This window comes from Mycobacterium sp. NGS24, from assembly GCF_059813065.1.
On sequence record NZ_JCALDW010000002.1, the window covers coordinates 346,030 to 403,094 of the forward strand.

The following is a 57,065-nucleotide window of genomic DNA, read 5'->3' on the forward strand; positions in this document are numbered from 1 at the left end:
TGGACTACTGCCCGGCATTTGGGGAAAACGACGCTATGGCTCACACCGCGTACGACCTTGACCCGATCCGAATTGGGCAGGTCGGTGTAATCGGTTGCGCCAGAACAGATTAGAGCGCGCTGGTGGAGTTCCGCGCAGGCCGTGGTGATCATGCGCACCATGTCGGCCGGCGATTCCACTGGCATGCTGCCGAATCCGAAGTAGATCGGTGGGGTGCCCGAGGCAATCCACGCCAGCGTCTCGTCGTCCGAGTCCGTTGGCAACTCTGCGGTAAGTGCCCCGACAAACGGGCGCTGTGCAGTCCATTCCTCACTCAGGCCGGGAAAACACAGCGCGTCGTAAGCCTGTATCTCCAGCGATCCGCGCTGCGCCATCCGCCGTGATGCTGGCGCGGTGGTGTGCGGTAGGCCGAGGTCGCGCCGTTGCGCATCCTCTGGGCGTTTGATCAAGCGCCACTGCGCCCAATCGGTCACCCGCATCGCAGATCTGAGCAACGGCGCCGGCACCACAGAGATCAGGTGGCCATTGGGCCGCATCGGGACGTGATGCCATGCAGCAACCGGAATGTCGTAATACTCAGCGACGTTGGCGGCGGATTCCTGATAAGAGACACCGGTGAAGATCAGGTCGGCCCCGGCGGCCAGCGATTTCAATGTCTCACTCACATCGGCCCACCGCTGGTGGATGTGTTCCATCGCATCGCGAACGGGTTTGATGGGGTCTTTGACAGACCACGGGGTGACGAAAACATCCGGTATGTCCCCAGTGGGCGGACCCATGGGAACCGCCGCCAGCCCCATTTTCTGAACGAAGCCGACTTGATCAGGCGGAGTGGCCATCACGACGTCATGCCCTCGACGCAGCAGCTCAAGACCCACCGCTGCGCAGGGCTCGACGTCGCCCCGCGTCCCGCAGCTGGCAAGGACGAATCTCATCGTCCTTCAGTCATTCGCAAGTTTGTAGACCAGCATGACGTGCGGAACCCGGTACAGCACGTCGAACCAGTCCAGCGGCAGCGGCGTTTCGGAGACTTCGAGGGCGTTTTTTTCGATCCACTCGAGCGCTGTGCGGTAGTCGCCGGCAGCTTCTAGTCGGTAAGCCACTCTGAACAAGCCGATATGGCCTTTGGTCAGCAGTTTTTCCACCCTCGTCTCGGGCAGATCCTCAAACGCGATGATGCTGCGTCGTGCCACTCGCCGGCATTCCTTGATCAACGCCATCGGGTCGTTTGCGTGGTGCAGCACGAAACTGAGCACAACGTGGTCAAACGCATTGTCCTCGAAAGGTATTGATCTGCCGTCGAACACACTGAAGTCGATCGGGATCGTCGTCGCGTCGTGGACGTCGATGCCGGATGCGGTCGCCCCGTGCATCTCTGCGAGGTATTTGCACAGGTGCCCCGTCTCGCATCCGACGTCCAGGACCGTGTCGCCCCGGTTGATGTGGTCACCCAGCGTCCGGGCCTGGCTTTCCAGCCGCTTTCCCAGCACCCGAGGGGACCACGGCATGAGTGTGGCCTGCGCTCGCCGCCCGGCGCGTCGCAATCTGGCGCGGCGGTCCGGCCGCGGACCATCCTCGGTGAAAGAGCGTTGCAGCGCGGTCATGTCGTTCCATTCGCTGGGCAGTGAAGGTCGTAGAGTATCAGTCCAGCCGCTGGTGGCAGGGCGATTTCAGGCACTAGCGTGCAACTTTTCCCCGCCCCGCTGGCCAGCGATACCGCCGACCTGCGGGACGGCCGGAATTTTGACGATTGTGGCGATAATCCAGCGTGGGACTACCGGTCATGAAATACTCGGCCGGTGGGCCAACTTGCGGTCGAGGTCGATGGCCTCACAAAGACATTCGGAGGTAACGCCTACGCGCTGCGTGGGGTGGATTTCTCCGTTCCCGCGGGGTCGGTGTGCGCGATCCTGGGCCATAACGGCGCCGGCAAGACAACTACCCTGAACATCCTGTGCACGCTGCTCCGTCCCTCATCGGGCCGCGCAATGGTCGCCGGGTACGACGTCACCCGGCAGGCGGCCAAGGTGCGCTCGGAGATCGGTATCACCGGGCAGTTCACCGCGGTGGACCCGATGTTGACCGCCCGGGAGAACCTGGTTCTGTTCGGCAGGATGCGGGGACTCGGCCGTAAGCAAGCCAAAGCCCGCGCTGACGAGCTGATCGGTCAATTCGACCTCGTCGCGGCCGCCGACCGGCGGGTATCGACCTTCTCCGGCGGCATGTGGCGACGTGTCGACTTGGCCAGTGCGTTGGTGGTCACACCCAAAGTGCTGTTCCTCGACGAGCCCACCACGGGCCTTGACCCCCGTAGCAGGCGCGACGTGTGGAGCATCGTCAGTTCGCTGGCCGAGCAGGATGTCACGGTGCTGCTCACCACGCAGTACCTCGAAGAGGCCGACGTGTTGAGCGATTCCATCGTGGTTTTCGACCACGGACAGGTAATCGCCAATGGGACCGCCGCGGAACTCAAGCGCCAGGTGGGCATGAGCTACTGCGAGGTGACGCCCGCCAACCCCTCTGATCTGCCCCAGGTTGCTGAGGCGCTGGCCGGGCTCGACGGCATCGACCTCGATGCCGATAACAACTCGGTGTCAGTGCTTGCCCGCGATGGCGTGGCCACTCTGGGCGAGGTATTTCGCCGGCTCGACTCGATCGGAATCGAGATCGCCGACATCTCGCTACGCAAGCCTTCGCTCGATGAAGCATTCCTGCACCTGACCAATCAGACCGTCCCGCAATCATGACAGCGCTGGTTGCCCTCACCGAGCGATCTCTGCGCACTACGCTGCGCGATGCCGGAATCATCTTCGAGATATTCGTGCCCATCATCAGCCTGGTCGGGCTGACGATGGCCACCCACGGCCTCATCGATACCGGGCGTCTGACCTACCCGCAGTACGTGTTACCCGCAGTGGTGGTTCAGTCGATGATCATGGCCGCAGCGCTCACCGCAGACCGTGCGGGCCGCGATCGCTGGTTCGGGCTGGGCACACGGTTGCGGACTATGCCGATCACCGCCATGGCACCGGTTGGCGCGCGCATCACAGCCACGCTGGTGCGGGCGTCGATAGCCCTCACCGCGACCATGATCGCCGGATATGCATTCGGCTTCCGGATGGCCGGCGGACCGGTCTATGGACTGGCTTTCATCCTGCTCGCCCTGGTCCTTTGCCTGGCCGTGTCGTTGGGCGCTGACGCCTTGGGGTCCAGCGGGGGCAGCATCGAAACAACGAGTCAACTGCTGCTGATCCCCCAGTTGATGCTGATTCTGCTGTCTACTGGAGTGGCACCGGAGAAGACTTTCCCCGAGTGGGTGCGGCCGTTCGTGCGCAACCAGCCGGTGTCCCAGACCGCGGAAACGCTGCGCGGGTTGGCGAGCGGACAAGTACCTGTCGACCATGCGAAGGCGGCCTTGGGATGGTGTTTGGGCATGTTCTTGATTTTCGGCGCAATCACCCTGCGGATGCAGAGGCGTGGACGATGAGCTCGCAGGTCGGCTCGTTGAATGCTCTGTTGAGTCAGAGCTGGCTGCACGCCGGTCGGATCATGATCCGGTGGCGTCGCGAACCAGCGGCGGTGCTGGCGACGGTGATTCTGCCGATCTGCCTGCTAGTGGTCTACAAGGCCGTGCTCGGTGAGCAGATCCATAAAGTCACCGGCGTCGACAGCATCTACGGCCTGGTCCCGATGTGCGCGGTTCTGGCCGGGATGTTCGGTGCGTTGGGTGGCGCCGTCGGCATCCCGATGGAGCGGTCGTCGGGGTTGCTCAGCCGCATGTGGGTGCTGCCGGTGCACCGGGCCAGCGCGATCGGCGGACGGTTGATCGCCGAAGCGGCACGCGCACTGATGGGCACGATCCTGATCACTGCCGTCGGAACGGCGATGGGGCTGCGCTTTGCGCACGGTTGGCACACCGCGCTGGCGTACATCGTCATTCCGCCGCTCGTGGTGGTCGGCTTCACCGCTCTGGTGCTGACCCTGGCGGTGCGCAGCAACGGACGCGCCATCGTGACGTACCTGGCCGCTGCGATCACCTCGCTGGTGTTCATCAGCTCAGGGACCACCCCTGTCGCGCTGTTTCCACACTGGATCCAGCCGGTGGTTCGGGTGCAGCCCATGTCACCGCCGATCGAAGTCATGCGCGCTCTGGCCCACGAAGGCCCCGTCCTGCTGCCCTTGGCGCTGACGCTCGGCTGGGCGATCGCGTTGATCGGGCTCTTTATTCCGCTTGCGGTGCGCGGTTACCGGGTTGCCGCTGAGTGCAGCGCGTGAGTTAGGGCCTCGCCGCCAAGACCCTCGTTCAGTCTTTGAGTTCAGTCTTTGACGAAGCAGTAAATGCGGTAGGAGAACACCCCTGCCTGTGCCCAGTCGTAGAGGCTTCCCCCGGGGATGCCGGCCTGGTCGCGCGCGTAGCGCTGTAGGAACCCCGGCAGACGGCGACTGATCACCGCTTCGATGCGCGGAGAACGTTCCTTCATCCCCCGCTTGACTTCCTCGTCAATCACCCTCTTGGAGACGAGCCGCAGCGGGATGTCGGCCAGCACCGCCTCCCACTCATCCACCAGGTGAGACACGCGGAAATCCGTGTAGAGAAGGTGCCCTCCCGGACGCAGTACGCGGGTCACCTCGTTGAAAAAGCGCGGCAGGTGCGGATAGTGATGAGAGGCCTCGACATTGATTACGGCGTCGAAAGATTCGTCGTCGAAGGGCAGATTCTCGGCGTCACCGTGTACGAAGTCGAGTCCAGGCAGTTGATGACGCTTGCGGCAGAACGCGATACCAGCCGAGTTGAGGTCCAGGCCGGTGTACGCGGCCGGTGTGAAAGTCCTGGTGATGTACGAGGCGCCGCCACCGTGGCCGCAACTGACTTCCAACACCCGCTTTCCGGTGAGGTCCACTTGGATCGCGGTCTGGTGGTAGAGCTGGATGCAGTACCGGTCGGGTTCGTCGGTGTCCGACAAAGGAATTCCCAACGGAGGGTCTTCTTCGTAGGCGAAGTTGATGAACAGCATCTCGTCACGACCCATCAGGCGGGTCCCTATCGGATAGCCGTATTTCGCTACGGCTTTCATGACGAACGGGCTGGATCTCACTCGCGCGCGAAGACTCACTGGGTGAGTATGTCAAAGCTTCGAGGGCGCGGTTACCGCTTCCCTGAATTGCTTCTGCGACGGTCGACGAAGGCACCCGCCTCACCGGCCATTGCCGCTGTCAGCAAGGCCCTGGCGCGCCATCCGGACGGGCCCGGGCCGCCGCCCATCAGCGCACCGTCGAACTTGTCGCGCCACTTGCGACCATGCACGCGGCCCAATCCGCGCACCAGCGCGTAATTGGCGTTCCACTCGTATCGCCAGCTGCCGAAATTAGCCTTGGCTGTTTTGCCACCGAAGTGGTTGATGTAGGCCATTTCGGTGACGTACACGCCGTATCCGGCGTTACGGGCACGCAGAGCCAGATCCAGGTCGATCCCCCACCCGTAGCGACCAAAACTGTGTAAATCCATGCCGCCCAGCGCATCCCAGCACTCGCGGGACATCATCAACGCCGTACCCTCCACCGCGGGAACGGCGCGATATCGCGGTCGCGGGACGTAATCCGCGGCGGCCGGCTGTAGCTCCGGTATTGCGCAGGGAAAGCCTTGGTCGATCATCGGGCCGACAATCCCCGCATCCTTCGGCAGGCTTGGATCGAGCAGGCCGGCCGCGAACCCTTTCGACAAGCGCGTGTCATTGTTAAGCGTCATCGCATGGGTGTAGCCCTCGTCGAACGCGGTGCGGAAGCCCACGTCGCTGCCCTTGGCCCAACCAAGATTCTCACCGGGTGTGACGACCCGTTCGCTGCCGATCTTCGGATAGTCGCCGCGATTGTCGATGATGAGGTAGTCGGCACCCTCGCGCTCGAGATCGGCGATGAGAGCGTGCGTGTACTCGTGCTGGCCGTAGACCGGCACGGCGATCAGTAACGACACGACGTAACCGTACATCGGCTGAGGTCCGCCCGAGGGCGGTTCCGCCCATGGTCGGCTCCGACAGTTCTTCTGCATCGGGGCAAACATGCGGTTCGTCGCGTCTGCTCAGTCAAAATCCGAGCCGCAATCGCCGCCTCAGATCCGTGGGCCGCTGCTAGCATCGCGCCGTGGCCGAGCCCATGTTTTCCATCATCGTTCCTACCTTCAACGTGGCGTCGACTTTGCATGCCTGCCTTGAGAGCGTCGCCCGCCAAACCTGTAGCGACTACGAACTACTCGTGATGGACGGGGACTCGTCCGATGACACCGTCGGGGTTGCCGAAGGTTTCCGGCCCCAATTGTCGCAGCGTCTGGTGATTCAGAGCGACCCCGACGATGGCGTCTACGATGCGATGAACCGCGGCGTCGAAAAATCCACCGGATCATGGGTGTTCTTCTTGGGCGGCGACGACACCTTGCACGACGAGCAGACACTGGCCAAAGTCGCTGCGTACATTGGCCAGCACGAGACCAGCGACCTGGTGTACGGCGACGTGCTGATGCGATCCACCTCCTCCCGCTATGCCGGGCCCTTCGACCTCGACCGCCTACTCTTCGAGAAGAACATCTGCCATCAGTCGATGTTCTACCGACGCCGGCTCTTTGCCGGGATCGGCCCCTACAACCTGCGCTACAAGCTCTGGGCGGACTGGGATTTCAACATCCGTTGCTTCTCGAATCCTGCGTTAGACATCCAATACATGGATATCGTCGTCGCGGACTTCAACGACGTTTCCGGGCTCAGCAACGGCCGGGATCGAGAGATGGAAAAACGATTGCCGTTATACGTCAAGGCGTCGGCTTTGGAATTGCTCGACCGGAGGATCGCACGCCTCAGACGACCCAAACTGAGAAGTGTGCGGTGAAGAGCCGAACAGACCAGTGAGTTTGCCTCGGACTTGATCCGCAGGAAGATAACCCCTGCGCACAGCGCAAATTCGCCAGATCGTCCTGCTGCGCGGCCGAACGACGCACCAGTGGCACGAGGTGGCAATCGTGACCGGCAGCTCGGTGTCACCAACTAGGATGAGTCAGCGCCGGTAACGCGCCGGCTACAGCAACAATGGGTGCGGGACGCCGCCATCAAACGTTGAGGAATCCGATGAAACGAGCCCTGATCACCGGAATCACGGGACAGGATGGTTCATATCTCGCCGAACTGTTGCTCAGCAAAGGCTATGAGGTGCACGGGCTCATCCGCAGGGCTTCGACGTTCAACACATCGCGGATCGACCATCTGTATGTCGACCCCCATGAATCGGGTGCACGATTGTTCCTGCACTACGGTGACCTGATTGATGGGACCCGCCTGGTGACCCTGCTGAGCACGATCGAACCCGACGAGGTCTACAACCTTGCGGCGCAGTCCCATGTGCGGGTCAGCTTCGACGAGCCGGTGCACACTGGCGATACCACCGGCACCGGATCCATGCGTTTGCTGGAAGCGGTGCGACTCTCGAGGGTGCAGTGCCGGTTCTATCAAGCTTCTTCATCGGAGATGTTCGGCGCGTCGCCACCCCCGCAGAACGAGCTGACACCGTTTTATCCACGCTCCCCCTACGGCGCGGCAAAGGTCTACTCCTACTGGGTGACACGGAATTACCGCGAGGCCTACGGGTTGTTTGCGGTCAACGGCATCTTGTTCAATCACGAATCACCGCGTCGTGGCGAAACATTCGTCACTCGTAAAATCACGCGAGCGGTAGCACGCATCAAAGCCGGCATAGAGTCTGAGGTCTACATGGGCAACCTCGATGCCGTTCGTGACTGGGGCTACGCACCTGAGTATGTCGAAGGAATGTGGCGAATGCTCCAGGCGTCAGAGCCGGATGACTATGTATTGGCCACTGGTCGGGGGTACACGGTACAGGAATTTGCCCAGACAGCCTTCGCGCATGCCGGTCTGGACTGGCAGGACCATGTCAAGTTCGACGAGCGATATTTGAGGCCGACCGAAGTCGACTCGCTGATCGGTGATGCTTCCAAGGCAGCCGACGCTCTCGGGTGGCGGGCTTCGGTCCATACCGGCGAGCTGGCACGAATCATGGTGGACGCCGACATCGCTGCGCTCGAGTATGAAGGCAAACCGTGGATCGACAAACCAGTGCTCTCTGGTCGGACATGAGCGCAAACACCGCTGTCGGCGTGCTTGACCGTGCCGTCCCGGTTTATATCGCAGGTCACCGCGGGCTGGTCGGATCGGCCTTGGTGCGGAAGTTCACCGATGAAGGCTTCACCAACTTGATCCTTCGCTCACGCGGCGACGTCGATTTGACCGATCGAGCCGCAACATTTGACTTCATTCAGGAAGCCAAACCCCACGTCGTCATCGATGCCGCAGCCAGGGTCGGCGGCATCATGGCTAACAGCACGTACCCCGCCGATTTTCTTTCCGAGAACTTGCAGATTCAGGTCAATCTTCTCGATGCTGCCGTCGCCGCGCAGGTACCGCGCTTGTTGTTCCTCGGATCTTCCTGCATATACCCGAAGTTCAGCCCGCAGCCCATCCCAGAAAGCGCCCTTCTCACCGGACCCCTAGAACCGACAAACGACGCGTACGCGATAGCGAAAATCGCCGGCATCATCCAGGTCCAGGCGGTACGGCGACAACACGGTCTGCCGTGGATTTCGGCGATGCCGACCAACCTCTACGGGCCTGGCGATAATTTTTCGCCATCAGGCTCCCATCTGCTGCCGGCTCTGATCCGCAGATATGAAGACGCGAAAGCGAGCGGTGCACCAGAAGTGACCAATTGGGGTACCGGAACTCCCCGTCGTGAATTGCTGCATGTCGATGACCTGGCAAGTGCGTGTCTGTTCCTGCTTGAGAACTTCGATGGGCCTGAGCAGGTCAATGTCGGCACCGGCGTCGACCACACGATCAGTGAGATCGCCACCCTGGTGGCCGCAGCGGTAGGCTATACCGGCGAAACCCGTTGGGATACAACCAAACCCGACGGCACACCGCGCAAGGTCCTAGATGTCTCAGTGCTCCGGGAGGCCGGTTGGCAACCCGAGATCACCCTTCGCACGGGTGTCGAGGCCACCGTGGCCTGGTATTTAGAGCACGCAAGTACAGTGCGACAGTAAACGACCAACTTGCGCAGAACGGCCCTAGTTGAGCGCGAAGATCCACCGGACGCCGCCCGAGGCGCGCTGCCGCCTGCAGGTGCCCTACATCTCGGTGGCCCGCACCATCAGCTGAAATGGAGATTAGACCGATTCGACTCGAGATCCGGGTGCGCTCAGGCTCTGGGACTCCCCGCGGGCGTACAAAGTACCGCGGGCCGCGAGCGAAAAAAATAAACCTACACCTAACGCAACGAGTGCCGGTCCGAGGCCCAACACAAAGCGAACGCTACTAGCCGTGGCGCTAGCGAGCGCCCCCTCAAGCAATAAGTGCTTGCGGGCACTCATATTGTCGGCGTCAACTGGCCGGATTTCTGGCGGCATTATTGCCCTAACATCGGCATCATCAAGAATCCGCGCATATTCGTCAAGGTTGGGGAAAGTGACGTCAACCAGATAACTATGATCTCTCACCTTTAGTGATTCGCGGCTGTGTGTTGCCATGTACGCTCTAGCATTAATTGCCTGTTGTCGAGCAGACTTATTCCAATCAATCGCCTGAAGGATGGCCATATAGTAGCCCAGAGCCGTAATCAACACTACCGTAACGAAAACCCACGCTACCGCACCCGTTCTCGCGTACCGCTTCAGGCGATCACTAGATATATGATCAGCTAACAAAAATACCGCTACGAACGCGACTGGATAGACGGGAAGTAGCATATCCATATACCGCACTCCGATAGCAGTCCCTCGACCATATGCAACTATTGCCAGCTGGATAGCTACCCAGGCGGTAATGCCCACCGCAACCCATGCCCGATCATGGGACGGCGGCCGATTGATCATTGTATTTCGGCAGAACCATATAGCTGGACCTTGAATACCGATTATTCCTAAAATTGTGGGACCGGCAAGAAAGAGAAGCCCCAAGAGGAACCCTAGAGGGGTTACATTCGAGGGCGTACCAGACGCATTTACGACGGAAATTTCCCACAGCAGCATGCCTATACCGATCAACGCGATGACGGTCACGCCCAAAAACTCACGATTGCACCGTTCTCTCACCTTTGTCACTAGCTGCAAGGTGACGAGTACTGCGGCGGTAACAATCGCAGCAATGCCTGACGAAGAGAACGACAAGTAGCTGAGGATCGCGGCGGCTAATCCAATGAACCAACGCCACGTGAAAGGAGCTGCTGAGGCAAACGTAGCAATGGCCGCGAGTCCGAACAGCAGGGTCAGATAGAAATGAAAATTGAACCCTAACAGAGTGTTCTCGTATCCTAGTGGAAGTGTAAACACTACCACAATGAAGCAAGCAAAAAGCATATGTCGCCTCGGCGCAACAAGCGGAATCAGTAAAGCGCAAAGCCAAGTGACTAAGAAAGCATGAATGACGGCACAGAAAATCATTTCCAAGTGAGTGTTCCACTCGCCCGCTAGCTCCAGATGAATTAGCGCCAAAAGCCGTGTGAATACAATTCGATGTTCGTTGTGGGGTTCAAACAAATCACCAATAGAGTACGTGCCGTGCAAGTAAGGCAGGTAGGTTTTAACCGCTTCACCATCCCATTGGTCAAACAACGGCATCGTCGAACCCAGAGTGGCGATCACGATGAGTTTGACACCAAAGACCGTGCACGCGATCGCTGAGAGGAGCGCCAACGTCCGTGGTCGTGCATTTGAAGTCTCGTCGGTGGGACTTCGCGCGGCGACTGTCGTTTCGGCGCCGTCGGGTGGTGTCGATGATGGCATATGTTGCGGTAGGCGCATGATCGGATCATCCGGTGTGGAAGCACAGTCTGCAGACATCGAATGGGTCCTATCGTTTGCACCGCTCACGGACGGAATATCACCGGTAAACCGAGGCCGTAAGGGTGCGACCCCCTCACGCTCAGTGGACTTTCTTCGAAATCAAGGTGCCGGCCGCTGCTCAATGACAGCCACTGCGGCTTGCATGAGGACGTTGCCACATTCCTTCCGGCGTCTTCGCCCTCGGGCAACTAGTTCGGCCGCATCGGGCGGGCTCGACGCGGCGGACTCGGCGTAGCTCTGACACATGACCTCGAGTAAAGATGCTGAATCCCGTGACTTAAAGTAACGCACCTCGGACTCGTTGATCTCCAGGTTGACTGGTATGTCAGACACAATGCAGGGTATGCCTAGCGCAACCGCATCATAGACAGCACCACCACCTGGCCCGCCCTCAAACATCGTGGGCTGTACTAGTGCCACTGAACCGCGTACAAGTGCGATTTGATCTGGCTTTGGGATGCGGCCCAGGATTGCGACCCGGTCTTCAATGCCCAGTTCGCTCAGTAGTTGCTGCAGCCCGGGAAAGTACTGAGGGTCACGATAGTCAGATGTATCCCCGGTGCAGACCAATTGGAGCTCCGGATAAAGTCGGGCCAGGGATGCAAACGCTTTAAAGGCCGTGCCATGATCCTTGTGTTTCCAGAACTGATTGCAGATTACAAAGTAGTTGGGGCGAACCGAGTACTTCGCGCAAACAATCTGCGGGTCGAGTTGGAACCAGTCCGGCTGAGGGGCCGCGCTAAAGGGAAGTGCTAAGACTTGCGCAGAAGCGCCTGGGAAGTAGGTCCGCACGTCAGTGGCTACGCTGCGAGAGTTCACTATTACTGCCTTGGCTTCTCGCAGCATGCGCCCCATAGCTAAGTCTCGTTGCGTTAGCTCTTGCGGTGAAAAGAAATGCGGCAGGTATTTGTGCTGCATATCGTACAGATAACCCAGCCAGGGAATCTCGTCACCGAATGCTAGAGTTTCGAAAGAGGGCAACAGTATCTCGAGTTGCAAATCTCTGAAGGCACGGCGAATAGCAGTACTACCTAGGTCTATTCGGTGAACTGCGACTGTCGTGCGCGCATCAGGGGCCGAGGCGTATAAATTACGCAAATCCGGCGTCCGCTGAGTCGCAATTTGCTGTCCCTGAAGTCGTTTAGCCATACGGTATATTCTTAGTTCAAGTGCTTGAACGGCGACGCGTGGTCCATGTGTGGGAACGAGAACATGCAACTCAGCCGCTCGGTCTGCTGCCGCCAAACTTTCGCAGATTGTCCGCAGGAAGTCGATGCCCCCCTCCCACTCGATGAATTTGTGCCCTAGGACGCCGATCTTCATAGCGGCATGCCTTGAAGGCGAGCCGGGACCCCCATATATACACCGGGATTCACGATCGACCGTGTGACAACGGCTCCCGCGCCGATGACAGTCTCTGAGCTAATGCTTAACGTCTCCAGAATTCGAGAACCGGTGCCTAACAGACACGCATCGCCGAGCGCAACACGACCGGATATTGCGGCTCCAGGATTGATCACGTTGAAGGAGCCAATCCGAGCGTCGTGGCCCACGGTGCAGTTCCAATTAAATAAATTGAAATCGCCAATCTCTATATCACAGGTCATGACCGTACCCTGAGTAATTATGTTGCCTCGGCCTAGTCGGACTATACTTAGATCGATGTCCAGCGACGGGTGGACGAGGTTTGGAAATCTCAGCACCGGGTTGGCGAGGAACTTATGCGCGATACTACGGCGCAAAGTGGGCTTGCCCGCACCTATTACTACGTCAGCTTCAACGTCTCGATGCAACAGTTGCTCGTCTAATAGCTCTACCTGACCATATAGCAGGCTTGTACCTAGTTCGGCAGCCCGATCCGTGACATATCGAATGTGCGACCACCTCGCCCCCATAGGGTCGATGCGCCGGGCTAATTGCGCGACCTCCTTGGCCTGCCCGCTGGACCCCGCGATTAATAGATCACGTGGCATTGGAGTAGAAATTGTCGATTTCCTTGGCAATCTGCTCCACGTGTTGCTGCTGCAGTCCAGGCCAGCTGGGCAAATTAATTCCACGCCAGGCCAGATCTTCCGCTACTCTGTGCTTGCGATAATTCCGGGCATACATGGGCATAGTATGCACTGGATAGAACAGCGGTCGCGTTTCAATTCCTGCGTCCGCGAGATGCATGCGCAATGCGTCGCGCTGCTCAGATTGATCGACGAGGATGGAAAACATCCAATAGCTGTGAAAAGTATCCGGTGCTTCTCTGTGCACTTCGATAGGCAAGTGGCTTAGGGCGGCAATGTAACGCTCGGCTAAATTGCGCTTACGCGTAATAAAATCGTCGGCGCGCTCCAGCTGCGCAAGCCCCAGAGCAGCCTCTATATTCGTCATGCGATAGTTATAGCCCACCACGTCGTGCCAGTACTCACGATGCGCAGCCAAACCCTGGCCTTTGAGGTGTCGCACTCGTTCAATGAGCGTCTTATCGTTGGATACCACCATTCCACCTTCACCGGTAGTGATGGTCTTATTACCGAAGAAACTGAATGTTGCTACATCGCCGAAGGTGCCGACGTGACGGCCCTTGTACAGCGCACCGAAGGCCTCGGCGCAATCTTCCACCACGAATAGTCGGTGCTCGTTGGCAATGGCGACGATCGAATCCATATCGCATGATTGCCCGTAGAGGTGTACCGGCATAATGGCGCGGGTGCGCGCCGTTATGTGGCGGCGGATGTCTTCAGGATCAATCTGCCAAGTAGACGGCAGAGAGTCGGCGAATACAGGAGTCGCACCCGTGTAGGCAATCGCGTTCACCGCGGCGATGTAAGTCAGCGTCGGAACGATGACCTCATCGCCTGGTCCGATACCGAGAGCCATCAACGCCACGTGGAGTGCGGCCGTGCCATTACATACGGACGCAGCATGCTCGACGTTGATTCGCGCGGCAAAACGCGCCTCGAATTCGTTGACGAAAAGACCGCGCGAAGAGATCCACGAAGTGTCTAAGCACTCGGTGACATACTTCTTTTCATTGCCATTTAAGTCGGGTCGATATATAGGTATCTGATACTGACTCAAGACGGCGATCCTTATTTGACAGATGCATTAACAATCGGACTTGTCAGAACACGGGGACGTTGCGACAACACCGACCGACGCTGCACCGCAAGGTTGCTGATGTCGCGGGCACCGGGTCGCCGCCGGATAGAGAAAACGTTGCCAAAACTAGCCGGCTTCGCAAGTGCTGAATAACCAAGACGAGAGACTTCCAGCCACACAAGGTGGGCAAGCCTTCCGAACTGGCCGTGCCGTGACGTGCGCGGCACACTGTGTGCATCTTCTGCGAGCCAGAAGCGAACCCGGTGCTTGTCCTGGCCAAGATCTCGACCGACGAGCGCTTGCATGTCGACTGGCTCCTATCCCGCTTCAACTCGATATGGCGAGGCCTGGTGCACCCCGATAGACCACCTATGATCTGCAGTAGCAAGACCCAGGCAGTCGGCTCGCCGAGGCGCCAGGTTGCCTCAATCGCGTCAACCGCGTCATCTTAGCAACGTAACCGACCTCCGAACGGGGATTTGTCGTGGCTGGCACCGCGACGTCGCACGACTAGTAGAGAGTGCCGAACGCCCCCTGCGTCGAACGGCGAACGGTACCTGTGTCAAGCCGGGGCATACACACGAGATAGAGATCATAAACTGTTTCAAGGATGTCCATGCGGCGTCGACTCCGCCCGCTAACGGTATTCAGCGATGTGCAGTCGACCAGCCGTCTTGTCGTCGGGATTCGGTTAGATGTCTCAGTACAACTCGCACGTGATATTCCGCTGCTCGACGGCTCCATCCGATACAAGTCGACAGCTCGCCGAGGATGGTCGCTTCCGCCTAGGAGGTTCCATATTTGGCCAGGCCGAACCCTGATAGAACCTAAGCGTTTCGCGTGGCTACTCAGTTGCCGGGCGGCGACCGCACCAGTTGTGCCTGGACGCACGGAACATCGCTCGTGCACACCGGGGTCGGCGCGTCCTACGATGACCCTTAGTGACCGACATGCTCAATGAGCAACCATCGAATACGAGCAGCAGGAGAGACAGTGGGGACTGCGGAAGACGAGAAGTTAAAGGCCCTAGTGGGTCGGCAACTCTCTTGGGTGGTGCGCGACAAGCCAGCCGTCCGCAATCTTGCTGAAGTTGAGTTTTCGGTGTTCAGCCAATGGGGCGACGATGGCATCATCCAGTGGTTAATACAACGCCTGCCAGGGATAAATCAATCTTTTGTCGAGTTCGGCGTCGAAACCTACACTGAAGCAAACACTCGTTTCTTGTTGATTAACAACAACTGGCGGGGTTTGGTGATGGATGGGTCGCAACGCAATATTGATGCGATCCGTCGCGACGAGATTTCCTGGAAATATGACTTACAGAGCGCCTGCGCTTTTGTTACCGCCGAGAACATCAATCAATTGCTTCTCAATCATGGTTTCGCTGGCGAAGTTGGAATCTTGCATATCGATATCGACGGTAACGACTACTGGGTCTGGCAGGCCATTACGGTGATTGACCCGGCTGTCGTCATCGTCGAATACAATAGTGTTTTCGGACGGGACCGTGCGATCACCATTCCCTACGACCCAAAGTTCAATCGCTGGGGTTTGCATGGCAACCTCTATTACGGTGCCTCCCTGGGTGCATTGTGCCATCTCGCGCTGTCGAAAGGCTATGACTTCATCGGGAGCAATACGGCAGGTAACAACGCATTTTTCGTAAAAGCCAGCTTATGTCATGGACTCGAGCCTTTGACCGCTGCGCAGGGCTACATCGAATCAAGATTTGCGGAATCTCGTGACAAGAAAGGCCGGCTAAACTATTTGCGGGGCGCAATGAGAGCCGAGTCACTACGGGGGCTTGCGGTAGTTAATGTAATGACCGGCGCGGACGAACAGATATAGAAAATCACTTGTAAGAACTTGCAGCCCGATTGCTGTATCTGAGCCGCAAGCACCGACGGTTAATGGTTATTTGCCTCGCCATCCGTTGCATCCTGTACTCCATCCCCGTTCATCGACAGTGGCAGATCGACGGTGACGCATCTAGACATACTGTAATTAGCTGGTGCCGCTAGCCGGATAACGAAATGCTCAGATCGTCACGACAGCAAGCCGAGAACTTACCAGTGGCGTTAGTGTAATTCATTCACTGTTGGCAAATAGTCGTGTTGACCGCAGCCACCTCACAGCACATCGCTCCCGAGCCCTCGCCGAACGAGAGGTGCACGTCGGCGAAGTTGTGCCGTACAGACTTCCGTCAGCGCTTTCACCGGGTTCATCTCGTCAGTGCTCTCGCCGACTAATTCTGTGATTCCCGCCCGAGCAGCCTCGTTGACAACTAATTTCAATCCACATGAACCTGTGGCCGTCGGGTGCAGCTTCCTACTCGCTACCTGAGGCGATCCGCAGGAAGCTACGGTATGCGTGGGTTTCGCTAGCTTTTCTTCCCGTTGGACAAGGTCTACTCCTGCTGTTGGGCCGCTGGCTCGACGATTACGTCACGGCTTCTGTCTTAGCCGCCTCCATCGCTGCGGTCCCGAATTTTTTCGCAAATAGGCACTTGGTTTGGCGGGACCGTTCGGGACGAGAACTTCACAGGCAGATACTTGTATTCTGGTTCGCCGTAATGCTAGGCGTTTCACTGGCTACCGCATTTACCTACTTGGTCGAACGGCTAATTGCTGACCATGCAACTGTCGTTCGGGGCGCAGCTGTGCTGTGTGCGCAGGTCATTGGTTTCGGCATCGTGTGGGTAGGACGCTTCCTAGTGCTCGACCGGTGGCTGTTCAAAGGTGCGGAGTACACACACGACCCGAAGGGGGCCAAATACGGCGACGTTCCGGCCTGTGCGACCTCGATCTGTCGTGCCGATCGTAGCGACACTGCAACAAGCGATCGGATTTGGGCCGCACCCGGCTAGGACCCACGGGTAGCCCCGCTGGTCTTTTAATATGATCAGTTCGCCGCTCACAACGGAACAAGGGGACCTTCATCACTGGGACATATCGATCCGCCCGCACGCGGCCAGATGGAGTGATTCGCGCACCTGAGCCCGTACGCACAATTAGCTGATGCACTACCTGATCACGGGTCACACCGGCTTCAAAGGTCCATGGCTGATCCTGTTGCTGCGCAGCCGCGGCCATACGGTCTCCGGCCTGGCTCTCGACGCCCCCCCAGGCGGCCTCTTCGAGCAGGCCGCGCTGACCAGGCAACTGCTCACCGATCACCGAGTCGACATCCGCGATGCGCAGGCAACCACCGCCGCGATCCGATCCACCGCCCCCGATGTCGTCATACACATGGCCGCGCAATCGCAGGTGCGCGAGTCCTATCGGGACCCGCGCTACACCTACGAGACCAACGCGATGGGCACCCTCAACGTGCTTGAGGCAGTGACGAAAACGCCGTCGGTGCGCGCCCATGTCGTCGTCACCACCGACAAGGTCTACCGCAACATCAACCAGGAGGCCGGCTACGTCGAGACCGACCCACTCGGCGGCGATGACCCGTACAGCGCCTCCAAGGCGATGGCCGACCTGCTCACGCAGTCATGGGTCCGCAGCTATCCCGGTTGCCCTACGGCTATCGCTCGCGGCGGCAACGTAATCGGTGGCGGCGACGTCAGCCCCGAACGGCTGATGCCGGACCTGGTGCGCGCCTACGCGGGCGGACGACCACCCCTGCTGCGTTTCCCCCAGGCAGTGCGGCCTTGGCAGCACGTCCTGGACTGCCTCAATGGCTACCTGGTCATCGCGGAGGCCCTGCTGTCCGACGGCGCAAAAGGCCAGGACCAATGGAACATCGGCCCCGGCCGGGACAGCTTCGTCGAGGTCGGCCAGGTTGCGACACTCGCCGCCGAACTGTGGGGCGGCGGCGCCCACTGGGACAACCAGCCCGGGGAACATCCGCACGAAGCGAATCTGCTGGCCCTCGACGCGACCAAGGCGCAGCGTGAACTCGGCTGGCGCAACCGGCTCCGCTTCCACGACGCTGTCGGCTGGACTATCGACTGGGAGCGCCGCGTACACGACGGCGCCGACCCGCTCGCGGTAACCCTGGAGAAGATCGGCGCCTTCGAAAACCTCGGGTAGCCCCTACCCCGCCACCGCACCCGGCTCCGAATACGGAGCGCCCAACCCGTGCACCGGCCGATACCCCCGCTTGCGTGCCTTCGCAGCACCTTGACGAATCAGCGCCGCCAGAGCGACGAACGCAGCGTGGTCGGTCAACACCAATGGCGTGAGCAGACGGTTGTGCACCACCGCGATCGCCAGACCCGATTCCGGGTCGGCCCAACCGACTGACCCTCCCAGGCCCACGTGGCCGAAGCCCGGCATCACGTTGCCGATGGGCAGTGCGTGATATCCAAGGTGAAATGCCATGGGCACGAAGATGTTCCGGTCCCGCTGCACGACCCGCTCACCAGTGAGCCCGGCGACCAGCCGTCGGGACAGGAACCGGGTGCCGTCGACCTCTCCCCCGTTGGCGATCGCACCGTACATCCGGGCGAGAGCTCGTGCGGTGACCACGCCGTTGGCAGCCGGGATCTCGGCGTCCAGCATCGACATGTTCCCCGACACCGAGGCGATGACTCCCGGGAAATACATGGAGCGGTACCCGCCGGAGAAGTGATTGGCGATCTTCTGAATCCCCCAGTTGACGATCGGGGCGCCGGCGATGTCCTGGGGCATGATGATTTCGGCGGCCCGGGTGGGTGAGCCGGCCGGCGGACGGCCCAGGTGAAAGCCGTCGGTACCGAGCGGTTCGGCGAGTTCCTCGCGGAACAGCGCCCGCATGTCCTTGCCGGTGACTGCGCGGGCCAGTCCCGACATCAGCCAACCGAAGGTCAACGCATGGTAGGCCGGTTGACCCAGCAGCCGTCCCGGCGCCGCCGCTGCGAGCCGTTCCTCCATCTCGACATGATTGAAGATGTTCGCCTGGGTGGCTCCGCGCAGGCCCGACAGGCCGGCGGTGTGCTTCATCACCTCGCGAACCGTCATGTCGGCCTTGCCGTTGGCGCCGAACGAGTGCCAGTACTCGGCGACCGGTGCCTCGTAGTCGATCAGGCCGCGGTCAGCGAGTCGGTGGATGACGGTGGCGGCCATGCCTTTGGTGGCCGAGAACACCATCGGCGCGGTGTCAGCCGACCACGGCACCTTGCCGTCCCGGTCCGCCCAGCCCTTCCACACGTCGACGACGGGTTGCCCGTCCAAATAGACCGCCAACGCGCCGCCGCCGAAGCGGTGACCGGGCCACATGGTAGAGAAAGCACGAACGACGCATCCGAAGTGGGAGTCCGCGGCGCCGAACACACCATGCCCTGCGTCAGGGGCATCGTGGGAAGGAACAGCGCGTCGATCGACTCCGATGTCTACCGTCACGAATCTGAATTTACTTCACCCGTCTAACTGCCCACCGGCAAACCCGGACATATTTACCGATCTGTTAAGTCGTCGCGATCTCAAGTATTTGCTGGGCGGCTAGAGCGGGGGTCAGCTCACCGTCGCGCACCTGCCGCTCGACGTCGGGGCGGATCCTGCGCACCTCCGGGTTGGACAAAACCCGGTCCAGCACCGTGTCCCGCACCATCTGCCAGGTCCAGTCCACCTGCTGGTCGCGACGACGCGCCTCGAACTTGCCGGCCTCGGTGAGTACGTCGCGGTGCTTCTCCACGGTCTGCCACAACTCGGCCAGGCCGGTTTCCTCCATCGCACTCATGGTCAGAACCGGTGGCCGCCACAGGGTTTCGCGCGGATAGATCAGCCTGATGGCTCCGGAGAGTTCGCGCGCGGCCATCCGCGCATCCTTGAGGTGGGCACCGTCGGCTTTGTTGACCACCACGATATCGGCCAGCTCCAGCACGCCCTTTTTGATACCTTGCAACTGATCCCCACTTCGCGCCAGCGTCAGCAACACGAACGTGTCGACCATGTTGGACACTGCGACCTCGGACTGGCCGACGCCCACGGTTTCGATCAGGATCACGTCAAAACCGGCTGCCTCCAACAACACAACCGTTTCCCGGGTCGCCTTTGCCACGCCGCCCAGAGTCCCCGACGTGGGAGACGGCCGGATGTAGGCATCGGGGTGCACTGCCAGGCGCGCCATCCTGGTCTTGTCGCCCAGAATTGAGCCACCGGTCCGCGTTGAGGACGGATCGACAGCCAACACCGCCACTTTGTGGCCCTGTCCAATCAAATGCATGCCCAGGGCTTCGATGCTGGTGGACTTACCCACCCCCGGCACGCCGGTGATGCCGACCCGATGGGCATTGCCGGAATCGGGCAGCAGTTCCAGCAGCAGTTGTTGCGCCCGCTCTCGATGGTCGGCGCGCGTCGATTCCAGCAGTGTGATGGCCCGCGGCAGGGCTGCGCGGTCGCCTCCTCGGATCGCTTCGGATAGCTCCGTCACGGAGCTGCCAGTTGGCGACATCACTTACTTGCCGGGACGCGAGCGAGATGGGGAACGGTCACGGTTTAGCCTTCCCACGACGGCTGACTGCCTGGACGGGTTCTTGTCGGTTCTCCAGAATCCCATATCGCGAGGCTGGTTCGGGACGGCCATCCCGGGGTGGGCACGTGCGATCCCCAGACTGCCCGCCACAAGCTACGAGCACTGAGCCTGACTACGAGCCAACGTTGTTGAGGTTGCCGAAAGGTATGGCCGCAAAGACGACGACAGCTGCGACGAATACCTGCCAGTCACGTCGGGTCACCCTCTGATCGATTTCAGGTCTCTCAATCGCATAAAGAATATAAACAGTGGTTATGTCCAGAGCAATGACGGTATACCAACGCGTCCAATCAACGGCGGTCACGAAAAGCGGAAGCAGGAGTGCTATGCTGAGCAACACCATCCGACGATCATTGTAAATTTCTTGGGCAAATGAACGGGCAGAAACTCCGCATACATAGCGGACAGCCGACAATGTCAGAAACAATATAGCGATACCAAGGACCAGTGAAGCGAAAAGCTTAGGCAGTCCATAGGACGCCACCACCCTAGCACCGTCAAAAATATCCATGTAAAAAAACGGCATGGTCTTCGTACACACCCAGTCGTGGAAATCCGACTGATGTTGAAACTGACCGAATAAAAAACTCAGGCTTCGATGGGGGGCATCGTATGTCCCTACGGGATCGTCAACCAGTCCATGTGGAATTTGAGTACACAAAGACGTCGCGGTATCACGACGACCCAGCATCGCCACAAAAACCAGCGCCAACAGGCCTGGTCCTACGGCTAATAGACTGAGTAGGCGCTTCGCCGCGCTCGTAGTGTCTTTCGCAAGAACGGTTATCGCAAGGACTGCGCCGAGGGCGAACTGCACCGCCATGGCTTCATGGATCAAGGTGAAGACTGCTCCGGTCGCACCGTAGATCACGCAGTAGATGACCCTCGACCGGCGGCTGCCAGCACTTCGAACGGCGATACTGAATATGACGAGAGCAGACATGCCCCATATTTCGGGATGCGCGTTATATACCAGGTAGGAAACCGAGAAGGGCAGGACGGGAACCAGTAGAGCCAGCATCCTCCGCCGCTCTGAGCCTGGGTTGGGCTTCAAGACAAGCCAGACGAAGAACGCCAAGCAGATCAGCCACGTTATCGCTGAAGCCCACAGAATCGCATATGCGACATCAAAGTAGTTGTGCTCAGGAAATATTCGGATCAACTCACCGGCTAAACCACGGCGTACAAATCCGTATTTATAATTGATAGCATAGTACTGCAGCAATACGACTGCATTGGAATAGACCGACATCACAACAAACACGTGGAAAGTTGTGCAGGCTAGCACCCACAGCGTCAGAAGTATGAATACACGCTGTCTCCTCTTCGCCGTCCTCGTGACATCCGGACCAGGCTCGCGGCCTTCCAATGTCGGGTTCCCCGACGCGCATCCATCGGCGGCGCCGACAATTCCGCGCTGCCTGCTGACGCGGGTGAAGGCAGCACGCATTCAGCCAATCTAATTGACCAACGGCCTTCAAGTGGGCGATTCCATGCGCGAATCAGACAGTGGGCACAGGCTGTCAAAGCAGCTCCGCCGCATATCAAACCCGCTCTAGTCCAGAGCGCAAGCTCGGTCTGCGTGGACCGATTTATTACGCTCGGCGCGCCTTTGCCTGGAGCCAGTATGAATTTCGCCAAAACTCAAGTGGCAGTGCACTTTCCAGCCACCGCGCGAAGCGGAATCCTCAGGTCATTCGCTTAGTTCGTATCCCAGGCGTTCGCCCAGCTTCTGCAGCAACCCGATTGCCGCGTCCGCGATCACCGTCCCCGGCGGGAAGATCGCCGCAGCCCCGGCCTCGTACAGCTCGTCGAAATCTCCGGGCGGGATCACCCCGCCGACCACCACCATGATGTCGGAGCGCCCCACCTCGGCCAGCGCGTCGCGCAGCGCCGGCACCAGCGTCAGGTGTCCCGCAGCCAGCGAGGACACCCCGACCACGTGCACGTCGTTGTCGGCAGCCTGCCGGGCCACTTCTTCGGGGGTGGAGAACAGCGAACCCACGTCGACGTCGAACCCGATGTCGGCGAACGCGGTGGCGATCACTTTCTGTCCGCGGTCGTGGCCGTCCTGGCCCATTTTGGCGATCAGGATCCTGGGCCGGCGGCCGTCGGCCTCGGCGAACTTTTCGACGAGTTCAGTGGCTTCAGCGATGTTGGGCGCCTTTCCAACTTCGTCGCGGTAGACCCCCGCGATGGTGCGAATCTCAGCCTGGTGGCGCCCGTAGACCTTCTCCAGGGCGTCGGAGATCTCCCCCACGGTGGCCTTGTGCCGGGCCGCGTTGATCGCCAGTGCCATGAGGTTGTTGCCCAACCCGTCCTCACCCGCAGGTCCGGACGCCGACGCCGCCCGGGTCAGCTCGGCCAGTGCCGCCTCGACCGCCTCAGCGTCCCGGTTCGCCCGCAGATCCTTCAACTTCGCCAGCTGCTCAGAACGCACCCGGCTGTTTTCTACCTTGAGGACCTCGATCTCCTGGTCCTCTTCTACCTGGTATTTGTTCACCCCGATCACCGGCTGCTGGCCGGAGTCGATGCGGGCCTGGGTTCGCGCGGCGGCCTCCTCGATGCGCAGCTTGGGGATGCCTTCGCCGATCGCCTGGGCCATGCCGCCGTGCTCGGCAACTTCTTCGATGTGGGCACGGGCCTGCTGCGCGAGCTGATGGGTCAGCCACTCCACGTAGTACGAACCTGCCCACGGGTCGATCGGCCGGGTGGTGCCCGACTCCTGCTGCAGCACCAGCTGGGTATTGCGGGCGATGCGCGCGGAGAAGTCGGTGGGCAGCGCCAGTGCCTCGTCCAGGGCGTTGGTGTGCAGCGACTGGGTGTGGCCCTGGGTGGCGGCCATTGCCTCGATACAGGTGCGAGCCACGTTGTTGAACACGTCCTGCGCCGTCAGCGACCAGCCCGAGGTCTGCGAATGGGTGCGCAGCGACAGCGATTTGGCGCTCTTCGGGTCAAACTTGGCGACCAGTTCGCTCCACAGCAGCCGCCCGGCCCGCAGCTTGGCCACCTCCATGAAGAAGTTCATCCCGATGCCCCAGAAGAAGGACAGCCGCGGGGCGAACTTGTCGATGTCCAGCCCAGCGTCCAGGCCTGCCTTGATGTACTCGACGCCGTCGGCCAGCGTGTAGGCCAGCTCCAAATCCGCGGTGGCCCCGGCCTCTTGGATGTGGTAGCCGGAGATCGAGATGGAGTTGAACTTCGGCATCTTGGCGCTGGTGTAGGCGAAGATGTCGGAGATGATCCGCATGGACGGCTTGGGCGGATAAATGTAGGTATTGCGCACCATGAACTCTTTGAGGATGTCGTTCTGGATGGTGCCGGCCAGCTTCTCCGGCGGCACCCCTTGCTCCTCGGCGGCCACCACGTACAACGCCAGGATCGGCAGCACCGCACCGTTCATGGTCATCGACACCGACACCGTCGACAGGTCGATGCCGTCGAACAACTGCCGCATGTCGAGAATGGAATCGATTGCCACACCGGCCATTCCGACGTCACCCTGCACGCGCGGGTGGTCGGAGTCGTACCCGCGGTGGGTGGCCAGGTCGAAGGCGACGGACAAACCTTTTTGGCCGGCTGCCAGGTTGCGCCGGTAGAACGCGTTGGACTCCGCCGCCGTGGAGAAGCCGGCGTACTGGCGGATGGTCCACGGCTGGTTGACGTACATCGTCGGGTACGGCCCGCGCACAAATGGCGGCTCACCAGGGAAGCTGTTGAGCGGGTAGCCGGCCTCCCCGGCCTCCCGGCGGTCCTCAGCGATGTAGACGGGCTTGACGTCGATGCCTTCCGGCGTCTGCCACTGCAGTTGGTCGGGGGTGTACCAGTGCGCTTTGGCGGCCGCTTCGACGTACTCGTTCACCGCCTCCGCGGTGGGTTTCGGTACGTCCTTATCGCCTTCCAGTGGGACGTCGGCGAAGCTGCCAATCGAGGGAACCGTCGTGGTCATGCTAAGCCCCCAATCGAGTCAGCAGATCCGAAAGTGTCTGCACCGCATTGATTTTCAGAGTCAAAAACTCATCCGGTCGGTGCTCGGCCTCGGCCACCGCCTTATCCGGCCCGGCCAGATACACCCGCTCGACGCCAGCGTCGCGCGCGGCGGCCACCACCTCGGATGCATCGTCGGCGTAGCGCTTGTCAGTGCCGCAGATCACCACCGCCTTCAGCGAACCCACTTCCTGAACGGCTCCCGCGACCCCGGCCGCATCCAGCGGTCCCGGATTGACCGCCTCGATGCCGCCGGAGGCCAGCAGGTTGGCGGCGAAGGTGGTGCGGATGTTGTGTTCGGCCAGCGGCCCCAGCGGCAGCAACAGCACCTGTGGCCGCACCTCGTGCTCGGCGAAGTAAACGTCGGAACGATCCCGCAATGCCTCGAATTCGGCCGCGTAACGCACGACATGACCGGCGCGCCCCAGCGAGTCACCTTGCGGCAGCGGCGCTTCACCGAGGTTCGGGAACTCGTTGACGCCGGTGATCGCGATGCGGCGGTGCGCGACGTCGTCGGCCCGTTTTGCGGCGAGCTCGTCCAACTGACCTTTGAGGTAATCCTGGGCGTCGACGAATCCGCCCTCGGACTCGATGGACTGGAAGTGCTGCCAGGCCCGCTCGGCCAGCTGCTTGGTGAGGTCTTCGACGAACCAGGACCCGCCGGCGGGGTCCAGCACCCGGCCGACGTGCGATTCCTCGAGCAGCAGCAACTGGGTGTTGCGGGCGATGCGGCGCGCGAAGCTGGTGGCGGTGCCCGGCCAGCCGCCCGGGATGGCCACGTCGAATGCGTACACCAGTACGGTGTCCGCCCCACCCACACCCGCGCCGAAGGCCGCCAACGTGCTGCGCAGCATGTTCACCCACGGATCGCGCTGGGTCATCATCGGCAGCGACGTTTCGGCGTGCACCACCGCCGCGCCTCCGTCCGGATCGCCGGCGACCTCGGCCACCCGCGCCCACAATTGACGCACGGCGCGCATCTTGGCCAGCGTCATGAACTGGTCGTCGTCGGCGGCGAGCCGGAAGCTGATCTGCCGCAACGCATCTGGGACCGACAGGCCGGATTCGGTGAGCAGCCGCAGATAGGCCACCGCAGCAGCGATGGTGGCCGCGAGCTCCCAGGCCGCGGTCGCGCCCGCGTTGTTGAAGGCGGGGCCGTCAACCGTGACGGCCCGCACCCCGGGTTTGCCAGCAGCCCACCCAGCAACCGTGACGACGTCCTGGATCGGCGGGGCGGTGCGGTCGCTGAGCGTCGCGGTCAGCGGGTCGGCGCCCAGATCCACCGACACGGTGGCGCGCTGGTCCTCGTCGACCGCATCCACCAGTCGCAACATCACGTCGGCGGCGGCAACGAAATCAGCCCCCGCGTCCAGGATCACCGGCGCCATGCTCAGGTACACACCGTCGAGCAGCGCTTCGAGCTGGTCCGGAGCCACCCCCGACTCCCCCAGCCGGATCAGCAGCGCGCTGACCCCTTCGCCGAGCGCGGCCAGCAGCGCCGAGTTGGCCTCCTCGACGGCCAGGCCGGGCAGCGGGAAGGCCTCTGCGACCTTCCACCCGGACTTGACGTCGCGGGTCGGGTCGCCGCCGCGCAGAAACGGCCACTGGCCGGGCAGCGGCGGTTCCGGAAGCTCATCAAAGGCGGTGTAGAGCGGCCGGATCACGAAACCGTCGTAGGTGGGTGTTTCCAGGCGCTGTTCGGGCTCGTCACCCAACTCGGCCGGGTCGGTGCGGGTGCTCTTGGAGAGCACACCGGCGACGGCACTGCGCCAACGGCCGCGAACCTGTTCCAGGTCCGCCAGCTCGGGTACGTCAATGGACACCGATTGCTCCTGTTTTCCCAGCACTGTTGGGGTTGTCTGAGGGGGTGCAACTCGCAAATTACGCTAGTTGATTTGCACCGCAAAAGAGGAATCGTGGTGCGACTATCTGCACCGCGGTGTGCCGCGAAACGCCAGCCGAGGGCAACTCGGTATTCACCTGCGCCCCGTACCCTTGGAAATCATGCCGGCCCCCCTCATCTGCAAAACCGTCGATACCGTGCGCGGTGTCGCGACGGCGATGGCTGAGGCGGTGCGGCAGACCTCGCGGCTGCGGCTGATTTTCACCGTGGTGGGAATCACAGCCCTGGTGGCCGTGGCGTTGCTGGTTCCGCTGCCCACCGCGCTGGAAATGCGCGACTGGGCGCGATCGGTGGGGCCGTGGTTTCCGTTCGCCTTCCTGCTCGTGCACACCGTCGTGACCGTGGCGCCGTTTCCCCGCACCGCGTTCACCATCGCGGCTGGACTGCTGTTCGGGACGGCGCTCGGGGTGGCCATCGCGGTGAGCGCCAGCACCGCCAGCGCTGTGCTGGCGCTGCTGCTGGTGCGGGCCATCGGGTGGCGGCTGAAGCGGCTGGATCACCGGCGGGCGATCGCGCGACTCGATGAGCGCCTGCGCGAACGAGGCTGGCTGGCCATCCTGTCGTTGCGGTTCATCCCCGCCGTGCCGTTCGCGGCGATCAACTATGCCGCCGGCGCCTCCGCGGTACGGGTGCTGCCCTACACCTGGGCCACCGTCGCCGGGCTGTTGCCCGGCACCGCCGCCGTGGTGATCCTGGGCAACGCATTCGCCGGCGACGGCAACCCACTGTTGGTGCTGGTGTCGGTGTGCACGGGGGCGTTGGGCATGTGCGGGCTGATCTACGAGGTGCGCAAATACCGCCAGCAGCATGCCGCGCACCCCGGGCCGGCGTTCGAAACGCCGCCGCCCGCCGTCGACGCGGAGCCGGCGCGCTCGGTTTGAGCACGCTCGGCTTTACCTGAAAGATCGACGTCATGGTCGGTGCCTTCGCGAACCTGTCACCACAGGCATCGCTGGTGCGCACCATCGCTCTCGCCGCCGGAGCATCACTGTGCCTGGTGGTGGCGGCCTGGCCGGTGCTGGCCTCCTGGCGCCATACCCGCGACCGGCGCTTCCACAGCTGGCGACTGTCGTTCTTCGCGCTCCTCAGCGCCGCCTCCTTCGTGTGCGCGATGTTCCTGCCCGGCCCCAGGACACCGATCCTCCGGGCATCCGAGCCGCCCATCCGCATCCCGTTCCCGCTGCCGGCCGCAGCCACCGTCGGCCCGGGCACCGCGATCGCGGTCAGCTACGCCGACGGCACCGGCGGAATGGCCTGTACCGCAGGATTTTTGGTGCACACCAACACCGGCCAGCGGGCGTTGCTCACTGCCGGTCACTGCAACAAGCCCGGCGAGACAAGCAAAGTCAGCATCAATTCCGCCGCCGAGTCGTACGTGACCGTGGGCACGTTCACCCAGACGGTCAGCGAAGGTACCCGCGGCGAAGACCATGACATCGGGCTGATCACCCTCGAAGCCGACAAGGTGCCACAGACGGCGGCGATCACCGCCTCGATGCCGGTCAGTGGCGTCGCCGACGAACTGCAGCTCGGCCAGCAGCTGTGCAAATTCGGCATGAAGACCGGCCGGGTGGAATGCGGACAGATCACCGATGTCACCGACAGCAAGGTGGTGTTCCTGGCCGCCAGTCAGTGCGGCGACTCCGGCGGCCCGGTCTACCTCATTCGTCGGGACGGCGCAGCGGCGGTCGGCATCCACATCCGCGGCGGACGGCAGAACGACCCCAATCCCGGATGTTCGACGCCGGCAACGTTTTCGGTGGCCGAATTGGTGCGGCCGTGGCTGGAGCAGTGGGGTCTCAGTGTGGTGACGGGCTGAGACTCAACCCACCGGGCGGTTGCGGTACCGGCCCACCAACTCCGGTGCGGCGAGCTGCGACCGTACCGGCGGCAGGCCGGCCTTGATCAGCCGCAGGTCGTCGATGACCAGTTCGCCGATGTCATGAAAGGCGCTGGCGATCCCGCCCGCACGGTGTGCGGACAGCACCAGCCCTTCGATGCCGCGGGCGCGGTGGTCAGCTGGTAGCGGCTCGTCGGGCCACACGTCGACGGCGGCGAGGAACCGCTGGTCCGCCACGCGGTCCAGCAGCGCGTCGAGGTCGACGACGGCGGCGCGGCTGACCAGCACGACCCGGGCACCTGGCGAAATGGTGTCCAACTCCGCCGCGCCGAGCAGATGTTCGCTCTCGCTGGTGACCGTGGCCAGCACGACGATGACCTGACTGCGCGCCAGCACCTCGTTCAGCTCGGCCGGAATCATCTGATGCTCGCGGATCACACTGTCGGGCAGCCACGGATCGAAGCAGCGCAGCACCGGATGGAACGGAACCAGCAGCGCGCGCAGTGCGCGACCGAGAAAGCCGAAACCGATCAGGCCGACGTCCGCACCGGACAGCAGGATCGAGTCCGCGGTGCTCTCGGCACTCCAGCTTTCCGTGCCGGCCCGCAAAGCGCGGTCCTCCCGGCTGATTCCCCGACACAAATCCAGCGCCAGACCCAGCGCGTACTCGGCGACGGGCTGCGCGTACACCGGACCACACCCCAGCACCCGAATCCCGCGCGCAAAACACACCGGGTAGTCCACATTGGGAAAGAAATTCCCCTCGACGTTCACCAGTGCCCGCAACTTCTCGGCGCGGACCAGCCGTTCCCGGGGCAGGTCGGGCTGACCGACGATCGCGAAAACCTCGGGCAGCAACTCGTCGAGCCGGGTAAAGCCATCGTCGACAATGACTTCGAAATCCGCCTCGAGCGCCTCGAACCTGCCCGGCCGGAAAAGCTGATCGATCGCTCGCGGCGCAGCCGAAAGGACTACGACCGGACGGGCATCAGGCACATCCGTAGTATCGCCTCGATGCTGCGTTCGGTGATCATCGGGACCGGGTTCATCGGCGCCGTTCACGCCAGGGCGGTGCGCCGGGCCGGCGGCGTCGTCGTCGGGGTGGTGGGTCGCACCGAAGAGGGCGCGGCCCGTGCCGCCGACGCGTGGGGTGTGGCCGCATCGTCGTCGTCGCCGCACGACCTACTTGGCGATGCCGACCTAGTACACGTCTGTACCCCGAATGCCGTTCACGCCCAACAGGTTTCAGCTGCTCTGGCCGCTGGCGCCAACGTGATCTGCGAGAAACCCATCGGCGTTTCCACTGCGCAAGCCGCCGCCATGCTTGCCGAGGCGAAGGCGCGACGGGTGGTGCACGCGGTGCCGTTCGCGTATCGGTTCTACCCGTCGGTGCGGGAAATGCGCGCCAGGTTGCGCGACAGCGGACGCATCTTTCTCATCCACGGTGGGTACCTGCAGGATTGGCTGGGCGATGCGGGGGCGTCCAACTGGCGCGTCGATCCGGCATCGGGGGGACCCTCGCGGGCGTTTGCCGACATCGGAGTCCACTGGTGCGATCTTGCCGAGTTCGTCACCGGCGACCGCATCGTCGCGTTGTCGGCTATGACGTCAACGGTCCACGACCGCCAGGCGTCGCAGCCGACGGAAGACCTTGCAGCACTGCTGTTCCGCACGGCCGACGGCGCGATCGGATCGATGAACGTCAGCCAGGTGTCCTGGGGTCGCAAGAACCGACTCGAGTTGTACGTCGACACCGAACGCGCTGCCTTCGGCTTCGAGCAGGAGCGATCCGACCGGCTTTGGGTCGGCGGAGCCGAGGGTTCGACGCTGCTGGAGCGCGGCGCCGGTTTCTCCGCCGCCGACGCGGTGCGGCTCTCGACGGTTCCGGCCGGCCACCCGCAGGGATATCAGGACTGCTTCGACGCTTTCGTCGCCGACGTGTACTCGGCCATTCGGGGCGGGGCGCCGGACGGGCTGCCGACGTTCGAAGATGGTTATCGCGCAGCGGTTCTCACCGAGGCGGTGCTGACTTCTGCAGCTCGCGGCGAGTGGGTGCAGCTCTAACTGGCTGCAGGCAACGGGAACCGATGTCAGCTGCCACTGATCCCAGCCAGCCCGAACAGCAGCCCGGCGCTGCCGCCGACTCCCGGAGCCCGACGGCAGAGTCCGGTGCCCGCATTGCCGCCGTTGCCGCCGTTGCCTAGCAGCTGAGCGTTGCCGCCGTTGCCGCCGTTGCCTAGCAGCTGAGCGTTGCCGCCGTTGCCTCCGGTGCCCCCAGTGCCGGCAACGCTGAACGCCGTTCCCCCGCTTCCCCCGACGCCACCGTCACCAAAGAGCCCGGACAGACCTCCCGAGCCACCGGTGCCGCCAGTACCCTCGCCAGCCGAACCGCCACCCCCAGCACCACCGACACCACCATTCCCACCGTGGCCGAACAGATAGCCGGCGTTGCCACCGGCGCCACCCATTCCGCCGATGCCGCCATTGCCGAGCACCGCTCCATTGGCGCCGCCGCTGGCAAACGCTCCGCCCGCGCCGCCTGGCCACCCGCGCCACCGTTGCCGTCCATGCCTGGAGCCCCGCCCCCATTTGGCCGCTCGTTGCCCAGGTACCAAATCTGGTACCTTCGTAGTACCAAGTAATTGGGGGTCAACCATGCCAGCGTTGAATGTCGAATTCTCCGAAGAGGAACTGGCAACCGTACGTGCGGCGGCAAGCAGCACAGGGACCTCCATGCGGGCGTTCGCGAAACAGGCGATCCTGGCCAAGGCGGTCGATCGCGAAGGCCGGATACGTGCTCTAAGTCAGGAGATAGCTCAGCGCTCCGCCGAACTGAACCGCCGCTTGGCGTGACGGACTTCCCGAGCACCGACGAGGTCTTGATCGCAGCGGAGTACGCCTGCGGCTTTCGGCCGTTGGTGCGTGATCCCGGTCTGTTCGAATCCAGTCTGATGCGCCCTGCGGCAACGGTTTTCGGTACAGATGCATATCCGTCGGTCTGGGATAAAGCGGCAGCGCTGCTGCACTCACTGGTGACGACACAATCGTTGGCCGACGGGAACAAGCGCACCGGTTGGGCGGCCTGCTGGCTCCTCCTCGGCCTGAACGGCTATCGGGTTTCGACTGACCTGGATGTCGATGCCGCCGAGCAATTCGTGGTTGCGATAGCGGGCAACCAATTGACATGGGATCAGATAGCCGCCCGGTTACCTGAATTTGCCGACCTGACAAGGTAATTTGGCAAGCTGAGCCGGAACTGTGCACCCCCGTCGTGGGGCAGGCACACCAGGTCGCCGCCGTGGGCCCGGGCCAGCGCGCGGGCGATCGACAGTCCCAGTCCCGCCCCGCCGTGGTCGCGGGCACGGTCGGCATCCAGCCGGACCAGACGCTCGAAGATGCGGTTCCGCTCGTCGTCGGGAACGCCGGGCCCGGTATCGGTGACGGTCACCGTCGCCGCGCCCGGATCGGCACCGAGTTCGACGGTGATCGAGCCACCCGCCGGCGTGTGCCGCCGCGCGTTGTCCAGCAGGTTGGACAGGATCTGCGCCACCCGGGTCGGGTCCGCCGTCACGTTGAGCTCGGACACCCCGGTGCGCCGCACCGAGACCGCCGGCGCCAACATGGCGGCGCGCTGCACTTCGGACTCGACGATCGCAGCCAGATCGGCTTCCCGGACGTCCAGCGTCAAGCCGGCGTCGATGCGGCTCAGATCCAGCATGTCGGCAACCAGCCGACCGGCCCGTCGGGCATCGGACTGCAACAAGGCGGCCCGCCGGAGCTGCGCGCTGGACTCCGAGCCGGTCTCGTGGGCGGCGAGTTGCTCGGCGGCGGCTTGGATGCCCGCGATCGGGGTGCGCAGCTCGTGCGCGGCGTCGGCAAGGAACTGCCGCGTCGCCGTTTCGGCGCGCTGCGCGGCCTCGGCGGCCTGCCGGGCGCGCAACTCAGAATCCTCCAGCGCATCCAGCATCCCATCGAAAGCGTCTGCAGCGCGGCCTAATTCGGTATCGGTGCGCGACGGCCGCAGCCGCCGGCCGCGGTCACCGGTGGTGATGTCCTTGGCCAGCGCAGTCAACCCGTCCAGCGGCCGCAGCGCGGTCCGGCTGACGACGACCAGCAACAGTGCAGCCAACACCAGCGTCGCCAGTCCGGCGCCGATCATCAGCTGGCGCAGCTGACGGGTCACCTGCGTGGTCTGGGTGGTGTCGGCGACCAGGATCAAGCGGGCGCCGTCGGGCAGCGGGTGCACCACCACGGTCGCACTCGCGTCAGCAGGGGTGCCGCTAGGCGGTGGCGGCGGCGGCAACATGCCCGGCGGCAGCGGCGGCCTGCCCGACGGCGGCGGCCCCGGCCGGTGCACCGGCGGCGGCGGAAAGGGCGGCGGCACAGTAGAACCCGCTCTAGTGTCGGGGCTGATGCCCGGATCGCCATAGGTGACACCATCGGCCGTCACGATCAATGCGCGCACGCTGCCACCATTCAACTGCGCGGCCATCAGATCCGGCGCGGTGTGGGCGGCGACCAGAGCATCAACTCGCGACGTCGCCGCGAGCAGCCGTTCGTTCAGGTTGTGCCGCGCCTGGACGCGCAGGCTGATATCGACCGTCACGCCCAGCACGACCAGCAGCACCGCCAGCAGCGCCACGACGAGCAGCACCACCCGTCGCCGCAGCGACGGGGTGGGCGTGACCGTGCCCGTCACGATTGCGGTGGCTGCAGGCGGTAACCGATGCCGCGAACGGTCTGCAGAATCCGCGGGCCGTGCGCCTCGAGTTTGCGCCGCAGCCCGCTGACGTGCACCTGCACCAGATTCGGGTCGTAGGCGTCGTATCCCCACACCGCACTGAGTATCTGGTTGGCGTTGACGATCCGCCCGCGCTGCTCCACCAGGAAGGTCAGCAGCCGCAGCTCGGTGGCGGTGAGGTCCAGCGGGTGACCGTTGCGCGCCGCAACGCCTGCGTCGACGTCGAGGATCACGTCACCGAACTGGACCACGGTGGGCAGCCGTCCCCGTCGCCGCAACACCGCCCCGACCCGAGAGACGAGCTCGGCCAGTTCGAAAGGTTTGACCACGTAGTCGTCAGCGCCCCCGTCCAGGCCGCGCAACCGGTCCGGCAGGCCGTCACGGGCGGTGATCAAGACGATGCCGATGTCGCCCCACTGCCGCACGACGTCGATGAGTTCGAATCCGTCCCGGCCCGGCAACATCACGTCAAGCACCACCAGATCGGGCCGCAGACCTTCCAGCACCTCTTCCAATCGGTTTCCGTCACAACGGGTGTCGGTGTGATAACCGACGTCGGACAGCGCCTCGCTGACCATCACCCGAATCGTTTCGGAGTCCTCGACCACCAACACCCGCGGGGTGCCGACGCTGAATTGGCCGGTCCTGCTACCGGTGCGATCGGCGCGAGTCATGCCCCCCATTGTTCACACGACGCTGCTTGGTCCGGACTGCGCCGGGCCGGCTCCGGCAATCTTCAGCTTTGCTTCAAGTTCGGCTCCTACCGTCGCGTCCAGCAACGCACCAACGACCCGAGGAGTCCCCATGACCTCCGACCACACCACGACACCGAGCGACGAGGCAGTCGTCGCTCCGCCGCCCGCTGCTGCTCCGGCGGCGGCGCAGAAACGGCGCTTTCCCCTCGGCGCGCTGTTCGGCGCCGGACTGCTGGGTGGACTGATCGGTTCGATGTTCACCGCGGGAGCCGCCGTGCTGGCGATCACCTTCTTCGGACCTCCACCGCCGCCACCAGGCTTCGGACCGCCACCCGGCGCAGCGCACATGGGTTTCCCCGGTCCCGGCGGACCGGGCGGTCCGATGGCCGGCGGTAAAGGCCCGATGGGCGGTCCACACGGCATGCTGCCGCCGCCGTTCCCGGGCGGGCCGCCCCCAATGGGACCTGCTGGGCCGGGTGGGCCGGCCGGGCAGCAGCCACCGGGGCCGGGTCAGCCACCGGCATCGCCTTCCGCGGGGCCCAGCGCATCGCCGACTGCTCCGCGCTAGCACGGCTTTCGGTCGCGGGCGCGGACACCGCGAGGCTACGAAGCGTCGGCGGTGTCCGGCCCCTTGACCGTCATCGCCAGGACCAACGCCAGGAACGACGCGGCCGGCAACGTGTTGGCCACCGTGTCCCGCACCCGCAGGTGCGCGCCTACCGCCAATGTGAAATACAGCGTCAGCATCGCCGTGGTCAGCCGAGCCAGCGCCGGAAACCGGTTCACCGACGCCAGGCCGACGGCGGCGGCCACCTTCACCACCGGCAACACCGGGCGCACGTTCTCCGGGCATTGGACGGTGTCCAGCGCCTTCTTGATGGGCGGCGCCTCGACCGCGCACAACACCGCGTCCAGGGCGTGGAACGCAGCCAGTCCGGCGTAGGTCTTCGGTGAAGTCAAAGTGCTCATCCGGCAATCCTATTGACGCAGCTCCGGCGGCCCATCCACCGGGCGTTGACCGGGCTGCAGCGGCAGGACATCGGTGGCGGCGCGCGTCTGGGAAATCGCCGGATCGCTGCCGGTGGTGAACCAGTCCGCCACCTCTGCGTCGTCGTCGTCCGCGGAGTGCCGCGGCGCGTCGTCCACCGGGGACGGCTCGAACCGGAACACCCCATCCTCGCCCTGTTTGCCGAGCAACCTGGTGAAGCCCTGCAGCGCAGCGTTGAAGTCGCTGGGCACCACCCACACCTTGTTGGCGTCGCCGCGCGCCATCTCCGGCAACGTCTGCAGATACTGGTAGGCCAGCATCTCCGGGGTCGGTCGGCCGGCTTTGATCGCGGCGAACGTCTTCTCGATGGCCTTGGCCTGCCCCTGCGCCCGCAGATAGGCGGCGGCGCGTTCACCCTGGGCGCGCAGCACCCGGGACTGCCGATCGGCCTCAGCGGTGAGGATCGCGGCCTGCTTGGCACCCTCGGCGGCCAGGATCTGCGCCGCCTTCTGCCCCTCGGCCTGCATTACCGCCGCCTGCCGGGTGCCCTCGGCCGTCAGGATCATCGCGCGCTTTTCCCGGTCGGCCTTCATCTGCTTTTCCATCGACGCCTGGATCGACGGCGGCGGATCGATGCTGCGCAGCTCCACCCGCGCCACCCGCAGCCCCCAGCGGCCGGTCGCCTCGTCCAGCACGCCGCGCAGCTGGGCGTTGATCTGGTCGCGGGAGGTCAGGGTCTGCTCGAGGGTCATGCCGCCGACCACGTTGCGCAGCGTGGTGGTGGTCAGCTGCTCGACACCGACGATGTAGTTGCTGATCTCGTAGACCGCCGCCTGCGGGACGGTGACCTGGAAGTAGACGACGGTGTCGATGTTCAGCGTCAGGTTGTCCTCGGTGATGACCGGTTGCGGCGGAAAGGACACCACCCGTTCACGCAGGTCGATGCGGGCCCGGATGCGGTCGATGAACGGCACCAGCAACGTCAGCTGGCCGCTGACCGTGCGGCTGTACCGGCCCAGTCGCTCGATGACCGCAGCCTCGGCCTGCGGTATCAGGGCCACCGATTTGGCCACGATGATGATGGCGAATACCACCAGGACGGCCAGCAGGACCAGGCCGGTCACCGCACCTTCCACCGGAACTCCTTCAGTCGGTCGCTATGCGTTGTTGAACACCACGGCGGTGGCCCCGTCGATGTGCACGACGGTGACGGACTGGCCGGGTTCGTAGACGTCGCCGTCGTTGAGCGGGCGCGCCGTCCACACCTGACCGTCCAGCTTGACCTGCCCGGCGTCGTGGGCGACCCGATCCAGCACCACCGCGTGCTTGCCTTCCAGCGCCTCCGCGCCGGTCCGCAGCGCGGTCTGCGGGGTCATCCGCCGGCGAAGTTGCGGCCGCACCAGGGTGAGCAACAGCACCGACACGACCAGGAACACCACTCCGTCCGCCCAGACCGGCAGGTCCGTCAGCCAGCTGACCCCCGCGGCGGCCAACGCGCCGCCGCCGAGCATCAGCAGGAACATGTCGCCGGTGAGGGCCTCCGCACCGACCAGCACCAGAGCTCCGATGAGCCAGATCAGTGCGACGGGCATGGGCACAGAATACGCGTGATCTCCGACAATCCACGCCCGTGGCGGCGAGCCACTACACTGCGAGACCATGTGGTGCCCCAGTGTCTCACTGTCGATGTGGGCCAACGCCTGGCTCGCAGGCAAGGCCGCGCCCGACGACGTCCTTGATGCGTTATCCCTCTGGGCGCCAACGCAATCCGTTGCGGCCTACGACGCCGTCGCGGCGGGCCACACCGGGCTGCCGTGGCCCGATGTGAGCGACGCCGGGACGGTGTCGCTGCTGCAGACGCTGCGGGCGGCAGTCGGTCGTCAGACGCCCGACCGTCCGCGCGGCACCATCAACGTGGTGATCCCGGTGCCCGGCGATGTGCGCGGGTTGTGCGCCGGCACCCAGTTTGAACGCGACGCGTTGGCTGCCGGCGAGGCGGTGATCGTCACCAACCCCGACGATGCGCGCAGCGCGATCGGACTGGTGCCCGAGTACGCCTACAGCGACGACGACGAAGCCGACGAACCCGAACTGTGCGCGCTGACGTGGATGGTGTACTCGTTGCCCGGCGTCCCGGTGTTCGACCACCACGAACTGGGCGACGCCGAATACACACTGCGTTCGGCAGTGCGGTCGGCTGCCGATGCGTTGAGCGTGATGGGATTGGAATCGGCCAGCGGCGTTGACAATCCGCGCGGGCTCGTCGAGCAGATGCTGGAATCCGCACGGCAACACCGGATTCCCGACCACGCGCCCACCCGCGCGCTGCGGGTGCTGGAGAACGCCGCGCATGTCGATGCGATCATCGCGGTCAGCGCCGGGCTGAGCCGGTTGCCCGACCGTACCGCCGCACCGGAATTGACTGGTACGCAATCTTCTTCGGAAACGCAGCTCGCTTCCAATGCCCTGCGGCCGCTCAGCGCGGTGGTCCGCTCGGCGCGCATGGCCGCGGTCACCGCGATCCTGCAGTCCGCGTGGGCCGACTGAATTCTGCGCCGACGGGTAGCGGTGTCAGACCCGGGCGCGGCGTGTTTGCTATCGCCGCGGCCTGACCACGCGCGCCCCATCCGTCAGCATCCGGGGGATGGTCGCGCGATTGCTCAGGGCAACGGAGTCACCGCCGCCAAAGCGGCTTGGGGCGCGGCAGCCGAACCTGCCCTACGCGATTTCGCGGGCACAGTGCGGCGGCAGGCATGCCTGGCCGTTGGCACTGGCGAGACAACCGGGCACCGGACGGGAGCCGGACACCCGTGCCGGCGCGCGGCCGTCGCGCAGTTCGTCAATCAGATCGATGGCCAGCCGGGCGAACCGGGCGTCGGCGTTGAAGGTGGCGGCGCGGGCGAATGCAACGCCGAGATCTGCAGCCTGCAGCCGTAACTCGTGGTCCAGATCCCAGACCACTTCGATGTGGTCGGCGACAAAGCCGATGGGACAGACGATTACGGCCTTGTCCGCCAACGATGCCAGATGGTCGCCGACGTCGGGCTCCAGCCACGGCACCTGCGGCGGCCCGGACCGCGACTGCCACACCACGTCGAAGTCGCGGTACCCCGCCGCCGACGCCACCAACCGTGCGGCGTAAGCCACTTGGCGGCTGTACAGATTCGGACCGCAGCGTTGATCGGCGGCGATCGGAATGGAGTGCGCGGTGAAGATCAACCGTGCATCGTCGGGCACGGTGCCGGCTGCGGCAGCGACCGCCTCGGCGAACATCTCCACGAACAGCGGATGGTCGAAGTACGTTCGCAATTTGACGAGTTCGGGCGCATCCGGCCCGGCCGCCGCCCGGGCCCGGGCGATGTCCTCGACGTACTGCGTACAACTGGAGTAGCCACTCCACGCCGAGGTGGTGAATACCGCCGCCCGGCGAATCCCGTTGTCGCGCATCGTCGCAACGGTGTCTTCCACGTAGGGCTGCCAGTTGCGGTTGCCGAAGTAGACCGGCAGACCCTGCTGGTCCTGCAACTCGGCGATCAGCGCCCGGTTGATTCCGTTGATCGGTGAGACCCCGCCGAAATGCAGGTAGTGCTCGGCGACGTCGTCGAGCCGCTCCGGGGGCACGTTGCGTCCCCGGGTGACGTTCTCCAGGAACGGCCGCACCTGCTCCGGCCCTTCCGGACCACCAAAGGACAGCAGCAGGAGCGCGTCGAAATCCATTACAACAGCTGCGTGTGGGCGCCGCCGTCGGCGTAGATGATGTCACCCGTCGTGGCCGGCAGCCAGTCGGAGAGCAGAGCGCACACCGTCTTGGCGACCGGCGTCGGGTCCTTCATGTTCCAACCGATCGGGGCGCGCTGGTCCCAGCCGTCCTCGAGCAGCTTCATCTGTGCGCCGGCTTCCTCGCCGAGCGCGCCACCCACGATCGCGCTCATCGCCAACGTCCGAATCGGCCCGGCCGCAACAAGATTCGAGCGGACGCCGACCTTGCCGGCCTCGCGCGCGACGAACCGGTTGACCGATTCCAGAGCGCTCTTGGCAACCGTCATCCAGTTGTAGGCCGGCATCGCCCGGGTGGGGTCGAAGTCCATCCCGACGATGCAGCCACCGCGATTCATGATCGGCAGCAACGCCTTTGCCAATGACGCGTACGAATACGCCGAAATGTGAATGCCTTTGGACACGTCCTCGTAGGGTGCGTCGAAGAACGGGTTGATGCCCATCCCGGTCTGCGGCATGAACCCGATGGAGTGCACCACGCCGTCGAGGTTGTTGTCCTCGCCGATCTCGGCTTTGACCCGCTCGGCCAGTCTGGCCAGATGCTCCTCGTTCTGCACGTCGAGTTCGATCAGCGGCGCCTTCTCCGGCAGCCGGTCGGCGATGCGCTGGATCAGCCGCAGCCGGTCGAACCCGGTCAGCACCAGCTGAGCGCCCTGCTCCTGAGCGACCCGGGCGATGTGGAACGCGATCGATGAGTCGGTGATGATCCCGGAGACCAGGATCCGTTTGCCGTCGAGCAAGCCTGCCATGTCCGTCCTTTACCTAGTGGCCCATGCCCATGCCGCCGTCGACCGGGATGACCGCGCCGGCGATGTAACTCGCGTCCTCGGACGCCAGGAAGCTGACCACTCCGGCCACCTCCTCGGCGGTACCGACCCGCTTGGCGGGGATGAAATCCAGCGCCCCGGCCTGAATCCGTTCGTCCAGCGCGCGGGTCATCTCGGTGTCGATGTACCCGGGAGCCACCACGTTCGCCGTCACCCCGGCCTTGGACAGTTCCCGGGAGATCGAGCGGGCCATGCCGATCAGGCCGGCCTTGGAGGCCGCGTAGTTGGCCTGGTTGCCGATCCCCCAGCTGCCGGAGACCGAGCCCACGTAGATGATCCGGCCGAAGCGCTTCTTCTGCATACTGCGCGAGGCCCGCTGGGTCACCCGGAACGCGCCGGTGAGATTGGCGTCGATGACCTTCTGGAACCGCTCCTCGGTCATCCGGATCAGGAAGGCGTCCGCGGAGATGCCGGCGTTGGACACCAGCACCTCGACCGCCCCCTGATGCTGCTCGACCTCGGTGAAGGCACGATCCACGGCGGCGTTGTCGGTGACGTCGCACTCGACGCCGAACAGCCCCTCGGGCGCACCGGAGCCGCGGTGGGTGACGGCCACTTTGTGCCCGTCGGCGGCCAGCCGCTGGGCGATGGCCAGTCCGATACCCCGGTTTCCGCCGGTGACCAGGACTGATCGCGACACGAACGGCGGTTTGCCGCCGTCGGCCGGAGGTTCGAAGGCAATTTCAGTGGCTGCACCAGTCACCCCGTCAACCTATCGCCTCACCGCGGTCGGCCCGAAACCCGGTGCCCCCGACAAACCCTGGCGGCCACGCGGCTGCATAGGATCAGGGCCGCATGGCCGACCCGTCGACCCGTTCCCGGACCCCGCCCGCCCGAGCGATCTTCGCCGCTTGCGGCGGCGCTTTGTTCATCCTGCTGCTGCTGCGCAATACCGACCTGTTCACCCAGGCCATCTACGAGGCCGGCGATCCCGCGTCGAATTCGATGCTGACCATCCAGGCCAAGCACTTCGACCTGTTGACCGGGCACTATTCCCGGGTCGGCTTCCATCACCCCGGCCCGGCCTACTTCTACCTGCAGGCCTTCGGCGAGTGGCTGCTGCACGACGTGACTCACCTGGTTCCGGCGCCTTACAACGGGCAGGCGATGACGATCATGGCGCTCAATGCGACGCTGCTCGGGCTGGCGCTGACCATCCTCTACACCTGGGTGCGTTCGGTGCCCGCGGTGCTCACCGCGTTCGGTGTCCTGCTGATCTTCCTGGCCAAGCACACCCAGCTGGTCTGCTCGACCTGGATCCCGCACGCCTGCTTCGCGCCTTTCCTGCTGTATCTGTTCGCGGTCGCCTCGGTCGCGGCCGGCCGGCTGCGCCACCTGTGGATCATGGTGCTCGCCGGCGGGTTGCTGGTGCACGGGCACGCCGAGTTCCTGGCACTGGTCCCGCTGCTGGCCCTGGCGGCGCTGCTCCCGCAGCGGCGCAACCTGCTCGCACACCGCCGCGACCTGCTGATCGCCGCGGTCGTGCTGGTGGTGTTCCTGCTGCCCATCGTGCTCAACGAGATGCTGCACTGGCCCGGGGAGATCGCGAAGTACATCTCCTACGGCCACCGGGCGCCGAACCCGCTGCTCGACACGGCGCGGTTCCTGGTGCAGTTCTGGGGGCCGAACCCGGCGGCCGGCGCGGTGATCCTGGTCGTCTTGTTCGTCGGGAACGTCCTGCTGGTCCGTGCGCTCGCCACGCTGCCCGACGGCACCCCGCACGACTTCTGCCGTCAGCTGCTGCGGGTGACCGCCGTGGCCACCGCGCTGTTCGGCCTGTACTGCTGGTACGGGGTGGACCAACTCTTCGCGTCCTACATCGGCATCTTCTCCTACGCGCTGCCGCTGGCGCTGCTGATGCTGGGCGCGGTGGCGCTGGTGCTGCTGGCCACGGCCCGCGACCAGGGCTGGGTACGCCGACTGCCGGTCGCCGCGGCGGCCCTGGGCCTGACGGTCGGGGTGACGCTCGCGCTCAACACGCCCGCATTGCGGCGGGACCGTGACGAACTGGCCGGGGTGCCGGCAGCGCTCAGCTATATCGCCGCCCACGCGCACGGCCGCCCGGTGGTGCTGGAGACCCGAACCGACGAATCGTGGGCCGACGCACTGGCGATGGCGCTTGCCGTCACCCGCGACGGCAACCGCGCCTGTCTGGGTCAGGACCGCTGGCGGCTGCGGACCACCGAGGAGTTCATGTGCACCCGTCAGGAATTGGCCGACGGCGCGCGCTTCACGCTGAGCCGGGTGTTGCCGCCGCCACCGGGCTCGCCGATCGTGCAGAACATCAACCCGATCCCGGCGTCGTACCCGCCGTCGGCGGTCATCGCGTTGAACTGAAGCTCAAGTAGGCAGCCGTCGGTTGATCAGCAGCGCCGCCAACGCGGCCAACGTCAGGACCAGCGCGCCCAGCCGCAACCAGCCCACACTGGCGTCGCCCTTGATGGTCTCGTAGCCGATCTGCTGCTGCAGCGAGGCGTAGACCGCCTTCAATTCGGCCAGCGTGGCGGCGTTGTAGGAGTTGCCGCCGGAGAGCTGGGCGACTTTCTTCAGCGTCGCGTCGTCGACGGGCACCGGCTGGCGCTGGTCGTTGATCTCGACGAAGCCGTAGGGGGTGCCGAAGGAAATCGTGGAGATCGGCACGCCCTGGTCCTTGGCGGTGCGCGCCGCGGTGAAGGCCCCCTTGGGGTTGTCCGGATTGGTCGGCATCGTCTCTTTGCCGTCGGAGAACAACACCACGCGGGCCGGCGGGGGCGTGTCCCCGCCGCCGATCACCGCGCCGACGGTGGCGATGGCCTGCAGGGCGGTGAAGATCGCCTCCCCGGTGGCGGTGCGGTCGGCGAACTGCAACTTGTCCAGCGCGGCCTTGGTGGCGTCCCGGTTGGTGGTCGGCGACACCAGCACCGTGGCGGTACCCGCGTAGGCGATCAGACCGAGGTTGATGCCGGGGGTCAGCTCGTCGGCGAACTGCTTGGCGGCCTCCTGCGCGGCGACCATCCGGTTGGGTTCGACGTCGGTGGCGCGCATCGACTGCGACACGTCGATCACCAGCATCACCACCGCGCGGTTACGCGGGATACGGACGTCGTTGGTGGGCCCGGCCATCGCGATGGTCAGCAACACCAGGGCACACACCAGCAGGATCGCCGGGACGTGCCGCCACTTCGAAGGCCGTTTGGGCGCAACGCTTTCCAGCAACTCCATGTTGGCGAACCGCAACATGCGCCGCTGCCGCGCCAGCTGCAACAGCACGTACAACGCAACCAGGCCGACCACGGCCAGCAGGAACAGGAAGAACCAGGAGTGTTCGAAGCCGGACAGGCTCATCGGCCCGAGCAGGGGCAATCTCATAACAAACCCGTCGTGGAATATGTGGCCGTCGCGGGATGGGTGTGGTTCACCGGCGCCCCGCCACAGCCCCGCGTCGGCGATTGGACACGAAACGAACGATGTCGGCGATCCAGTCGCGGTCGGTGCGCAGCGTCATCACCGATGCGCCGCAACCGCGGATCGTGCGGGCCACGTCGGCGCGATGTGACGATGCGGCCCGGGAGAAGTCGGATTGCAGCTGGCTGTCGATGGTGAATTCGCGAACCGCCCCGGACTCCGCGTCCTGCAGGACCACGTCGCCGATGTCGGGCAATTCGACGTCACGCGGATCGAGCACTTCGACGGCCAGCACCTCGTGCCGGGCCGCGATCGCACGCAGCGGTCGCATCCAGTTGATCGGACCCAGGAAGTCGCTGATGATCACCGCCATGCCGCGGCGCCGTTCCGGCCGGCGCAGGGCGTCGATGGTGGCGGCCAGGTCTCCACGCACCCCGACCGGCGCCTTCGGCGTGGTCGCGATGGTGCGCAACAGGGTCTGCACGTGCTCGCGACCAGAGCGCGCCGGCACCCGGATGGTGTCGGTGCCGTTGGACACCAGCGCCCCGATCCGGTTTCCACCGCCCACATTGAGGTAACAGATGGCCGCCGAGGCAGCCACCGCCAGGTCGCGCTTCTCGCAGACCGACGTGCCGAAGTCCAGACTGGCCGACATGTCGATCACCAGCCACGTCTCCAGTTCGCGGTCGGCGATCATCTGCCGCACGTGCGGGTGGGTGGTGCGCGCGGTGACCGCCCAGTCCATCCGGCGTACGTCGTCACCGGGCTGGTAGATCCGCGACTCCCCCGGCTCGCTGCCCGGCCCCGGGATCAGGCCCAGGTGATCGCCGTGCAGGATGCCGTCGAGTTTGCGGCTCACGGTCAGCTCGAGGGTGCGCAGCGCCGCCGACAACTTCGGGTCGTCGATGGTGCCACGCATCATCGAAGGCGGATGACGCACCGCGGGCTTAGCCGCGGCGGGTTTCGAGTCGGTCACCGACCGCCAGCCGCCACAGTGGCGCCCTGCATCACCGGTCCCACCGAATGCCCTTGCTGCGGAACGGCATTCACCTGCGGTAGGGCGACCGTCTGCAGCACCCGGTTGATCACGGTCTCCGCGGTGATCTCGTCGGCCAGCGCGTCGTAGGTGAGCACCAGGCGGTGGCGCAACACGTCGGGAATGACGTCGATGATGTCCTGGGGAATCACGTAGTCGCGCCCGCGCACCAGCCCGAGGGCCCGCGACGCGGCGATGATGCCCAGCGAGGCGCGCGGTGAGGCGCCGAACGCGATCCAGGTCTTGACGTCGTTCATGCCCAGCTGCTCGGGTTGGCGGGTGGCCATCACCACGCGGACCACATAGTCGACCAGCGCGTGGTGGACGAAGCTGTTGGCCGCGACGTTCTGCAGGCGCAGCAGGTCACCGGTGTCGAGGATCTGCTTGGGTTGCGGCGGGGTGACACCCATCCGGTAGATGATCTCGCGTTCCTCTTCGGGCGTCGGGTAACCGACGTTGATCTTGAATAGGAAGCGGTCGCGCTGCGCCTCGGGCAGCGGGTAGACGCCCTCCTGCTCGATCGGGTTCTGGGTGGCCATCACCAGGAACGGATTGGGCAGCGGGAAAGTCTTGCCGCCGATGGACACGTGACGTTCGGCCATCACCTCGAGCAGTGCGGACTGGACCTTTGCCGGGGCACGGTTGATCTCGTCGGCGAGCAGGAAGTTCACCACCACCGGGCCGAGCTCGGTGTCGAACTCCTCCTTGCCCTGCCGGTAGATGCGGGTACCGACGATGTCGGTGGGCACCAGGTCCGGGGTGAACTGGATGCGGGCGAATGTCCCGCCGACGACGCGGGCGAAGGTCTCCACGGCCAGCGTCTTGGCAACGCCGGGTACACCTTCCAGCAGTACGTGCCCCTTGGCGAGCAGACCGACCAGCATCCGCTCGACGAGCTGGTCCTGGCCCACGATGATCCGCTTGACCTCGAAGATGGCCCGCTCGAGGGTGTGCACTTCGGCGGCCAGCCCATCAGCGCCGCCCGACGGCGCCTCCTTGGCGAGTGCGGGACCAGAATGTGCACCCTGGCCCGGGTAACCGCCACCTGCTGTTGTCATCAATAACCCTCCACAGCTCTTTTCGGACACGACTGCCGTCACGACCAATATCGCGGGGCAGCGACGTGCCCGCGTTCAACTATTCCAGGCGTCCTGGAATCCGTCGACGTCACCGGCTTCGCTGACGGGCCGGCACCACCCCTGGTACGCCCCCCGGCTCTTCGGCTCAGTACTCGATGATCCTAGTCAGATACGGAGTCATGCCGGGCTTGCGCACCGGGCTGATCGTGACTTTGCCGGCCAGGCTGGAAGCCTCCAACATCTGTCCGTTGCCCAGATACATCGTGACGTGCTGGTTGCCGTTGGGGCCATAGAAGATGAGGTCGCCGCGCCGGGCCTCGTTCTGCGGGATGTGGCGCCCGGCGTTGTACTGGTCCCCGGAGAACCGCGGGATCAACACACCGACGCCGGCAAACGCGTACCGCATCAGACCCGAGCAGTCGAAGCCGTTGATGCCCGCACCGGAGTCCACTCCTTTACTGGGGCCTTCCAGCGAGCCACCGCCCCACGAATACGGCACGCCCATCTGGGATCCGGCACGGCGGATCACGTGCTCGATGGCCTCCCGGCCGTTCGCCCGCGGAATCCGGCTGCCGCTGGTGTTGGCGGCCGCCGGCGTACCGCCGAGGTTGATGCCGAGGCCGCTGAGGAACTGCTGGCCGAGGTTGAGCGTGGTCTGGGTGGCCTGTGCGGTGGCCTGCAGCGAGGCGTTGGCAACCGCCAGCGGGTCGCCCGGGGCGCCGGCGCTCACCGCGGCGGGCAGGGTGGGATCCCACTCCCCGTCGGCGGCGGCGGGGGGCGCCACAGCGACCACCAGCCCGGCGACCAACCCCAGGATCAGGGGCAGGAGCCGGGCTAGGGGCAGATGAATTCGCTTGTGGCGCATGAGTCCTCGTTAATACTCGATGTAGCGGATCACGAACGGCGTCATGCCGCTGGTGCGTACCGGCGCAGTTCGCACCTTCAAACCGATGTCGGGCGCCTCGAGCATCTGGCCGTTGCCGAGGTAGATGGTGACGTGCTGGCTGCCGCCGGGGCCGTAGAAGATGACGTCGCCGCGGCGCATCTGGGAGGTCGGGATCTTGCGGCCCATGTTGTACTGCGAACCCGAGTAGTGCGGCAGCTTGATGCCCACGCCGGCGAACGAGTAGAGCACCAGTCCGGAACAGTCGAAGCCGGTGATGTTGGCGCCGGAGTCGATGCCGTGGCTGGGTCCGGCCGCGTTGCCACCGCCCCAGGAGTACGGCACGCCGATCTGGGACAGGCCGCGACGGATCACGTACTCGGAGGCCTGCCGTCCGTACACCCGCGGGATGCGCCCCGACGTCGCACCGGTCGGCGCGTTGGTGATGCCCGTGTCGTCGGGCTTGAGGATGCCCAGCCCCTGCAGGAATTGCTTGCCCATGGTGGCGGTGACCTGCGCCGAGGTCGCCGAGTAGCCGAGCACCTGGTTGACCACCGCGATCGGGTCCCCGGGCACGTTGGCGCTGGGCACCTGCGGCAGCGAGGGGTCCCAGCCGTCCCAGCGACGGCCACCGCCGGTGCCGCCGGCGGTGTCCCACATGTTCGGCGGGGTGCCCTGGCCGCCCGACTGCGTCCACGCGACGAATCGGGCCTGCTGCAGCTTGTTTTCGGCTTCTTCACGCTCGGCTGCCAGGCGATTGACTTCTTCGCGTTGCTGGTCGAACTTGCGCCGGGTGTCCTCCAGCGCGTGGGCCGCGGCGTCCTGGCTGGCCTTGGCGTCGACAGCGGCCCGGTCGGCCTTCTGCTTGGCCAACCGCGCCACTGATTCCTTGTTCACCTGCTCGGTGCGGGCGCGTTGCAACCGGGTCAGCACGGCCTGCGCACTGGCGGCCATGGTGCGGGCGGCACCGGCGGCGGCGATCATCTCGTCGGGACTGTGGGCGGACAGGTAGCCGCCGTCGGGGCCGTTCATGTACGTCGCGACCGCGAAGACGTTGAACCGGCGCTGGGCTGCGGTGATGGCCGCACCGGCGTCCTTGACGGCCTGCTGGCTGGCTTCGAGTTCGCGACCGGCGACCTCGGCCTGTTCGCGGGCGTCCTCGACGGCGACGAGGGCTTTGTTGACGCTCTCCTGCTCGATTTCGACGGTGGCGCTCAGGTCTTCGAGGCGCTGGTTGGCCCGGGCGACGTTGGCAATCAGCACCGCGATGCTGTCCGCGGCAGGCTCGGCGTGGGCAAGTTCGGGGGTGCCCAGCAACAGCGCCACGCTCAATACCGCCGGAACGGCTGGGCGCACCAGCCGGGCGGCGGTTTGAGAGGCAGAGCCAGGGCGTGTCCGTCTCATTCGACTTGGATCTCCTACGGCTTAAATCGGACGGACGGCGCCGGTTTTCGCAGAACGCGCCATAAACAACATCAGCATCATTCGCACCGTACGTCACACTTGCCGCTAAAGAAACGCAAGTCACAAATTGCACTCAGGAAGTGCGTTTACTGTGACCCAACAGTGACCTGGAGGGTTTGCCAACCAGGAAGGATCAGAGCCTGCAGGCGCTGCAACGCAGGGTCGCCACCTGCTTGGATGCCCTACGCGTCGGCGCTGGAAGCCACCTCGGGCCGAGTCGGCGACGTTGCTGGTCGGCGATTGCGACGCTGCATCAGTCGGGTGCCCGCAGCCGCGGCAAACACCCCGATCAGCAAAGCGATGGTGAGGCCAGTCCAGGGGAACTCTGGGGTATTGAGCTCGTTGAGAAAATTCTGCGCAGACTGCACCGGATTGCCGGTTTTGGAATGGTCTTCCCCGGCTTCCAGCGTGACGCGCGGGAAGTGCGAGCTGTAGCTGCCGACGTAGCTGGGGCTGAGCACCAGGACGGTGGAGTCCGGGTAGTCGGCGCCGACGACGGTCGCGATATCGCGCAGCGGGGTGTCGTTGGGCGGGTTGTGGTCGAGCAGCACGATCTTGAGCGTGATGCCTTCGCTGCGGGCATGGTTGACGATGTCGAGCAGACCCGGCTCGGGTCCCGGGGGCGCCGCGACGCCGTCCGCGTGCACCTCGGCCTTGATCGCGTTGATGTCGACGTCCTGCGGGATGTATGCGGGCAGAAACGGGATCGTCTGCGGCAACGGCAGTTCGGTCATCGCGTACTTCCTCCGTCGTCATCTCTTCGACCCGGGTGTCCCGCAGGCGCCGGGTGTCTGGGCGTCACCCCAGGTTTGTCACGCTGGCGTGACGTTCGACGCCGACTGCCACGCTGGCGTGACGCTCGGCGACCGCAGGGTCTCGCCGTCACCCCAGGTTGTCACGCTGGCGTGACGTTCGACGCCGACTGCCACGCTGACGTGACGCTCGGCGACCGCAGGGTCCCGCCGTGACCCCAGGTGCCACGCTGGCGTGACGCTCGGCGACCGCAATCACTCTAGTGTGACGCTCGGCGGTGTGACGCCCGGCGGTGCGACGCTCGGCGGTGCGACGCTCGGCGGTGCGACGCTCGGCCGTGCGACGCCCGGTGCGGCCGGGGGTGAGACCCGACCTTCCCAGGAGCGCGCGATGCGACAAGACTGGGCAAGAGCGGGTGGCAATCTAATGCAGGACAAGCGTACTGTTAAAGTTGCACCGCCCCCGCCGACACGGCCCGTCGGCGGGAAGAACTTAATCCTCGGGAGTTGATGTGACTAGCAAAGGTTCGGTGAACTCGTTCGAAGCCCGCGACACCCTCAAGGTCGGCGACAAAGAATACGAGATCTACCGTCTCGATGCCGTCCCTGAGACCAAGAAACTCCCCTACAGCCTCAAGGTGCTCGCCGAGAACCTGCTCCGCAACGAAGACGGCAGCAACATCACCAAGGAGCACATCGAGGCGATCGCGAACTGGGATCCCGAGGCGGAACCCAGCATCGAAATCCAGTACACCCCCGCCCGGGTGGTGATGCAGGACTTCACCGGGGTGCCCTGCATCGTCGACCTGGCCACCATGCGCGAGGCGATCGGCGACCTGGGCGGCGACGCCGAGAAGGTCAACCCGCTGGCGCCGGCCGATCTGGTGATCGACCACTCGGTGATCGCCGACCTGTTCGGCACCGCCGACGCCTTCGAGCGCAACGTCGAGATCGAGTACGAACGCAACGGCGAGCGCTACCAGTTCCTGCGCTGGGGGCAAGGTGCGTTCGACGACTTCAAGGTGGTGCCGCCCGGCACCGGCATCGTGCACCAGGTCAACATCGAATACCTGGCCAGTGTCGTTATGACCCGCGCCAACGGCGCGGGTAAGACAGTCGCCTACCCGGACACCTGCGTGGGCACCGACTCCCACACCACGATGGTCAACGGCCTCGGGGTGCTCGGCTGGGGCGTGGGCGGCATCGAGGCCGAGGCCGCGATGCTCGGTCAGCCGGTGTCGATGCTGATCCCCCGCGTCGTCGGCTTCAAGCTGACCGGCGAGATCCAGCCGGCCGTCACGGCCACCGACGTGGTGCTGACCGTCACCGAAATGCTGCGCAAGCACGGCGTCGTCGGTAAGTTCGTCGAGTTCTACGGCAACGGTGTCGCCGAAGTGCCGTTGGCCAACCGCGCCACGCTGGGCAACATGAGCCCCGAATTCGGTTCCACCGCAGCGATTTTCCCGATCGACGAAGAGACCATCTCCTACCTGAAGTTCACCGGGCGCAGCGAAGAGCAGCTGGCGCTGGTCGAGGCCTACGCCAAAGAGCAAGGGCTGTGGCACGATCCCGACCACGAACCGAACTTCTCCGAGTACCTGGAACTCGACCTGTCCGAGGTGGTGCCGTCGATCGCCGGCCCGAAGCGCCCGCAGGACCGAATTGCGTTGTCGGAAGCCAAGTCGACCTTCCGCAAGCACATCACCAGCTACGTCGAAGACGGCTCCGACGACAAGCAGGGTTATTCGAAACTGGATGAGACGGTGGACGAGTCGTTCCCGGCCAGCGATCCCGGTTCGCCGGACAACGGCCACGCCGACGACGCTCCCAAGGTCCATTCGGCCGCAGTGCATGCCAAGGGTCGGGTCAGCAACCCCGTCGAGGTGAAGTCCGACGAATACGGCGAGTTCGTGCTGGACCACGGCGCGGTGGTGATCGCGGCGGTCACGTCGTGCACCAACACCTCCAATCCCGAAGTGATGCTGGGCGCGGCGCTGCTGGCACGTAACGCCGTCGAGAAGGGGCTGACCTCCAAGCCGTGGGTGAAGACCACGATGGCGCCGGGCTCGCAGGTGGTCAACGACTACTACGACAAGGCGGGATTGTGGCCGTACCTGGAGAAGCTGGGCTTCTACCTGGTCGGCTACGGCTGCACCACCTGCATCGGCAACTCCGGGCCGCTGCCCGAGGACATCTCGAAGGCGGTCAACGACAACGACCTTGCCGTCGCGGCCGTGCTGTCCGGTAACCGCAACTTCGAGGGCCGCATCAACCCGGACGTGAAGATGAACTACCTGGCGTCGCCGCCGCTGGTGGTCGCCTATGCGCTGGCGGGGTCGATGGACTTCGACTTCGACGAGGACCCCCTGGGCCAGGACAAGGACGGCAACGATGTCTTCCTCAAGGACATCTGGCCGTCGCAGAAGGATGTGTCGGACACCATCGCCTCGGCCATCAGCCAGGAGATGTTCACCAAGAACTACGCCGACGTGTTCAAGGGCGACGAGCGCTGGCAGAACCTGCCGACGCCCAGCGGCAACACCTTCGAATGGGACGAGGACTCGACGTATGTGCGCAAGCCTCCCTACTTCGACGGGATGTCGAAGGAACCCGAGCCGGTCAGTGACATCAAGGGCGCCAGAGTTCTTGCGCTGCTTGGTGATTCGGTCACTACCGACCACATCTCGCCGGCGAGCAGCATCAAGCCGGGCACCCCGGCCGCGGAGTACCTCGACGAGCATGGCGTCGAGCGCAAGGACTACAACTCCTTCGGCTCACGCCGCGGCAACCACGAGGTGATGATCCGCGGCACCTTCGCCAACATCCGGTTGCGCAACCAGCTGCTCGACGACGTGTCCGGCGGGTACACCCGCGACTTCACCAAAGAGGATGCGCCGCAGGCGTTCATCTACGACGCGGCACAGAACTACGCGAAGGAAGACATCCCGCTGGTGGTGCTGGGCGGCAAGGAGTACGGGTCGGGCTCGTCGCGCGACTGGGCGGCCAAGGGCACCCGGCTGCTGGGCGTGCGGGCGGTGATCACCGAGTCCTTCGAACGTATCCACCGCTCGAATCTGATTGGCATGGGCGTGATTCCGCTGCAGTTCCCGGACGGGGAGTCGGCGCAGTCGCTGGGCCTGGACGGTACCGAGACCTTCGACATCACCGGCATCGAAGAACTCAACGACGGCAAGACGCCGAAGACGGTGAAGGTCAAGGCCAGCAAGGAAACCGGCGACCCGATCGAGTTCGACGCCAAGGTCCGCATCGACACCCCGGGTGAAGCCGACTACTACCGCAACGGCGGCATCCTGCAGTACGTACTGCGCAACATGCTGAACTCTGGCTAGCCGCAACCACATCCCCCGCCTGTGCCCAAAGTCAGCGAGGACCATCTCGAGGCGCGGCGCCGTCAGATCCTGGACGGCGCGCGCCGCTGTTTCGCCGAGTATGGCTACGACCAGGCCACGGTGCGCCGGCTGGAGAAAGAGATCGGCATGTCGCGTGGTGCGATCTTTCACCACTACCGCGACAAGGACGCGCTGTTCTTCGCGCTCGCGCGCGAGGACACCCAGCGCATGGCGGAAGTCGCCTCGCGCCAAGGGTTGATCCAGGTGATGCGCAACATGCTGGCCGCTCCCGAGCAGTTCGACTGGCTGGCCACTCGGCTGGAGATCGCGCGCAAGCTGCGTCACGACCCCGAGTTCAGCCGCGGCTGGGCCGAACGGTCCGCCGAGCTGGCGGCCGCGACCACCGAACGGTTGCACCGGCAGAAGCAGGCCGGCCGGGTTCGCGACGACGTGCCCGCCGACGTGCTGCACTGCTACCTGGACCTGGTGCTGGACGGTCTGGTGGCGCGGCTGGCGTCGGGCGAAGACCCGCAGCGGTTGGCGGCGGTGCTGGACCTGGTGGAGAATTCGGTGCGGCGGCCGGATCTGGCCTGATCCATCTTCGTTGGGGACAGTGTCATGGTCGCCTACCCGGCTGTTGCACGGGACCGTCAGTCGTCGGCGAAGGACGCTGCGAAAAAGCGCCGCAGCAATGCCATTTGAGCTTCCGGGTCTTTCAACGGCCAACACCACAGCGCCAGGAACACCCGGATCAGCCACTGCACGGCCAGTGGGTCGGGGTTGTCGGGGCCGAGCATTTCAGCGGCAAAGGCTTGCACGGCAGGCGAATTGGCGAGCCAGTCGCTGCCGGAGTTCATGTTCATCGACTGGAAGAGCTGAGTCATGGGCTGAGCTTGCACCCGTTGGAGCGCAACGATGGTCGCGGCGACAACGCGGTCGGGGCCGGTCAGGTCCTCGATGGCACCGCGGACGGAATCGACGATCTTCGTGCCGAGCCGGGCGACGACGGCATCGCGGATGGTTGCTTTGCCGCCGGCGTGCCGGTAGATCGTCGCCGGAGAGCAGTGCACCCTGGCGGCCAAGGCCTCGATGGTGAATGCGTCGTATCCGACGTCGGCGATGAGGTCGGCCGCAGCGGCGTAGATCCGTTCGGCAGCTTCGGTGTGGCGGTCCCGCCCGACCAGCCAGTCCGTCCGGGGCATACGACGATGGTCCACCGGCGTCGACGTCATTGCAAGGCATTTCGCACCATGAGAATTTTGACTGGAATCTTCTCACGCTAATTAGCTGATGGCGTCGCCGATCTGAGGATTCGCAGCTGGGTGGGAATCTGCAACGGTTATCAACTTCAGCGGGAAGTGTTGACCGGTTAGCTGATTGGCACGAACCTGAGGGCATGCCTGTGCTGGATGAGCCGCTCAACTTCTTCGGCGCGCAGGCTTTGCAGGATCCCTATCCGCTGTATGCACGGATGCGCGCCCAGGCCCCGGTGCACCGCATCGGGGACTCGGCGTTCTACGCGGTCTGCGGCTGGGATGCGGTCGTTGATGCCGTCCAGCGGGTCGAAGACTTTTCCTCCAACCTCACCGCGACGATGGTCTACCACGACGACGGGACCATCACCCCGTTCCCGATGATGGAGGCCGGCAGCCCCCACCACGCTCTGGCCACCGCCGATGATCCGATCCATGCGGTTCACCGCAAGATCCTGCTGCCACATCTAGCTGCCAAGCGCGTCCGCATCATCGAACAATTTGCCGGCGAGGTCGCCCAGCGGCTGTGGGTCGAGGGCCTGCGGGACGGGCGTATCGAGTGGATGAGCGCGATAGCCAACCGGCTTCCGATGATGGTCGTTGCCAAGCTGCTGGGTCTGCCCGACGCCGATGTCGACAACCTGATCAGGTTGGGCTTCGCCACCACCACGATGCTCGACGGAGTCGTCACACAATCTCAACTCGAGGCAGCCGGCGTGGCTGCATTCGAATTGTCGGGTTATGTCATGGAGCATTTCGAGAAGGCCGGGAACTCAGCCGAATCCGGTCTGATCGCCGACCTGGCGGCTCGGTACGCATCGGGCGAAGTCGATCAGATGGTGGCGATGGGCATCATGATCACGCTGTTCAGCGCTGCCGGCGAGTCCACCGCATCGTTGCTGGGCAGCGCCGCCTGGGTGCTGGCCGAACAGCCGGCGATACAACAGCAGTTGCGCGAGCATCCCGACCTGCTCAACGCCTTCATCGAAGAGGCACTCCGGTATGAGGCCCCCTTCCGCGGGCACTATCGCCACGTGTGGCGCGACACCACCCTGGGCGGGGTGCCGGTGCCGGCCGATTCCCACTTGTTGCTGATGTGGGGCGCCGCCAACCGCGACCCAGCACATTTCGAAGCGCCCGACGAGTTCCGCCTCGACCGCGCCGGCGCCAAAGGCCATGTGGCCTTCGGGAAGGGAGTGCACTTCTGCGTCGGCGCCGCCCTTGCGCGGCTGGAGGCGCACATCGTGTTCAGGATGCTGCTGGAACGCACGACCTGGATCGAGCCGGCAGACGTCGGCGAGTGGCTTCCGAGCATCTTGGTCCGTCGCTTGAACCGCCTCGAACTCGCCGTCCGGTAGATCCAGCGGGAGCTCAGGCCAGTTCGATCAGGTCGCGATAGTCCTCGGACCAGTAGTCCTCGGTGCCGTCGGGCAACAACAGGACGCGTTGCGGGTCCAGGGCTTCGGCCGCACCGGGGTCGTGGGTCACCAGCACCACCGAGCCCTGGTAGCTGCGCAGCGCGTCGAGGACCTGCTCGCGTGAGGCCGGGTCGAGGTTGTTGGTCGGTTCGTCGAGCAGCAACACGTTGGCGGTGGATGCGACCAGGCCGGCCAGCGCGAGCCGCGTCTTCTCACCCCCGGACAGCGTGCCCGCCGGCTGGTCGAGTTGCGGGCCGCTGAACATGAACGCACCGAGCAGCCCGCGCAGCTCCTGCTCGCCGGATTCGGGAGCGGCGTGCCGGATGTTCTGCCAGACCGTCGCGTCGTTGTCCAAGGTGTCGTGCTCCTGCGCGAAATAGCCGATGCGCAGACCGTGTCCGGGTTCCAGGCCGCCGGTGTCGGGCGTCTCCACCCCGGCCAGCAACCGCAGCAGCGTGGTCTTGCCGGCACCGTTGAGCCCGAGCACGACCACCCGCGAGCCGCGGTCGATGGCCAGGTCGAGCCCGGTGAACACCTCCAGGGAGCCGTAGGTCTTGCTCAGGCTTTTGACCACCAGCGGGGTGCGGCCGCACGGGGCCGGGGTGGGGAATTTGATGCGGGCCACCTTGTCGGCGACGCGTTCCTCGTCCAGCGAGGCCATCATCCGGTCGGCGCGGCGCAACATGTTCTGCGCGGCAACGGCTTTGGTGGCCTTGGCACCCAGCTTGGCGGCCTGGGTGCGCAGCGCGGCGGCCTTGCGTTCGGCGTTGGCGCGCTCGCGGCGGCGACGCTGCTCGTCGGTCGCGCGGGCGTCGAGGTACTTCTGCCAGCCCATGTTGTAGACGTCCATCTCACCGCGCACCGCATCGAGGAACCACACCCGGTTGACGACATCGGCGATCAGGTCGACGTTGTGGCTGATCATCACCACGCCACCGGTGTGCGACCGCAGGAAGTCCCGTAGCCAGCCCACCGAATCCGCGTCGAGGTGGTTGGTGGGCTCGTCGAGCAGCAACGTGGTGGACGAACCCGCGCCACTGTCGGAGGCGGCGAACAGGATTCGCGCCAACTCCACCCGGCGCCGTTGCCCGCCGGACAGGGTGTGCAACTGCTGGGTGAGCACTCGTTCGGGCAGACCGAGACTCGCGCAGATGCGGCCCGCCTCGCTTTCGGCGCTGTAACCCCCGAGCGCGACGAAGCGCTCCTCGAGTTGGCCGTAGCGGCGGATGGCGCGGTCCCGCGCGTCGTCGTCGGCGACCTCGGCCATCAACGCCTGCTGCTTTTCCAGGTCGGTGAGCAGCACATCGAGACCGCGGGCGGACAACACCCGGTCGCGAGCCAGCACGTCCAGATCGCCCTCTTTGGGATCCTGTGGCAGATAACCGATTTCGCCCTTGCGGGTGACCGTACCGGCGTAGGGCTGGCCCTCCCCCGCCAGGATCCGCAGGGTGGTGGTCTTGCCCGCACCGTTGCGGCCGACCAACCCGATCCGATCACCGGGCTGCACCCGCAGCGCCGGCCCGTCGGGTGAGAGCAGGATGCGCGCACCAGCGCGGACCTCCAGGTCCGTAGCCGTGATCACATCTGCTCCCTATTTTTCGTCGGTGAACACCGCCGGCCGTCTCTCCGCGCGTGCGGCAACCGCTTCTTCGAAGTTGGAGGTGAGTAGACGGACGAAAAGCTGTCCCAGGCCCTCGGCCTGCATGTGTCCCTCGAGACTACCGGCGTCCAGTCCACTCCAAAGTGTGCGTTTGGTCAACTCGATACCCGGACGCGAGAACGCCGCCATGCGCGCCGCGATCGCATAACAGGTGTCCAGCAGCTGGGTGGGCGGCACCTGGCAGGACACCAATCCGATCCGTTCGGCCTCCTCGGCGGAGATGTCACGGCCGGTCAGCATGATCTCGAAGGCCCGCGACGACCCGATGGCCCTGGGCAGCAGGTAACTGAGGCCGAGTTCGCTGGCGGTCAGGCCGTTGTTGATGCCCGCCGCCCGGAAGTATGCGGTGGTAGAGGCCACCCGCACATCGGCGGCCAGGGCCAGACACAGTCCGCCGCCGATGGCCGCGCCGTTCACCGCGGCGATCACCGGTTGATGCAGGCGGCGCAGCTTGAGGATGACGTCGTCGAGGATCTCCATGGACCGCAGCGCATACGTCGGGCGGGTCAGGCCATCGACGTGCGGAACCGAGCCCGCGGACTTGTGATCCGCTCCCGACGAGAAGCCCTTGCCCGCGCCGGTGAGCACCACCACCCGCACCGAGTTGTCGGTGCCGACCTCTTCAAGGGCCTCCCGCAGCGGAACCATGACGTCGAAGGCCATCGAGTTCATTCGCTCGGGACGGTTCAGGGTGATCAGGGCGATCTCGGGCCGCGGGTGTTCCAGGAGGACCAGACTCACCTGTGCACGGTATCGCAGAGCGCCCGCGGGCTGCCGGGTCTAGACCTCGGTTACTTCAGCCTCCGCAGCCTCGTAGCCCTTCAGTTGCTGGATCAGGTCTTCCAGCGCGGCCGGCGGCAGGGCGCCCGCCTGGTTAAACAGCAGTTGGCCGTTCTTGAACGCCATCAGCGTGGGGATGGACCGGATCTGGGCCGCCGCGGCCAGCTCTTGCTCGGCTTCGGTGTCGACCTTGGCGAACACCACATCGGGGTGCTTGTCGGAGGCCGCCTTGAACGTCGGCGCGAAGGCCCGGCACGGGCCGCACCAGGACGCCCAGAAGTCGACGAGCACCATCTCGTTGCCGGCGATCGTGTCGTTGAACTGTGTAGCGGTGAGGTCTTGGGTAGTCACGTCAGCGGTAACGCCGCGACCACGGTCTTTGTTCCCGGCGGGGCTGCCGGGCCGCAACCCGACGCGGCGGCCCGCCACGCCCGGTCGGTCAACAGGCGCAGTCCGTTCAGGGCGACCAGCAGCGTGGAACCTTCGTGGCAGGCGACCCCGAGCGGCAGCGGGAGCTGCCCGAACAGATCCCACAGCACCAGCACCGCGATGAGACTGCCGGCGGCCGCGAGGTTCACCGCCACCACCCGGCGGGCGTGCCGGGCCAGCCCGATGATCGTCGGAATGGTGTGCAGTTCGTCGCGGACCGTCACCCCGTCGGCGGTCTGCAGCGTGAGGTCGGCCCCGGCGCCCATCGCCACCGACGCGCACGCCGCGGCCATGGCGGGCGCGTCGTTGACCCCGTCGCCGACGACGAGCACCCGGTGCCCCGCGCCCTGTAGCGCGCGGACTGCCGCCG

The 57,065-nt window shown here is 64.5% G+C and carries 52 protein-coding genes and 1 pseudogene (2 of these 53 only partly in view); 20 read left to right on the plus strand and 33 right to left on the minus strand.

Features of this window, described 5'->3' with window-relative positions:
- Both AC5Y6Y_RS04425 and AC5Y6Y_RS04430 read right to left on the minus strand, forming a co-directional pair.
- Nucleotides 1–935, minus strand: partial view of a glycosyltransferase gene (locus AC5Y6Y_RS04425; RefSeq protein WP_473139630.1) — the 5' portion only. 301 nt of this gene lie to the left of the window's left edge; the window shows 935 of its 1,236 coding nt (coding positions 1–935); it begins with the start codon at nt 933–935; its stop codon lies beyond the left edge, outside the window.
- A 6-nt stretch (nt 936–941) separates the two neighbouring features.
- The gene (locus AC5Y6Y_RS04430) at nt 942–1,604 is read right to left on the minus strand and encodes a class I SAM-dependent methyltransferase (protein WP_473139629.1); all 663 of its coding nucleotides are present in this window, start codon (nt 1,602–1,604) and stop codon (nt 942–944) included.
- A gap of 195 nt (nt 1,605–1,799) precedes the next feature.
- Here AC5Y6Y_RS04430 and AC5Y6Y_RS04435 point away from each other — a divergent pair, with 195 nt between their 5' ends.
- The 3 genes from AC5Y6Y_RS04435 to AC5Y6Y_RS04445 are packed head-to-tail and all read left to right on the plus strand — an operon-like array spanning nt 1,800 to nt 4,275.
- Nucleotides 1,800–2,747: an ATP-binding cassette domain-containing protein gene (locus tag AC5Y6Y_RS04435; RefSeq protein WP_473139628.1), complete on the plus strand. Its 948-nt coding sequence runs from the start codon at nt 1,800–1,802 to the stop codon at nt 2,745–2,747.
- Complete coding sequence (locus tag AC5Y6Y_RS04440) at nt 2,744–3,487, plus strand: ABC transporter permease (RefSeq protein ID WP_463825129.1); 744 nt, start codon at nt 2,744–2,746, stop codon at nt 3,485–3,487. Before AC5Y6Y_RS04435 ends, AC5Y6Y_RS04440 begins: the two co-directional genes overlap by 4 nt.
- Entirely contained in the window at nt 3,484–4,275 is a 792-nt protein-coding gene (locus AC5Y6Y_RS04445) for an ABC transporter permease (RefSeq protein WP_463825128.1), read from the plus strand. Before AC5Y6Y_RS04440 ends, AC5Y6Y_RS04445 begins: the two co-directional genes overlap by 4 nt.
- Nucleotides 4,276–4,316: 41 nt before the next feature.
- Here AC5Y6Y_RS04445 and AC5Y6Y_RS04450 read toward each other — a convergent pair whose 3' ends face one another.
- Nucleotides 4,317–5,075 (minus strand): phthiotriol/phenolphthiotriol dimycocerosates methyltransferase, encoded by a 759-nt coding sequence (locus AC5Y6Y_RS04450; protein ID WP_473139627.1) that lies wholly within the window; start codon nt 5,073–5,075, stop codon nt 4,317–4,319.
- 71 nt (nt 5,076–5,146) lie between these two features.
- Nucleotides 5,147–5,986, minus strand: coding sequence for a glycosyltransferase family protein (locus tag AC5Y6Y_RS04455; RefSeq protein ID WP_473139626.1), 840 nt, complete (start codon nt 5,984–5,986; stop codon nt 5,147–5,149).
- Nucleotides 5,987–6,150: 164 nt separating this feature from the next.
- Between AC5Y6Y_RS04455 and AC5Y6Y_RS04460 the strand changes: the two genes are divergently transcribed.
- The 3 genes from AC5Y6Y_RS04460 to AC5Y6Y_RS04470 all read left to right on the plus strand — a co-directional run bounded on the left by AC5Y6Y_RS04460 (nt 6,151) and on the right by AC5Y6Y_RS04470 (nt 9,100).
- Nucleotides 6,151–6,876: a glycosyltransferase family 2 protein gene (locus AC5Y6Y_RS04460; protein ID WP_473139674.1), complete on the plus strand. Its 726-nt coding sequence runs from the start codon at nt 6,151–6,153 to the stop codon at nt 6,874–6,876.
- 236 nt (nt 6,877–7,112) lie between these two features.
- Complete coding sequence (gmd, locus tag AC5Y6Y_RS04465) at nt 7,113–8,135, plus strand: GDP-mannose 4,6-dehydratase (protein ID WP_473139625.1); 1,023 nt, start codon at nt 7,113–7,115, stop codon at nt 8,133–8,135.
- On the plus strand, nt 8,132–9,100 hold the full coding sequence (locus AC5Y6Y_RS04470) for a GDP-L-fucose synthase family protein (RefSeq protein ID WP_473139624.1): 969 nt from the start codon (nt 8,132–8,134) through the stop codon (nt 9,098–9,100). The genes gmd and AC5Y6Y_RS04470 overlap by 4 nt, the downstream gene beginning before the upstream one ends.
- 123 nt (nt 9,101–9,223) lie before the next feature.
- Here the strand turns inward: AC5Y6Y_RS04470 and AC5Y6Y_RS04475 are convergent, their stop codons facing one another.
- From AC5Y6Y_RS04475 to AC5Y6Y_RS04485, 3 genes are all read right to left on the minus strand, one after another.
- Nucleotides 9,224–10,696, minus strand: coding sequence for a hypothetical protein (locus tag AC5Y6Y_RS04475; RefSeq protein ID WP_473139623.1), 1,473 nt, complete (start codon nt 10,694–10,696; stop codon nt 9,224–9,226).
- Between the two features lie 300 nt (nt 10,697–10,996).
- Nucleotides 10,997–12,220: a glycosyltransferase family 4 protein gene (locus tag AC5Y6Y_RS04480; RefSeq protein WP_473139622.1), complete on the minus strand. Its 1,224-nt coding sequence runs from the start codon at nt 12,218–12,220 to the stop codon at nt 10,997–10,999.
- 639 nt (nt 12,221–12,859) lie between these two features.
- Nucleotides 12,860–13,966, minus strand: a complete 1,107-nt coding sequence (locus tag AC5Y6Y_RS04485; RefSeq protein ID WP_473139621.1) for a DegT/DnrJ/EryC1/StrS family aminotransferase — start codon at nt 13,964–13,966, stop codon at nt 12,860–12,862.
- A gap of 1,014 nt (nt 13,967–14,980) precedes the next feature.
- Between AC5Y6Y_RS04485 and AC5Y6Y_RS04490 the strand changes: the two genes are divergently transcribed.
- The 3 genes from AC5Y6Y_RS04490 to rfbG all read left to right on the plus strand — a co-directional run bounded on the left by AC5Y6Y_RS04490 (nt 14,981) and on the right by rfbG (nt 18,027).
- The gene (locus AC5Y6Y_RS04490) at nt 14,981–15,835 is read left to right on the plus strand and encodes a hypothetical protein (RefSeq protein WP_473139620.1); all 855 of its coding nucleotides are present in this window, start codon (nt 14,981–14,983) and stop codon (nt 15,833–15,835) included.
- A 451-nt stretch (nt 15,836–16,286) separates the two neighbouring features.
- Nucleotides 16,287–16,853 (plus strand): GtrA family protein, encoded by a 567-nt coding sequence (locus AC5Y6Y_RS04495; RefSeq protein WP_473139619.1) that lies wholly within the window; start codon nt 16,287–16,289, stop codon nt 16,851–16,853.
- Between the two features lie 151 nt (nt 16,854–17,004).
- The gene (gene rfbG / locus AC5Y6Y_RS04500; protein ID WP_473139618.1) at nt 17,005–18,027 is read left to right on the plus strand and encodes a CDP-glucose 4,6-dehydratase; all 1,023 of its coding nucleotides are present in this window, start codon (nt 17,005–17,007) and stop codon (nt 18,025–18,027) included.
- A gap of 3 nt (nt 18,028–18,030) precedes the next feature.
- Here the strand turns inward: rfbG and lipL are convergent, their stop codons facing one another.
- From lipL to mutA, 5 genes and pseudogenes are all read right to left on the minus strand, one after another.
- Nucleotides 18,031–19,317, minus strand: coding sequence for an esterase/beta-lactamase LipL (gene lipL / locus AC5Y6Y_RS04505; protein WP_473139617.1), 1,287 nt, complete (start codon nt 19,315–19,317; stop codon nt 18,031–18,033).
- A gap of 53 nt (nt 19,318–19,370) precedes the next feature.
- Nucleotides 19,371–20,368 (minus strand): annotated as a pseudogene (meaB, locus tag AC5Y6Y_RS04510) (methylmalonyl Co-A mutase-associated GTPase MeaB).
- 193 nt (nt 20,369–20,561) lie between these two features.
- Nucleotides 20,562–21,899: an Rv1490 family membrane protein gene (locus AC5Y6Y_RS04515; protein ID WP_473139616.1), complete on the minus strand. Its 1,338-nt coding sequence runs from the start codon at nt 21,897–21,899 to the stop codon at nt 20,562–20,564.
- Between the two features lie 243 nt (nt 21,900–22,142).
- Nucleotides 22,143–24,398: a methylmalonyl-CoA mutase gene (gene scpA, locus AC5Y6Y_RS04520; protein ID WP_473139615.1), complete on the minus strand. Its 2,256-nt coding sequence runs from the start codon at nt 24,396–24,398 to the stop codon at nt 22,143–22,145.
- Between the two features lies 1 nt (nt 24,399).
- Nucleotides 24,400–26,259 carry a methylmalonyl-CoA mutase small subunit gene (mutA, locus tag AC5Y6Y_RS04525; protein ID WP_473139614.1) on the minus strand — a complete coding sequence of 620 codons (1,860 nt, stop codon included), beginning with the start codon at nt 26,257–26,259 and terminating at the stop codon, nt 24,400–24,402.
- Between the two features lie 181 nt (nt 26,260–26,440).
- On the opposite strand from mutA, the gene AC5Y6Y_RS04530 reads away from it, so the two are divergent.
- Entirely contained in the window at nt 26,441–27,220 is a 780-nt protein-coding gene (locus AC5Y6Y_RS04530) for a TVP38/TMEM64 family protein (protein ID WP_473139613.1), read from the plus strand.
- A gap of 32 nt (nt 27,221–27,252) precedes the next feature.
- Complete coding sequence (locus tag AC5Y6Y_RS04535) at nt 27,253–28,158, plus strand: S1 family peptidase (RefSeq protein ID WP_473139612.1); 906 nt, start codon at nt 27,253–27,255, stop codon at nt 28,156–28,158.
- A 3-nt stretch (nt 28,159–28,161) separates the two neighbouring features.
- On the opposite strand, the gene AC5Y6Y_RS04540 is transcribed toward AC5Y6Y_RS04535, so the two are convergent.
- Nucleotides 28,162–29,175 carry an NAD(P)-dependent oxidoreductase gene (locus AC5Y6Y_RS04540; protein WP_473139611.1) on the minus strand — a complete coding sequence of 338 codons (1,014 nt, stop codon included), beginning with the start codon at nt 29,173–29,175 and terminating at the stop codon, nt 28,162–28,164.
- Nucleotides 29,176–29,193: 18 nt separating this feature from the next.
- On the opposite strand from AC5Y6Y_RS04540, the gene AC5Y6Y_RS04545 reads away from it, so the two are divergent.
- The gene (locus AC5Y6Y_RS04545) at nt 29,194–30,243 is read left to right on the plus strand and encodes a Gfo/Idh/MocA family protein (protein WP_473139610.1); all 1,050 of its coding nucleotides are present in this window, start codon (nt 29,194–29,196) and stop codon (nt 30,241–30,243) included.
- Nucleotides 30,244–30,269: 26 nt separating this feature from the next.
- On the opposite strand, the gene AC5Y6Y_RS04550 is transcribed toward AC5Y6Y_RS04545, so the two are convergent.
- Nucleotides 30,270–30,674, minus strand: a complete 405-nt coding sequence (locus AC5Y6Y_RS04550) for a hypothetical protein (protein ID WP_473139609.1) — start codon at nt 30,672–30,674, stop codon at nt 30,270–30,272.
- Nucleotides 30,675–30,834: 160 nt separating this feature from the next.
- Between AC5Y6Y_RS04550 and AC5Y6Y_RS04555 the strand changes: the two genes are divergently transcribed.
- Together AC5Y6Y_RS04555 and AC5Y6Y_RS04560 are read left to right on the plus strand one after the other, a co-directional pair.
- Nucleotides 30,835–31,032: a hypothetical protein gene (locus tag AC5Y6Y_RS04555; RefSeq protein ID WP_463825105.1), complete on the plus strand. Its 198-nt coding sequence runs from the start codon at nt 30,835–30,837 to the stop codon at nt 31,030–31,032.
- On the plus strand, nt 31,029–31,415 hold the full coding sequence (locus AC5Y6Y_RS04560; protein ID WP_473139608.1) for a type II toxin-antitoxin system death-on-curing family toxin: 387 nt from the start codon (nt 31,029–31,031) through the stop codon (nt 31,413–31,415). The genes AC5Y6Y_RS04555 and AC5Y6Y_RS04560 overlap by 4 nt, the downstream gene beginning before the upstream one ends.
- Here AC5Y6Y_RS04560 and AC5Y6Y_RS04565 read toward each other — a convergent pair.
- Both AC5Y6Y_RS04565 and AC5Y6Y_RS04570 read right to left on the minus strand, forming a co-directional pair.
- Complete coding sequence (locus tag AC5Y6Y_RS04565) at nt 31,370–32,878, minus strand: HAMP domain-containing sensor histidine kinase (protein ID WP_473139607.1); 1,509 nt, start codon at nt 32,876–32,878, stop codon at nt 31,370–31,372. The two genes, AC5Y6Y_RS04560 and AC5Y6Y_RS04565, sit on opposite strands and share 46 nt — an antisense overlap.
- Nucleotides 32,875–33,594: a response regulator transcription factor gene (locus AC5Y6Y_RS04570; RefSeq protein ID WP_473139606.1), complete on the minus strand. Its 720-nt coding sequence runs from the start codon at nt 33,592–33,594 to the stop codon at nt 32,875–32,877. The genes AC5Y6Y_RS04565 and AC5Y6Y_RS04570 overlap by 4 nt, the downstream gene beginning before the upstream one ends.
- A 130-nt stretch (nt 33,595–33,724) precedes the next feature.
- Between AC5Y6Y_RS04570 and AC5Y6Y_RS04575 the strand changes: the two genes are divergently transcribed.
- Entirely contained in the window at nt 33,725–34,183 is a 459-nt protein-coding gene (locus tag AC5Y6Y_RS04575) for a hypothetical protein (RefSeq protein ID WP_473139605.1), read from the plus strand.
- A gap of 35 nt (nt 34,184–34,218) precedes the next feature.
- Here the strand turns inward: AC5Y6Y_RS04575 and AC5Y6Y_RS04580 are convergent, their stop codons facing one another.
- Genes AC5Y6Y_RS04580 through AC5Y6Y_RS04590 form a run of 3 tightly spaced genes read right to left on the minus strand, consistent with a single transcriptional unit; the run spans nt 34,219 to nt 36,195 of the window.
- Entirely contained in the window at nt 34,219–34,584 is a 366-nt protein-coding gene (locus tag AC5Y6Y_RS04580) for a DoxX family protein (protein WP_463825099.1), read from the minus strand.
- A gap of 9 nt (nt 34,585–34,593) precedes the next feature.
- Nucleotides 34,594–35,739, minus strand: coding sequence for an SPFH domain-containing protein (locus tag AC5Y6Y_RS04585; protein ID WP_463825098.1), 1,146 nt, complete (start codon nt 35,737–35,739; stop codon nt 34,594–34,596).
- Nucleotides 35,740–35,760: 21 nt separating this feature from the next.
- Nucleotides 35,761–36,195: an NfeD family protein gene (locus AC5Y6Y_RS04590; RefSeq protein ID WP_463825097.1), complete on the minus strand. Its 435-nt coding sequence runs from the start codon at nt 36,193–36,195 to the stop codon at nt 35,761–35,763.
- A gap of 67 nt (nt 36,196–36,262) precedes the next feature.
- Between AC5Y6Y_RS04590 and AC5Y6Y_RS04595 the strand changes: the two genes are divergently transcribed.
- Nucleotides 36,263–37,150, plus strand: a complete 888-nt coding sequence (locus AC5Y6Y_RS04595; RefSeq protein ID WP_473139604.1) for an Rv1486c family protein — start codon at nt 36,263–36,265, stop codon at nt 37,148–37,150.
- Nucleotides 37,151–37,321: 171 nt separating this feature from the next.
- Here the strand turns inward: AC5Y6Y_RS04595 and AC5Y6Y_RS04600 are convergent, their stop codons facing one another.
- The 3 genes from AC5Y6Y_RS04600 to fabG1 are packed head-to-tail and all read right to left on the minus strand — an operon-like array spanning nt 37,322 to nt 39,910.
- Complete coding sequence (locus AC5Y6Y_RS04600; protein WP_463825095.1) at nt 37,322–38,320, minus strand: ferrochelatase; 999 nt, start codon at nt 38,318–38,320, stop codon at nt 37,322–37,324.
- Nucleotides 38,320–39,129 (minus strand): NADH-dependent enoyl-ACP reductase InhA, encoded by an 810-nt coding sequence (gene inhA / locus AC5Y6Y_RS04605; RefSeq protein ID WP_473139603.1) that lies wholly within the window; start codon nt 39,127–39,129, stop codon nt 38,320–38,322. Before inhA ends, AC5Y6Y_RS04600 begins: the two co-directional genes overlap by 1 nt.
- Nucleotides 39,130–39,142: 13 nt before the next feature.
- On the minus strand, nt 39,143–39,910 hold the full coding sequence (gene fabG1 / locus AC5Y6Y_RS04610; protein WP_463825093.1) for a 3-oxoacyl-ACP reductase FabG1: 768 nt from the start codon (nt 39,908–39,910) through the stop codon (nt 39,143–39,145).
- Between the two features lie 92 nt (nt 39,911–40,002).
- On the opposite strand from fabG1, the gene AC5Y6Y_RS04615 reads away from it, so the two are divergent.
- Nucleotides 40,003–41,544 carry a hypothetical protein gene (locus AC5Y6Y_RS04615; RefSeq protein WP_473139602.1) on the plus strand — a complete coding sequence of 514 codons (1,542 nt, stop codon included), beginning with the start codon at nt 40,003–40,005 and terminating at the stop codon, nt 41,542–41,544.
- Between the two features lie 3 nt (nt 41,545–41,547).
- Here the strand turns inward: AC5Y6Y_RS04615 and AC5Y6Y_RS04620 are convergent, their stop codons facing one another.
- From AC5Y6Y_RS04620 to AC5Y6Y_RS04645, 6 genes are all read right to left on the minus strand, one after another.
- A complete protein-coding gene (locus tag AC5Y6Y_RS04620; RefSeq protein WP_463825091.1) occupies nt 41,548–42,555 on the minus strand; it encodes a VWA domain-containing protein in 1,008 nt (335 codons plus the stop codon).
- Nucleotides 42,556–42,601: 46 nt separating this feature from the next.
- Entirely contained in the window at nt 42,602–43,513 is a 912-nt protein-coding gene (locus AC5Y6Y_RS04625) for a DUF58 domain-containing protein (RefSeq protein WP_463825451.1), read from the minus strand.
- A gap of 50 nt (nt 43,514–43,563) precedes the next feature.
- Nucleotides 43,564–44,685, minus strand: coding sequence for a chaperone MoxR1 (moxR1, locus tag AC5Y6Y_RS04630; RefSeq protein ID WP_463825090.1), 1,122 nt, complete (start codon nt 44,683–44,685; stop codon nt 43,564–43,566).
- Between the two features lie 166 nt (nt 44,686–44,851).
- Complete coding sequence (gene ripB / locus AC5Y6Y_RS04635; protein WP_463825089.1) at nt 44,852–45,571, minus strand: NlpC/P60 family peptidoglycan endopeptidase RipB; 720 nt, start codon at nt 45,569–45,571, stop codon at nt 44,852–44,854.
- 9 nt (nt 45,572–45,580) lie between these two features.
- Nucleotides 45,581–46,993: an NlpC/P60 family peptidoglycan endopeptidase RipA gene (ripA, locus tag AC5Y6Y_RS04640; protein WP_473139601.1), complete on the minus strand. Its 1,413-nt coding sequence runs from the start codon at nt 46,991–46,993 to the stop codon at nt 45,581–45,583.
- Between the two features lie 242 nt (nt 46,994–47,235).
- Entirely contained in the window at nt 47,236–47,787 is a 552-nt protein-coding gene (locus AC5Y6Y_RS04645; protein ID WP_473139600.1) for an Rv1476 family membrane protein, read from the minus strand.
- A 530-nt stretch (nt 47,788–48,317) separates the two neighbouring features.
- Here AC5Y6Y_RS04645 and AC5Y6Y_RS04650 point away from each other — a divergent pair.
- Together AC5Y6Y_RS04650 and AC5Y6Y_RS04655 are read left to right on the plus strand one after the other, a co-directional pair.
- Nucleotides 48,318–51,155, plus strand: a complete 2,838-nt coding sequence (locus AC5Y6Y_RS04650) for an aconitate hydratase (RefSeq protein ID WP_473139599.1) — start codon at nt 48,318–48,320, stop codon at nt 51,153–51,155.
- Nucleotides 51,156–51,176: 21 nt separating this feature from the next.
- On the plus strand, nt 51,177–51,749 hold the full coding sequence (locus AC5Y6Y_RS04655; RefSeq protein WP_463825085.1) for a TetR/AcrR family transcriptional regulator: 573 nt from the start codon (nt 51,177–51,179) through the stop codon (nt 51,747–51,749).
- Between the two features lie 56 nt (nt 51,750–51,805).
- On the opposite strand, the gene AC5Y6Y_RS04660 is transcribed toward AC5Y6Y_RS04655, so the two are convergent.
- Entirely contained in the window at nt 51,806–52,357 is a 552-nt protein-coding gene (locus tag AC5Y6Y_RS04660) for a TetR/AcrR family transcriptional regulator (protein ID WP_473139598.1), read from the minus strand.
- 194 nt (nt 52,358–52,551) lie between these two features.
- Between AC5Y6Y_RS04660 and AC5Y6Y_RS04665 the strand changes: the two genes are divergently transcribed.
- Entirely contained in the window at nt 52,552–53,766 is a 1,215-nt protein-coding gene (locus AC5Y6Y_RS04665) for a cytochrome P450 (RefSeq protein ID WP_473139597.1), read from the plus strand.
- 13 nt (nt 53,767–53,779) lie between these two features.
- Here AC5Y6Y_RS04665 and AC5Y6Y_RS04670 read toward each other — a convergent pair whose 3' ends face one another.
- The 4 genes in view from AC5Y6Y_RS04670 to AC5Y6Y_RS04685 are tightly spaced (at most 21 nt apart) and all read right to left on the minus strand, a layout consistent with a single transcriptional unit that may run on beyond the window.
- Nucleotides 53,780–55,408, minus strand: coding sequence for an ABC-F family ATP-binding cassette domain-containing protein (locus tag AC5Y6Y_RS04670; RefSeq protein WP_473139596.1), 1,629 nt, complete (start codon nt 55,406–55,408; stop codon nt 53,780–53,782).
- Between the two features lie 9 nt (nt 55,409–55,417).
- Complete coding sequence (locus AC5Y6Y_RS04675; RefSeq protein WP_473139673.1) at nt 55,418–56,245, minus strand: enoyl-CoA hydratase; 828 nt, start codon at nt 56,243–56,245, stop codon at nt 55,418–55,420.
- A gap of 21 nt (nt 56,246–56,266) precedes the next feature.
- Nucleotides 56,267–56,617 (minus strand): thioredoxin, encoded by a 351-nt coding sequence (gene trxA, locus AC5Y6Y_RS04680; RefSeq protein ID WP_473139595.1) that lies wholly within the window; start codon nt 56,615–56,617, stop codon nt 56,267–56,269.
- Nucleotides 56,614–57,065: the 3' end of a heavy metal translocating P-type ATPase gene (locus tag AC5Y6Y_RS04685; RefSeq protein WP_473139594.1), read on the minus strand. It continues 1,564 nt past the right edge of the window; 452 of the gene's 2,016 nt are visible here — the last part of the coding sequence; the start codon falls outside the window, past its right edge; it ends in the stop codon at nt 56,614–56,616. The genes trxA and AC5Y6Y_RS04685 overlap by 4 nt, the downstream gene beginning before the upstream one ends.

Excerpts from the sequence above, each read along its gene's own strand:
- AC5Y6Y_RS04430 (WP_473139629.1), bottom strand. The coding sequence starts at position 1,604 with ATGACCGCGCTGCAACGCTCTTTCACCGAGGATGGTCCGCGGCCGGAC.
- AC5Y6Y_RS04440 (WP_463825129.1), top strand. The coding sequence starts at position 2,744 with ATGACAGCGCTGGTTGCCCTCACCGAGCGATCTCTGCGCACTACGCTG.
- AC5Y6Y_RS04445 (WP_463825128.1), top strand. The coding sequence starts at position 3,484 with ATGAGCTCGCAGGTCGGCTCGTTGAATGCTCTGTTGAGTCAGAGCTGG.
- AC5Y6Y_RS04450 (WP_473139627.1), bottom strand. The coding sequence starts at position 5,075 with ATGAAAGCCGTAGCGAAATACGGCTATCCGATAGGGACCCGCCTGATG.
- AC5Y6Y_RS04455 (WP_473139626.1), bottom strand. The coding sequence starts at position 5,986 with ATGTACGGTTACGTCGTGTCGTTACTGATCGCCGTGCCGGTCTACGGC.
- AC5Y6Y_RS04460 (WP_473139674.1), top strand. The coding sequence starts at position 6,151 with ATGTTTTCCATCATCGTTCCTACCTTCAACGTGGCGTCGACTTTGCAT.
- gmd (WP_473139625.1), top strand. The coding sequence starts at position 7,113 with ATGAAACGAGCCCTGATCACCGGAATCACGGGACAGGATGGTTCATAT.
- AC5Y6Y_RS04470 (WP_473139624.1), top strand. The coding sequence starts at position 8,132 with ATGAGCGCAAACACCGCTGTCGGCGTGCTTGACCGTGCCGTCCCGGTT.
- AC5Y6Y_RS04480 (WP_473139622.1), bottom strand. The coding sequence starts at position 12,220 with ATGAAGATCGGCGTCCTAGGGCACAAATTCATCGAGTGGGAGGGGGGC.
- AC5Y6Y_RS04495 (WP_473139619.1), top strand. The coding sequence starts at position 16,287 with ATGAACCTGTGGCCGTCGGGTGCAGCTTCCTACTCGCTACCTGAGGCG.
- rfbG (WP_473139618.1), top strand. The coding sequence starts at position 17,005 with ATGCACTACCTGATCACGGGTCACACCGGCTTCAAAGGTCCATGGCTG.
- AC5Y6Y_RS04515 (WP_473139616.1), bottom strand. The coding sequence starts at position 21,899 with ATGCGTGCTGCCTTCACCCGCGTCAGCAGGCAGCGCGGAATTGTCGGC.
- scpA (WP_473139615.1), bottom strand. The coding sequence starts at position 24,398 with ATGACCACGACGGTTCCCTCGATTGGCAGCTTCGCCGACGTCCCACTG.
- AC5Y6Y_RS04530 (WP_473139613.1), top strand. The coding sequence starts at position 26,441 with ATGCCGGCCCCCCTCATCTGCAAAACCGTCGATACCGTGCGCGGTGTC.
- AC5Y6Y_RS04535 (WP_473139612.1), top strand. The coding sequence starts at position 27,253 with ATGGTCGGTGCCTTCGCGAACCTGTCACCACAGGCATCGCTGGTGCGC.
- AC5Y6Y_RS04545 (WP_473139610.1), top strand. The coding sequence starts at position 29,194 with ATGCTGCGTTCGGTGATCATCGGGACCGGGTTCATCGGCGCCGTTCAC.
- AC5Y6Y_RS04555 (WP_463825105.1), top strand. The coding sequence starts at position 30,835 with ATGCCAGCGTTGAATGTCGAATTCTCCGAAGAGGAACTGGCAACCGTA.
- AC5Y6Y_RS04570 (WP_473139606.1), bottom strand. The coding sequence starts at position 33,594 with ATGACTCGCGCCGATCGCACCGGTAGCAGGACCGGCCAATTCAGCGTC.
- AC5Y6Y_RS04575 (WP_473139605.1), top strand. The coding sequence starts at position 33,725 with ATGACCTCCGACCACACCACGACACCGAGCGACGAGGCAGTCGTCGCT.
- AC5Y6Y_RS04580 (WP_463825099.1), bottom strand. The coding sequence starts at position 34,584 with ATGAGCACTTTGACTTCACCGAAGACCTACGCCGGACTGGCTGCGTTC.
- AC5Y6Y_RS04590 (WP_463825097.1), bottom strand. The coding sequence starts at position 36,195 with ATGCCCGTCGCACTGATCTGGCTCATCGGAGCTCTGGTGCTGGTCGGT.
- AC5Y6Y_RS04595 (WP_473139604.1), top strand. The coding sequence starts at position 36,263 with ATGTGGTGCCCCAGTGTCTCACTGTCGATGTGGGCCAACGCCTGGCTC.
- AC5Y6Y_RS04600 (WP_463825095.1), bottom strand. The coding sequence starts at position 38,320 with ATGGATTTCGACGCGCTCCTGCTGCTGTCCTTTGGTGGTCCGGAAGGG.
- inhA (WP_473139603.1), bottom strand. The coding sequence starts at position 39,129 with ATGGCAGGCTTGCTCGACGGCAAACGGATCCTGGTCTCCGGGATCATC.
- AC5Y6Y_RS04615 (WP_473139602.1), top strand. The coding sequence starts at position 40,003 with ATGGCCGACCCGTCGACCCGTTCCCGGACCCCGCCCGCCCGAGCGATC.
- AC5Y6Y_RS04620 (WP_463825091.1), bottom strand. The coding sequence starts at position 42,555 with ATGAGATTGCCCCTGCTCGGGCCGATGAGCCTGTCCGGCTTCGAACAC.
- AC5Y6Y_RS04625 (WP_463825451.1), bottom strand. The coding sequence starts at position 43,513 with ATGATGCGTGGCACCATCGACGACCCGAAGTTGTCGGCGGCGCTGCGC.
- moxR1 (WP_463825090.1), bottom strand. The coding sequence starts at position 44,685 with ATGACAACAGCAGGTGGCGGTTACCCGGGCCAGGGTGCACATTCTGGT.
- ripB (WP_463825089.1), bottom strand. The coding sequence starts at position 45,571 with ATGCGCCACAAGCGAATTCATCTGCCCCTAGCCCGGCTCCTGCCCCTG.
- ripA (WP_473139601.1), bottom strand. The coding sequence starts at position 46,993 with ATGAGACGGACACGCCCTGGCTCTGCCTCTCAAACCGCCGCCCGGCTG.
- AC5Y6Y_RS04645 (WP_473139600.1), bottom strand. The coding sequence starts at position 47,787 with ATGACCGAACTGCCGTTGCCGCAGACGATCCCGTTTCTGCCCGCATAC.
- AC5Y6Y_RS04660 (WP_473139598.1), bottom strand. The coding sequence starts at position 52,357 with ATGCCCCGGACGGACTGGCTGGTCGGGCGGGACCGCCACACCGAAGCT.
- AC5Y6Y_RS04665 (WP_473139597.1), top strand. The coding sequence starts at position 52,552 with ATGCCTGTGCTGGATGAGCCGCTCAACTTCTTCGGCGCGCAGGCTTTG.